This is a genomic window from Bacillus methanolicus PB1, from assembly GCF_000262755.1.
GTDB classification, from domain to species: domain Bacteria; phylum Bacillota; class Bacilli; order Bacillales; family Cytobacillaceae; genus Bacillus_Z; species Bacillus_Z methanolicus.
Genome location: NZ_AFEU01000001.1, coordinates 1,038,084 through 1,082,026, shown reverse-complemented (window position 1 = coordinate 1,082,026; position 43,943 = coordinate 1,038,084). Strand labels below are relative to the sequence as shown.

The following is a 43,943-nucleotide window of genomic DNA, read 5'->3' as shown; positions in this document are numbered from 1 at the left end:
ATAGCGTTCTTCAGGAGTTGAATCCTTTAATTCACGCTCAATCGCAAAAAGTTGGTTACAGAAATGGAGTCCTTCCTTGGCAGCTACCGGAGCCGACTGCTTTGAAGCCGGAAGAGCCTTTAAGGCTTCATCAAACTTACGCCTTGCATGTGCCCAACAACCTACCAGGGTCACATGAGGCAGCCCTTGATAACCGGAGTAGCCATCCACATGAAGGTAGCCCTTGAAACCATTCAGAAACTTACGAGGATGTTCCTTTCCTCGTGTCTGTTGGTATTCATAAAGAGTAATCGGCGGACCTTCTCTTCCTGTACGATAAAGCCACATATAAGAAGTGGATGTTGCCTTTCGACCCGGTTCATGAAGTACCTGTAAAGTGGTTTCATCCGCATGGAGAATCTCCTGCTTGAGTAAATGATCCTTCATCCGATCATAAATCAAACGTAACCACTGATCTGCGCCATAGATCATCCAGTTCGCCATCGTCTGCCGGGATAATGTAAACCCAAATCGCTCAAACTGCTTTTCCTGGCGATAAAGAGGCAGCCCTTCCACATATTTTTGGCTCATCACATACGCCATACTTGAAGGAGAAGCTAAACTGCCCGGATAGACAGGTGCCGGTATAGACGCTGTCACAATCGGGGTATGGATCTCCTCACGTTCACAACGGCGGCAGGCGTAGACATAACGGACATGCTTAACCACTTTTACTTCAGCTGGAATGACTTTGATTTCTTGACGCACTTCCGTGCTCATTTCATGTAAAGATCCACCGCAACACGAACAGACCTGCTCTTCTGCGGAAAGGCGGTATTCAACCGTTTCCGTAGGCAGGTCTTCTAGCATCGTTTCACGTTGGCCGCGTTTTTTACGACGACGGTAGGTAATGGTTTCAGAAGCAGGTTCCTCTAAATTGGAGGCTGCTTCTACCTCTGCTTCATTAAAGAGCGAAAGCTCTAGTTGATCGGAATGTGTTTTTTCACTTGAAGAGCCGAATCGTCTTTTTTGGCTGAGGCGAAACTGTTCCTCATACCATTTTAACTTCGCAGTCAGTTCAGCGACTTGCTTTTCAAGGGATTCACATCGTTTTTGAAGATTTTCAGTTGGTTGGGTGAGTGTTTTCGTTGTCTTTTTCATACTTTATCTATTCGACAAATTATGATCAGTCCCTTTTAAAAATTGGAGTTTTAAATAAAAAAATGAAAAAATATGATTTCATATGACTGTCCTTGCGATAACTTCAGGATGAGCCTGGCGTTGATCAAGTGGAAGTCCATCAAGCAACCAACGGAACTGCCGGCGGCTTATTTTTAACGGTGCATCACTTTCATCCGTTGGCCATTGAAATTTTCCGCGTTCTAAACGTCTATAATAGAGCCAAAATCCGTTGTGCTCCCAATGAAGAATTTTCAATTTATCCCGATTACGGTTACAGAAGACAAAATAGCTAGACGAAAAGGGGTCCAGATCAAACGACTCTTTCACCAACGCAGCCAGGCCATCAATGGACTTGCGCAAATCTGTGCTCCCTCGGGCGAGGTAAACATGCACGATCATTGCTTCGTTCAACACAGCGATCTTAAGGTCCGGACGACATCCGCAAGGAAAGATGGGTCGAAGCCAGGTTTAACCTCTATGGATGCTTGCCCTATATTAATCTGTAAGGATAATGAAGTGTTTTTTGATTCGGCATCTTGTTCATTCATTGTGATTGATACCCATTTAGGTGATGGTGCTGAGATCCGATTTGTGTTTTCAATTTTTTTAAGCCAATATTTTAATTGATGGAGCTTTACATTATTGTCAGCACACCATTTGGATTGGGTCTGTCCACTTGCCCTAAACTTATCGATACGAAGTTCCCATTCTTTTCGCAATTCCGCTCGAGACATCAAAAAACCTCCTCAAATATTGATTTGAAGAGATTATCTCATAGTATCATCTTGGTTAATAGGTGGGTACTATTTTACGGTTACGATTATGTGTTCTTATATTTTCTTCAGCTAAATGTACAGGCTGTTAGAATGGCTATTTAAAAGAGGTGCAAATCATTATCAAGAAGCCGTAATGACTGCTCCAAAAAGTAATAAAAATGTGTACATGCCTTATTTCACTTAAAATTCCTATTCATAAAATATTTAGAAAATATTTTTTAAATCGAAAGGGGCTTTCCATAAAATTATGTTTTCTCAACAGAAAAATTATTTTCCTTTCGTTTCGCCATTTGACCCCTGTGTGCCAATAAGAATCAAAATTTACGAGACTCCCCCTAGTTTGTATCTTGATTTTCAACCTAATAACTTACCCCAATTTTCATTAAGAAAAGCCGCGAGCCTAGGGACACTTTGGACTGTACTCTATAGTCCTTATCCCTCAAAAAAACTATAGAATGGATGAATGAGATGGAAATGGGTAAAACGATTGATCCTAATTTTTATGCAATTCTTGAAGAATTGCAAGTCATTCAATTTGTATTGGTTGAATTAAATCTGTATTTGGATACACATCCGAACGACATAGAGGCAATTGAACAATTCAATCTTTTTGAAGAAATGCGTAAGAACACTGCGGAAAAGTTTGAAAAAAAGTTTGGTCCGTTGTTTAATTTTGGTCTCAGCACTTCAGGTGTCCCGTGGCAATGGGTTGAACAACCTTGGCCATGGCAGGTTTAGGGAGGTGAGATGACATGTGGATTTATGAAAAAAAGCTGCAATACCCTGTTCGTGTAAGTAAGTGTGATGTGAGGATGGCGAAAAACCTGCTGGAAGCCTACGGCGGAGAAAGCGGTGAGCTATCCCAATCCCTTTGTTATTTGAACCAGCGTTATACGATGCCTCCAAAGGTTATTGGGATACTAAACGATATCGGAACAGAGGAGCTGGCCCATCTTGAAATGATTGCCACGATGATATACAAATTGACGAAGGATGCAACAATCGAACAACTGGAAGAAGCAGGGCTTGGAGGATACTATGCCAATCATGGGAAAGCACTCTTTTATCAAAATGCAGTAGGACAACCTTGGACCGCTGATTATATTCAGGCGAAGGGTGACCCGATCGCAGATCTATATGAAGATATTGCCCTTGAAGAAAAAGCGCGGGCCATGTATCAATCTCTTATCGATTTAACCGATGATGTTGATTTGCAAGATGGGCTAAGATTTCTTAGAGAGCGAGAAGTCGTTCATTCTCAAAGATTTCGTGAAGCGGTTGAAATATTGAAAGAAGAAACAACAAGTTAAAAATAAGAATATATGGCAAGAAAATCAGGACAATTTAATTGCTTGCATTCTGGATTTTAATCAAACGTTTGATTAAGAAACGTAATTCCGGAAAATTGCTCAAGATTTTAAAAAAGTAGGTGCCAATCGTTTAAGGAAGTTTTCTATAACTTTCCGGTTATCGACCACTTTTTAAATATATCGACCACAATTTATGATTTATCGACCACTTTCTTTTTAGCCCCCTTAATCATTTGGACACGAACCTAGTGGAAAAAGTAAACTAGGATTAGGAAATCAGATGATGGGAGGGCATAATATGGCGAAGAAAAAGATTGACGTAATTGAAGATGTTAAAAAGAAATATGTGCGGATGGCACTAGAAACAGGAAACTATGCTTCTATTGCTCGTAAAGCAGGTATTTCACGTAATACCTAGAAAATGGATAAACGAATATGAAGATGAAGTGCGAGATCTTATGGAGGATGAGGGAACAATCACTCTGTCTGATAACCCCACTATGGACGAACTGATGAAAAAGTACGAACAGGCCATGAAACTCCTTGGAGAGAAAGAACTTGAAGTCGCTATGTTAAAGAACCTTCTAAAAAAAACGAGTCCCGATAGAAGAACGTTTAGAGGAAGTAAAACTCTGGGTTGCGGAAGGTTTTCCAATAAAACAAGCAACGAAAGCAGTGGAGGTGTCACGGTCGTTGTACTACTATCATCAAACTGCCGAAAAGGAAGACAAAAAGCCAGATAGGCGAGGACGCCCTATTCCTGGTTATTCTGTTACTCAGTCAGGAACAAAGGTTTCTGATGAACAGATTGAGGAGTTTTTAATGGAGGCCGTGGAAGGAGAGGAAGGCATATACGGCTATCGGAAGTTGACCCATTACTTAAGGACGGAGCATAAGCTGGTGATTAGCCCCAAAAAAGTCTATCGACTATGTGATGAGTTAAACATTTTGTTACCTAAGCGAAACGCTCCATCTCCATATCCAAAACGGTTAGCTAAACAACACGTTATTACTGGACCCAACCAATTATGGCAAGTCGAATTAAATATGGATCGATAGAAGATAGCGGTCGTTTCTTTTTTCTGGCCAGTGCCATTGATGTATTTGATCGCTGTATTGTTGGCTATTATCGAGGATCAAAGTGTCAAGCGAAGGAGATTACAGGTATGCTTCAAGAGGCACTCATAAGGCGTCAAGTACACATTCCGCAAGATGAAAGTGTATCAAGTATCATTATACGAACCGATAACGGTCCTCAGTTTGTGAGTCATGACTTTGGTGATTTTTGTGAGCAATACAGGATTTATCATGAACGGATACCAACAAAGTCTCCAAACTTAAATGCCTATATAGAATCATTTCACAGTATTATTGAACGGGAGTGTTATCAACGGGACACCTTTGAGTTCTTTGAGGAAGCCTATTATCGAATTGATGAATTTATGGAGTTTTATAACAATCGGAGATATCACGGCAGCCTTAACTATCTTACTCCTGTCCAGTTTCATAACTTGTACAAGGATGAAGGCTATCCGGAGGAGATGGCGATCAGCTTATAAGCTACGCAGAGTTACTCCTTCTTCACCTAACCCACCCCTAGATGATGGAACGAAAGGGTCAAGCGAATTGGGCTTGACGCTGTAGTGACATCATCTAAAATGGATCAAGGTGAAGAAGGAAAAACCAAAAAGATGAAAAACTGCGAAAAACAAAGAAAATAAAAGTACGTGTCCAAAATAAGGGGGCCAAGCCGCTTTTAAAATATATCGACCACATTTCATGATTTATCGACCACTTTTTGAATATATCGACCACTCTTTCGCAATCCGGCCGTCTTTGTGCTACAATCTTTTCTGTCAAATTGGACACGGAAACTACAAGTAAAGGAAGAAAGCAATGAGCAAAACACTGCCGGTTCAAAAAAACGATTATATAGATGTTACTTTTGAAGACTTAACGCATGATGGAGCAGGAGTTGCCAAAGTGGATGGCTACCCGATTTTTGTACCAAGGGGACTGCCAGGCGAAAAAGCAAAAATAAAAGTCATTAAAATAAACAAAAGCTATGGCATCGGCCGGCTGATTGAGATTTATGAAAGAAGCCATTACCGGGTTGACGTGCCAAGCGGTGACGCCCATAAATACGGCGGCTGCCAGCTGCAGCATATCAGCTATGAAGGTCAGCTGAAATATAAGGAAAATCAAGTCCGACAAGTACTCACCCGTATCGGAAAACTTGAAGACGTCAAGGTACATCCGATTATAGGCATGGACAACCCATGGAATTACCGAAACAAAGCGCAAGTTCCTGTTGGTGAAAAAGACGGTAAACTTATTGCCGGTTTTTTTAAACCGCGAAGCCATGAAATCGTCGATACAAATGAAAGTTTGATCCAGCTTCCGGAAATTAATGAAGTGGTTCGGACAGTGAAGGAAATTTGTATCGAACTCGGAATTCCGGCTTATAATGAAGAGGCACATAAAGGCGTTCTTCGCCATATCATAGCCCGCTACGGAAAGCAAACGGGGGAGCTTATGGTTGTCATTATTACCAGAACAGCCGACATTCCGCACAAAAACAAACTAGTTAAGGAAATTATCGCCCGCCTCCCTAAAGTAAAATCTATTGTCCATAACGTAAATCCGAAACGGACAAACGTTATTTTAGGTGAGAAAACAACCGTACTTTGGGGAAATGAAGTTATTTACGATTATATCGGAAATGTGAAATTTGCAATTTCTGCTCTATCCTTTTACCAGGTGAACCCCGACCAGACGAAAGTGCTGTATGACAAAGCGCTGGAGTATGCCGGATTGACAGGGGAGGAAACAGTCATTGATGCATACTGCGGCATCGGAACGATTTCACTGTTCCTTGCTCAAAAAGCAAAAAAAGTTTTTGGCGTTGAGGTTGTCCCGGAAGCTATTGAAGATGCAAAGCGGAATGCTAAATTAAATGGAATCACCAATGCTGAATTTGCCGTCGGTGAAGCGGAAATCGTCATACCAAAATGGTATAAAGAAGGAAATCGTGCAGATGTGCTCGTTGTCGATCCGCCACGGAAAGGCTGCGATGAGGCGTTATTGAAAACCATTATAGACATGAAGCCAAAGAAGGTTGTTTATGTATCATGTAATCCGGCTACACTTGCCCGTGATTTGAGGATCTTAGAGGATGGCGGATATAAGACAGTTGAAGTGCAACCGGTGGATATGTTTCCGCAGACGACGCATGTTGAGTGCTGTGCGTTGCTAAAATTACGTTAAGTTAAATAGAAGCAGATGGTAACGAGAGTCTTTGAACTACTCACCGCTTAACGACCTTACGGGTTGTTTGAAGCGGGAGATTCCTACGAACACCGAAGTAACCTTCAGTTATCTTAGTAGGCTAGCCCCGCAGTCCCTGCGGTTAGAAGTCTTATGGCTTCATTTTTAAGATTTAAGCTTGCGTTAATATCTCGATTATGATGGGTTCCGCAAGAAGGACAGTCCCATTCACGCAATCCCAGATTTTTAACGTCTTTGTTTTGATAGCCACAATTTGAACAAAGCTGACTGGAAGGAAAGTTTTTTGCAACAGTTACTACTTGTTTTCCATACCATTTTGCTTTGTACTCAATCATGGTTTTGAATTGCGACCATGATGCTTCACTAATTGCTTTGGCAAGAGAATGATTCTTTAGCATATTAGCTATAGACAAATCTTCCATTCCGATAATGTCGTGGTTTTTGACAATATCGGTTGAAACCTTGTCTAAAAAATCCCTTCTTGCATTGGCTATTTTTTCGTATATACGGGCTACTTTCTTTTTAGCCTTGTGCCAATTTGCACCGCCAACAGTTCGTCTACTCATAATCCGTTGTGCCTTTGCTAATTTTTCCTCTAATGAGCGGAAAAATTTTGGATTGGAGTAAGTTGTTCCATCGGAAAGAATAGCAAAGTCTTTGATTCCCACGTCAACTCCAATAGCTGAACGGGTTTTTGGCCATTCAGATACTTCTGCCTCCGTTCCCAGAGAAACAAAGTATTTGCCCGAAGGATTACGCCGTATTGTTGCATTTAGGATACGTCCTTCTACTTCGCGGCTTTTGGCATAACGAACAAGTCCAAGTTTAGGAAGTTTCATATAGTTGCCTTCAACAGTATATTTCCATTTACATGTTTCGTTGTGTAGGATTGAACCGGATTCTTTTTAGACTTAAATCGAGGTTGTTTGTTTTGTTTGTTGTAGTATCGAACATAAGAGTCAGCAAGATTTTCAACTGATTTTTGCAAAGCAATACTATCCACTTCCTTCAAAAATTCATACTGTTTTTTTAATTCGGGAAGTGATTTTATGGTTTCTTTCTTGTTGATGTATTCACCCTTCCAATTATTCTTTGGAAACTGACCATTTTGAACCATTTCTTCGCAAATATGCCAGTAAGCGTCCTTTGCTTTCTGCTTAGCAAGAAAGAAGTTAAAAACGAACCTTGAACAGCCAATCGTTTTGTTAATGAGTTCCATTTGTTTTTTGTTTGGATAGATACGAAATTTATAGGCTTTGTGGACGATCATGACGTTCACCTCATTTTATTAAGAATATTTGTTCTTATTATAGCATAATGAGGAAGGTTTTGGCTATCGCCAACCGACATTCATCCCCCACTTACTCATTGGGCTTTGCCCTTCACTTTCCTTGAAGTGGGAGTCTTCTGTCGGAAAATGATAAATAGTTTTTGTGTGTTCCTAGGCCTTGTGGAAGGAGTTCACACTTTTTATAAGCTTTAAAATAATTTATAATATAATCATATAATAGTAGAAAAATTTAAACTATAAATAATTATAATACACTATGATATGTTTAAATTTTAGACAGAAAAGGTTGGTAAAAATGAGCAGCAGAGAAACTAAAACAGACGTCATTTTAATTGGGGCCGGAATCATGAGTGCGACTTTGGGGACACTCTTGAAAGAGTTAGCACCGGAATGGGAAATCAAAGTGTTTGAGAAGCTCGCAAACGCAGGAGAAGAAAGCTCTAACGTATGGAATAATGCGGGAACGGGGCATGCGGCACTATGCGAGCTTAACTATACACCCGAAAAACCGGATGGATCTGTAGATATTAGCAAAGCTATAAAAATTAATGAACAGTTTCAGGTTTCACTGCAGTTTTGGTCTTATCTTGTAAACAGCAATCTGATTCGTAATCCGCAGGACTTTATAAGGCCAATACCTCATATGAGTTTAGTGCAAGGGGAAAAAAATGTAACTTTTTTGAAAAAACGTTTTAAAGCGCTTTCAAGAAATCCTTTGTTTCAAGGGATGGAATTTTCCGATGATCCTGAAAAACTGAAGGAATGGATTCCGCTTATCATGGAAGGCCGTACATCGAATGAACCGATAGCGGCAACAAAAATCGACTCTGGAACGGATGTCAACTTTGGTGCTTTAACACGCATGTTGTTTGACCACTTAAAAAGTAAAAACGTCGAGATAAACTACAAGCATAGTGTTAAGGATATTAAACGTACTAGCGACGGCTCGTGGAAAGTGAAAGTGCATGATATCGATAGCGGTAAAATCGAATACCATACTGCAAAATTCGTCTTTATCGGCGGTGGGGGCGGAAGTCTGCCTTTACTGCAAAAGACGGGTATTCCTGAGTCAAAACATATTGGAGGATTCCCGGTAAGCGGACTATTTATGGTATGTAACAATCCGGAAGTTGTAGCGCAGCATCATGCAAAAGTTTACGGTAAAGCTAAGGTTGGTGCTCCTCCAATGTCTGTTCCGCATCTTGATACAAGATATATCGATAACAAAAAATCATTGCTGTTTGGACCTTTTGCCGGCTTCTCGCCAAAGTTCTTAAAAACAGGTTCAAATTTTGATTTGATACGTTCCATAAAACCGAATAATGTTTTGACTATGTTGGCGGCAGGCGTAAAAGAGATGGCATTGACAAAGTACCTGATCCAGCAAGTTATGTTATCGAATGAAAAGCGTATGGAAGAATTACGCGAGTTTATTCCGAACGCCAAAATCGAAGATTGGGATATAGTGGTAGCAGGCCAACGTGTGCAAGTTATCAAAGATACTGAGGCCGGCGGTAAAGGAACACTTCAATTTGGTACGGAAGTTGTTAGTGCCTCTGATGGCTCGATAGCTGCATTGCTTGGCGCTTCTCCGGGTGCTTCTACTTCCGTTCACGTTATGCTTGAGGTTTTAGAAAAATGCTTTGCACAACATATGAAAGAGTGGGAACCGAAAATAAAAGAAATGATTCCTTCTTATGGCGTGTCACTAGTGGAAAACCCAGAGCTTTTGCACGAAATTCATACTTCAACTGCGAAGACGCTTGGTCTAAGCGATAAAGAGCTGGTCATTAGTTAATACTTTGGATGCAGAAACTAAGGATTTTAATGGAAAAGCTTAAGCAACATTTTTCATCAATGGACAATCGTTTCTATGATGTAGAGATTAAAAAGGCAATGATTGAAAAAAAAACAGAGATAAAATAAAAAATTACCTAAAGAATTTAGTAAAAAATAGAATATCATTGAAAATAAAACTTAGAACCTTTGATCTATCTTTGGATTGAAGGTTCTCTTTTCAAAATTCGCAGTTAGAAAGGCTACGGTGAACCGTATCATAAATAGAGGGGATTTTTGGAGAGCTGAGTAGATAATTTTGAAGAAATGCCATTGTGAAAGACAAAAATAATCTAATAAAATTTGTAAATGTCCTTCATAGAGGCGATAAAGGAAAAACAAAACCAATTGTATATGCTGAATGTCCGTCATAAGACTTTTGAAGGACATAATTAAGATAGAGAGCATAAGAAAAGTCCGTCATAAGAGTCCTGAAGGACATAAACAAGATAGGAAACATAGGAAAAGTCCTTCATACTGTTAATAAAGGACAAATTTAGGATAATACAGTCTAACTAAAGGACAGATCTTCTCCTTTTTAATATATAGTAAAGTATTTATATCATACAGGGGATACGAAAGGGAACACCATTGACTATTATTTTAGTTAAAAGTAAAAAAGGTAGAATATTTAATTAAAAAGGGCAGACTCGCCAACGGGTGAAGTCTGCCCAAAATGAGATTCATTTCATGCATAAACCGTTGGGATAATACCATAAGTACTTCACTTTTTTGTCTTACCAGCACCCCAACCTGTGTAAAGTATTTAGTACGATTTGATTTTTGCTTCTAATTGTCTGAGCGTTAATTGATTTAAATCTGGAAAACCTTCTTTTTGCAGGGAAATTGTTTTCCCTTCGTAAACAGGGTAGACTCCTTGCCATCCCCCGATAATGGTATAAAATTCTGTTCCTGGAACATGTTTTAGAAAGCAAACATATTGACCCTCAGCAAGCGGTCCTGGGTAAATTTTATTGATAGGATTTAATGGATGAGGAAGTGGTTCAATTCCGGTTGATAACACGGTGATAATTCGGTCACCGGTTCCCTTTAAATATTTGTTGACATGAAAGCTTTGTACAAAATTGACAAGCTGCCCACCCTGTACAGATTTTTCTAACGGCTGTTTCTGATGAGAAGTATCGAACCAACCATAAGCAATTAATGTTGAACCACTTACTAAATCCTTTATTTTTACGACACGCTTGATATTTACTACTTGTTTTGGAATGACATTATTATGCGCCTGAACAGGTAAATGAAAAATAAATAGCAAACATATACAGATTAAAAACTTAGACCATACTTTCATTCAATCACCTCATAATATATCTTTGTTGAGTGTTACTATTTTCAACATTCTTTCTTTTTTTATGTGACCGTTTAATTAATGGGTGCTAATGTTCAATAAGTGCGAACCGGCTTTAACAGCCCTTGATCTTCCGTAATCGAGCACTCTAGCTGAAGATTAAGCATCTGTTTTCTTAATATAGGAATTGAAGATTTATAAAACGAGTAGGAACTCACCAACATTATGTTTCCACATGCACTTTGGACACGTCGAGTACGCTGTGTATATAGTTTTAAAAGAAAAAGCAGGTACCAATTAAGGTTTCCTGCTTTTATTCATTGTATTGGACTGAAAATCGGTAATGGATCCATTTTCATTTACTTCAACAAATTAGCTTATTGCATAAAGAGAAAGCCAAATTGTTGTATTGATAAAGCAACAAGTGTTTCATAGCATTGTTTGAAAACAGAAAGGAATACAAAAGTTCAAATCAAACTCACTGCAATACACGGAAACCCTTTTCTTACTGATATTTTTCCAGCGTTGAGAAAAAGTCTTGTACAAATCGATAAAACACTTTAACGGATGGTGCGAGTTCGTAATGATCGGAAACAATGACGCCGACGTTTCGTTTGACATGCGGCATTTCGATTGGCACTTTTGCCGCGAAGCGGAGCACCGTTTCATAAAGGGCGCTTTCCGGAAGAAGAGTGACGCCAATCCCTGCGGAAACGAGACCTTTGATTGCATCTAAGTCTTCTCCTTCCGATGAGATGATCGGTGAAAATCCTGCTTGTTGACAGGCATCGAGCACGATTTGATGCAAAATGTATCCTTGAGGAAATGTCACAAAAGGTTCGTTGCGCAGCTCGTTTAGCACTAAGCTGTTTCGTTTGGCGAGCGGATGATTGCTTGGAAGAAGAGCGGCAAACGATTCGGAAAATAAAATCTCCCCTCTAATTCCCGTTTCTCCCGCCGGAACAGGCCCGAGAAACGCTAAATCGATTTCTCTATTTTTCACCGCTTCGATTAAAAATTTGTAGGCTCCTTGGCGCAAATGAAACGAAACGTTCGGATGTTTTTCTTTAAAAGCGGAGATGACCATTGGCATTGTATGGCTTGCCAGACTAGTTGGAAATCCGATTTTGATCATTCCTCGTTCCGGGTCTAAATATTCTTCAATTTGTTGTTTTGCATATTCAATTGCTTTTAGCGCTGTTTCAACATGAGGCAAAAAGTGGCGGCCGACTGGGGTGAGTTTTACATTTCGCCCTTCCCGTTCAAATAGCTGTACTCCAAGTTCGGCTTCTAAATTGCCAATTTGTCTGCTAATGGCGGATTGTGCGACGTGAAGAGCTTCCGCCGCTTCGGAAACGTGTTCCCGTTTGGCTACCTCTAAAAAATATTGAAGTTGTCTTAGTTCCATTTTCCTTCCCTCTCTGCTATTTATATCAAAATGAGATTAATTTAATCTAAATTATATATTGTTTATATTATTTTTGAAAACTAAAATAGTACTTACATGTAAATGGAACGGGAGGGAAAGAAGATGAAACAATACGGACTACCGAAAGCACAAGGGCTTTATCGTCCAGAATTTGAGCATGATGCGTGTGGTATCGGCTTTTATGCTCACTTAAAAGGAAAGCCGTCGCACGATATTATAAAAAAAGGCCTCCATATGCTTCGCCAGCTTGAACATCGCGGCGGGCAAGGAAGCGATCCGGAAACCGGCGATGGTGCGGGTATTATGGTGCAAATTCCGCACGAATTTTTCCAAGCGGCATGTGGAGACATGAACCTTCCGCCAAAAGGGCGTTACGGCGCAGGCATGGTATTTTTGCCGGAAGATAATGAAAAACGGGCGTATTATGAAACCGAAATAAATAAAATCATTGAAAAAGAAGGGCAGACGTTATTAGGTTGGCGTACGGTGCCTGTAAATATCGAAAAAATCGGAAAATTGGCAAAAGAAAGCAAACCGTTTATCCGTCAAGTGTTCATCGCGGCCAGCGATGATATTCAAGATGAGCTTGCATTTGAACGAAAATTATATGTCATTCGCAAACAGGCGGAAAAGCTTGTTCAAAATAATGAATGTTATTTTGCAAGCCTCTCAAGCCGGACGATTGTATTTAAAGGATTGGTTACACCTGAACAAGTAGATGAATATTACGTCGATTTGCAGGACGAACGGTTTCAATCAGCGTTTGCTCTCGTTCATTCACGCTTCAGCACGAACACATTCCCTAGCTGGGAAAGAGCGCATCCAAACCGCTATTTAATTCATAACGGCGAAATCAACACATTAAGAGGAAACGTTAATTGGATGATGGCGCGGGAAAAGCAATTCGTATCCGAACTTTTCGGTGATGATTTGGAAAAAATTACACCGATTTTAGATATGAACGGCAGCGACTCATCCATTTTAGATAACGCGTTTGAATTTTTTGTACTAGCTGGGAGAAAATTGGCCCATGCGGCGATGATGCTTATTCCGGAACCATGGTTTTGGGACAGCGAAATGGACGATGACAAAAAGGCGTTTTACGAATACCATAGCTGCTTAATGGAACCATGGGACGGCCCAACGGCGATTTCGTTTACGGATGGAAAGCAAATCGGTGCAATTTTAGACCGAAACGGTTTAAGGCCGGCGCGTTATTATGTGACAAAAGATGACTATATTATTTTCTCATCTGAAGTCGGTGTCATCGATGTTGAACCAAGCAACGTGCTATATAAAGACCGGTTAAGCCCAGGGAAAATGCTTTTAGTCGATTTAGAACAAGGCCGGATTATTTCTGACCAAGAAATTAAAGAAGAAATTTCCAAAGAAAAACCATACCGTAAATGGTTGAACGAACAAATGATTACGTTAAATGATCTGGATATTCCGGAAGATACGGAGCCGGTCAAAAACCTTGTCACATTGCAAAAAGCGTTTGGCTATACGTATGAAGATGTAGAAAAAACGATCATTCCGATGGTGAATGAAGGAAAAGACCCAACAGGATCGATGGGAATGGATGCGTCTCTTGCGGTGTTGTCAGACCGTCCGCAAAGCCTGTTTAACTATTTTAAACAGCTATTTGCCCAAGTCACTAACCCGCCGATAGATGCAATTCGCGAATATATTGTGACATCGACGATGACGCTTCTCGGCAAAGAAGGTAATATTCTTCATCCAGATGCATCGGCTGCACGCCGTATTTGCATGGATACACCGATTCTTTCAAACGAAGAACTTGCAGCGTTAAAGTCGAACCCGTATCCTGAGTTTAAATATGCGGCAATTCCGACATTATTTACCGGCGATTTGAAAAAAGCGCTTGACGATCTTTTTGAAAATGCGGAAAAGGCGATGGAAAACGGCGCGGTGCTTCTTGTATTGTCTGACCGGGGCATCGACGAACAACATGTTGCTATTCCGACATTGCTTGCCACCAGTGCGCTTCATCAATACTTAGTCCGTCAAGGAACGCGCACGAACGTAAGCATTATTGTCGAAAGCAGTGAATCACGGGAAGTGCATCATTTTGCCGCTTTAATTGGATACGGTGCGGATGCGGTCAATCCGTATTTAGCGCTTGAAACGATTCGAAACACTGTAGAAAACGGAATTATTTCGCTTTCCTATCATGAAGCGGTGAGCAAATATAAAAAGGCGGTTACCGATGGCGTTGTCAAAGTCATGTCGAAAATGGGAATTTCGACGGTGCAAAGCTACCGCGGTGCGCAAATTTTTGAAGCGGTCGGCATCAGTGAAGAAGTGATCGAACAATATTTCACAGGTACGGCTTCGCAAATCGGCGGCATCGGGTTGGACGAAATTGCCAAAGAAGCAAAAATGCGCCACGCAGCTGCTTTCCAAACGTCATACAAAGACGACGCATTAGAACCGGGAAGTGAACTGCAATGGAGACGGAATGGAGAACATCACGCTTTCAATCCGAAAACGATTCATATGCTTCAATGGGCGTGCCGGAAAAATGATTATAAGCTTTTTAAAGAATATTCAAATTTAGCAAACGAAGAACAATTGACCTTTTTGCGAAATGCGTTTGAATTTGATGAATCAAGAACACCGGTTCCGATTGAGGAAGTTGAGCCGGTTGAATCGATCGTGCGCCGCTTTAAAACAGGAGCGATGTCCTTCGGTTCCTTAAGCAAAGAAGCGCATGAATCGCTCGCCATCGCAATGAACCGCATCGGCGGAAAAAGCAACAGCGGCGAGGGTGGAGAAGATCCGAGCCGTTTCGTGCCTGATGAAAACGGAGATTTGCGCAGAAGCGCGATCAAGCAAATCGCTTCCGGCCGCTTTGGTGTAAAAAGCCATTATTTAGTCAATGCGGATGAATTGCAAATCAAAATGGCGCAAGGGGCAAAACCCGGCGAAGGCGGACAGCTGCCAGCTAATAAAGTGTATCCGTGGGTTGGAAAAGTGCGCGGATCGACGCCCGGAGTAGAATTGATTTCTCCTCCTCCGCATCATGATATTTATTCAATTGAAGACTTGGCACAGCTTATTTTTGATTTGAAAAACGCCAATAGAGATGCGCGGATCAGCGTGAAACTTGTTTCGAAAACAGGTGTCGGTACGATTGCAGCCGGAGTCGCAAAAGGAAGTGCGGACGTAATTGTTATTAGCGGTTATGACGGCGGTACTGGAGCGTCTCCAAAAACGAGCATTAAGCATGCCGGTCTTCCGTGGGAGCTCGGTCTTGCGGAAACGCACCAAACATTAATGTTAAACGGTTTGCGCGACCGTGTAGTGCTTGAAACAGACGGTAAATTAATGACTGGCCGCGATGTCGTGATGGCCGCATTGTTTGGAGCTGAAGAATTTGGCTTTGCAACAGCTCCGCTTGTCGTGTTAGGCTGTGTGATGATGCGGGCATGCCATCTTGATACATGTCCGGTTGGCGTGGCGACGCAAAATCCGGAGCTTCGCAAAAAGTTTATGGGAAAACCGGAACACGTGATCAACTTCATGTATTTCATAGCCCAAGAAATGCGTGAAATTATGGCACAGCTCGGTTTCCGCACGGTGGACGAAATGGTCGGAAGAGTCGATGTCTTAAAAGTAAGCGAGCGTGCGAAAAATCATTGGAAAGCGAAGCATTTGGATATGACTCGTTTACTTTACCTAGTTGACGGTCCTCGTACATTTGCCCGTCCGCAGCAGCATAAAATCGAACAAACTCTTGATTTCAACAAAATTTTGCCGGCAGTCGAGCCAGCGCTTGAGCGAAAAGAAAAAGTCGAGCTGCACCTTCCTATTCGAAATGTAGATCGCGACGCCGGAACGATTACGGGAAGCGAAATTTCGAAACGATATGGGGAAGAAGGTCTGCCGGAAGACACGATTCGCCTTCATTTCACAGGATCTGCCGGACAAAGCTTTGCTGCTTTCGTTCCAAAAGGAATGACGATGACACTTGTTGGCGATGCAAACGACTATATTGGAAAAGGGCTGTCCGGCGGAAAAGTAATCGTTCATCCGCCAGAAGAGGCTTCGTTTGCTTCTGCGGACAACGTTATTATCGGCAACGTCGCTTTCTATGGGGCAACGAGCGGAGAAGCATTTATTCGCGGACGCGCCGGCGAACGGTTCTGCGTTCGAAACAGCGGTGTGAATGCAGTTGTTGAAGGCGTCGGTGATCACGGCTGTGAGTATATGACAGGAGGACGTGTCGTTATCCTTGGTTCCGTCGGGAAAAACTTTGCGGCGGGAATGTCAGGAGGAATCGCTTATGTGTTGGCCGATAATGAAAACGAATGGCAAAAAACAGCGAATAAAGAATTAGTATTGTTCGAACGACTCGATAATGAAGATGAAATCAACGAAGTGCAGCAAATGATTTCGAAACATTATCAATATACCGGAAGCAGAAAAGCTTCTCATATTCTAGCAAATTGGGAAAAGTATGAAGATAGATTTGTGAAAGTTATTCCAAGAAACTACAAATTGATGATCGAAACCATTAATGCGATGGAACAATCCGGGCTTTCTCAAGATGAGGCGATGATGGCTGCTTTCGAAGCAGTAGCAAAACGAAAAAAAGCTGCGGTAAACGAACCATTCGCATTACAAGCGGTCGCTAAATAAAACGATCGTTATCTCGTTCATCTTTTCGTGAAGAGGAGGGTGAAACACAAATGGGAAAAATAACAGGATTTATGGAATATACTCGCGAAGAAGAAACGAAACGTGGCCCTCTTTCTCGCCTGGAGGATTGGAAAGAATATGCGGTTCCGTTTTCCGATGAAACGCTCGCAAGACAAGGTGCCCGCTGCATGGACTGCGGGACCCCATTTTGTCATATGGGACTGGAATTGAACGGCTTAACATCAGGTTGTCCGATTCATAATTTAATCCCGGAATGGAACGATTTAGTGTACCGAGGCAGATGGAAGGAAGCACTTGAGCGGCTGTTGAAAACGAACAACTTTCCGGAATTCACCGGAAGGGTTTGTCCTGCACCTTGTGAAGGTTCCTGTACGGTAGCGATCTCCGATCCGGCAGTCGCCATCAAAGGAATCGAGCGGGCGATTATAGATAAAGGATTTGCTGAAGGATGGATTCAGCCGCGGATTCCGAAAAATCGAACAGGAAAAAAAGTGGCGATTGTCGGTTCTGGGCCTGCCGGTCTTGCTTGCGCCGACCAGCTCAACCAAGCCGGCCATTCGGTAACAGTGTATGAGCGGGCAGACCGAATCGGCGGATTATTAATGTATGGCATTCCAAATATGAAACTCGAAAAAGAAATTGTTGAGCGGAGAGTTCGGCTTTTAGAGCAGGAAGGGATTACGTTCGTAACAAATACGGAAATTGGAAAAGATATTACAGCCGAAAAGCTGCGTTCCCAATACGACGCCGTCGTATTATGCATCGGGGCGCAGAAACAACGTGATCTTTCGATTGAAGGAAGAGAGCTTGAAGGCGTTCATTTTGCAATGGATTATTTAACAGGTGTGACGAAAAGCTGGATTGACTCGAATTTTACAGATGGCAACTTCATCGATGCGAAAGATAAGCATGTCATCGTAATCGGCGGCGGTGATACGGGTGCTGACAGTGTTGCCGTTGCTTTGCGGCAAAAATGCAAAAGCGTTGTACAGTTTGGCAAGCACCCGGCATTGCCGAAAGAACGGTCAGATAATAATCCGTGGCCGCAGTATCCGCTTGTATTTACACTTGATTACGCATATGAGGAATCGAAAGCGAAATTCGGCACTGACCCGCGGCAATATTGCATTCAGACGAAAAAAATTGTTAGCGATGAACATGGGCGGGTCAAAGAACTTCATACGATTCAAATGGAAAAAATTATTGATGAAAATGGCAATGCGACTTTTAATGAAATTCCTGGAACCGAAAAAGTTTGGCCATGCGATTTAGTATTTATCGCCATCGGTTTTGAAGGTCCGGAGCAGCCTGTTTTGAAGCAATTCGGCGTCGAAACCGTCAATAAAAAGGTAAAAGCGCCGTACGGCAAATACACAACAAACGTCGAAGGAGTATTTGCAGCTGGAGACGCCCGCAGAGGCCAAAGCTTAATCGTTTGGGCGATTCATGAAGGCCGGGAAGCGGCGAGAGAAGTGGACCGTTTCATGATGGGAACGACCAATTTGCCATAATGGGGAAATTCCTCTTGAAAACAGAGTGTTTTCAAGAGGAATTTTTTATCTGAAAAACGAATTATAAATAAAACAAGCAGCCGACTAAACTACAAGGTTCCTATTTTGTTGTGACGGCGTTTTATGGTTAGATACGGGTTCTCTTCCAAGTTTAGGCTTCCAATTTTTCAATTTATTTTTCAAGTAATCCTTTAAGAAGTCACGTTTCTTTTTACGCCTTTTACCACGATTTTTAATGGAAAGTCACCACCCTTTCGTTACTGAACAGAGCTACTTTTCCTTTATTATAACCTCTACATTCTTATTTATCGAAAGGATATTTCAAATAAATGCGAAAAATACATCTAAAAGTGTTCATGTTATAATAGGGTAAACCATTAGCTTTAATATAATATATTTCCTGTTCGTACTTTGAACAGAGTTTTAATAAAAGACAATAAAAAACAGACTCTATAACTGAGTCTGTTTGTAAGCTCTAAATTCATTAAGCTTTACGTACATTAGCTGCTTGAGGTCCACGAGCTCCTTTTTCAACATCGAAAGTAACTTCTTGGCCTTCTTCAAGTGATTTGAAACCTTCGCCTTGGATAGCTGAGAAATGAACGAATACGTCTTCTCCGGCTTCACGTTCGATGAATCCGAAACCTTTTTCTGCATTAAACCATTTTACTTTACCATTTTCCATTTTTGTTGCCTCCTAGTGTGTCGAACACACAATTTTATTACTATTCTTGCTCTAAATGATATCCAGGCGAAAAGCAGTATCTTGTTATTCACTTGTATACCGAACAAAAATAAGTCTAATTAAGAATAACAAAAATAGTAAGAATTGGCAAGCGTAAGTCGAGTCGTTTCTAAAGTAAACGGAAAAGGTGATTATAAATGAAGAAAATGATCGTAGTTGGAGGAGGAATTCTTGGTGCGTCTACCGCTTATCACCTGGCAAAATCCGGAGTTGAGATAACATTGGTTGATCGTTTTGACCGAGGACAGGCTACGGACGCAGCAGCGGGGATTATTTGCCCCTGGCTTTCGCAGCGGCGCAACAAAGCGTGGTATCAGCTAGTAAAAGGCGGGGCGCGTTATTATCCATCTTTGATTGATCAATTGGAAGCAGATGGTGAAACTGAAACCGGTTATAGTCGAGTAGGGGCGATTTCTCTTCATACAGATCCGGATAAACTGGAGAAAATGGCGGAACGAGCGCGTAAACGACGTGAGGATGCACCTGAAATCGGAGAGATAACAATATTATCACCTTCCGAAACTAAGAGGCTGTTTCCGCTTTTATCTGAAGAATATGGTTCTGTTCATGTCAGCGGAGGAGCTCGTGTAAATGGAAGAGCTTTGCGCAACTCATTAGTCAATGCTGCCGTTATGTATGGCGCTTCTTTTCTTCAAGGGGATGCCACACTAATTTTTAAAGGTAACCAGATTACTGGAATCAAGCTAAATGGAAGTACATTGGAGGCTGATCAGATTATTGTTGCAGGAGGTGCTTGGACAAAAGAACTATTACAGCCGCTGGGTATCAATTTCTTAGTGAAACCCCAGAAGGCGCAAATTATTCACCTTGAAATGCAAGGCATAGATACGAGCCAATGGCCGGTTGTCATGCCCCCTAATGATCAGTATATTCTTACATTCGAAGATGGCCGGGTTGTCGTAGGAGCAACACATGAAGATGAGGCTGGATTCGATTGCCGAGTAACAGCAGGGGGAGTATATGAAATTTTGGGAAAGGCCTTGGCAGTGGCGCCTGGTTTAGCGAACAGCACCATGCTTGAAACAAGGGTAGGCTTTCGGCCGTTCACACCCGGTTTTCTTCCTGTCATCGGAACTTTGCCTAATTATAAAGGCATATTGATTGCCAATGGGTTAGGAGCTTCAGGCTTAACAAGCGGCCCTTATCTCGGTTCTGAACTTGCAAAGCTTGCACTTGGCAAACAAACAGAAATTGATCTGAGTCTCTATGATCCAGCTGGAGCTCTTGATGCTTAATTCTGAGTCACCATTACTGAACGGAAGTAATTGTGTATTGAACGAGAGTAAAAAGGTTCCGAACGGGAGTAAACGTGTATTGAACGGGAGTAAACGTGTATTGAACGGGAGTAAAGAGGTTTCGAACGGCAAAATCCAAAATGAGATTGGATTGTTTTGACTGATTTTGATTCATCTGCATTTGATAGAAAGTCTGGATCCGAACATCATTCAAAAGAATCAAAATCTTTTTTATTGTCGAAAAAATGTTTCCTTTTTTTGTTGTTTTTTACATATAAAGTGTTATTCTATTTAAGGGGAAATAAATGATTGCAAGGGGGAGAAGGAGAAGTAATGGAACAAAACAAAGGGATGTCATTCGTTATTTTAGCCATGGCACTGGGACTTTTTATGGCATCGCTTGATAACACAATTGTTTCTGCAAGCATTAATCAAGTTATCAAGGATATTGGCGGATTCGATAAAATGAGCTGGATTTTTACGGCTTATATGCTGGCCGCAACAAGTACCATGCTCGTTTTCGGAAAAATGAGCGATTTATTTGGACGAAAATTGTTTTATTTAATCGGTATCAGTTTGTTCCTGATTGGATCTGCTTTAAGCGGAACTGCTCAAACAATCGATCAGCTGATTGTCTATCGAGTTATTCAAGGGATCGGTTCAGGAGCTATTTTTCCGATCTCGTTCACGATTATTTATTCGATTTCAACAGACCCTAAGCAAGCTGCCAAAATGTCTGGCGTTTTTGCGGGGATATTCGGTATTTCGTCCGTTTTTGGCCCGCAAATTGGTACTTGGATTTCCGAGACGTCTTGGCTGGGGTGGAGATGGTGCTTTTATGTGAACGTGCCTTTCGGTATGCTGTCTATCATCACTTTGTTTTTTGCTTTAAAGGAATCTAAGTCAGATCAAAAACCAAAAGTTGACTATCTCGGGACAGTGCTGCTGATTTCTTCAACCGTTCTGCTGCTTCTCGGTTTAGAATGGGGAGGAAAGGATTATGCATGGGATTCGGTTCAAATAATTGGGATGTTCAGTGGAGCGGCTTTATTGATTGTGTTGTTTTTACTTGTGGAAAGAAAGGCGAAGGAACCGATTTTGCCTCTTTCTATTTTCAAAAATAAAATGGTGCTGGGCACGAGCATTGTCGTGTTTTGCCAGGGAGCCATCATGTTCTCTGCGATCACTTATCTTCCTATTCTTTCAGTGGCTGTTATCGGGAACGAAAACTCGAACAGCGTATTAACCCCAATGATGCTTCCGATTATGATCGGTGCAATTGCAGGCGGTTTCCTTTGTACGAAAATTTCTTTCCGTACAATAATGGCTTTTTCCATGGCAGTCGGCATACTTGTGGCTTATCTGCTGGGATCCATCACGCATGAGACGGCGAAGTGGATGGTCACACTCATCATGATCACGTTGGGGCTGATTGTTCTTGGTCCGCTCATGAGTGTTTCACAAAATGCTGTAGCTCAATCCGTTGAAAAGAGATATATCGGAATCGCTTCTTCGGTTGTAGGATTTTGGCGCAATATTGGCGGTGTGATGGGGGCTGCGATTACAGCAACCATTGTGAACAATGATTTGAAAGAGAAGATGACTGAATTTGCATCAGCCTCCAAAATGCCTGCTGATAAGGTACAAGAAATTGCAAAACCGGAAATATTAATGCAAGATCATGCACAAATTCCCGCTCAGGTTGTTGACTTCATGAGAGGCGCGGTGGAAACGGCATTGCACCACGGCTTTATATTAGCACTAATTGCCGGTATTATCGGATTTCTAGTTTCTTTATTTGTGGGCGGGGACCGGTACAAGTTTGGAAATAGAGGTGTAAAAGAGGCAGGAAAAGAAGAATTACCTGCAAGCTAATGGAAGTTTGTCCGCCTGGATTTCATTTGAAAAAGCTCATCCTTGATATCTTCCATAGGATGGGCTTTGTTGTATTCAAATGCATATATTTTTATATATATGTATTAATAAGGAAATAAAGTTAAAAACAGGAATTTTCAGATATTTGAAATACAGCCATCCTTCAATCTAAAGCGGTGCTTCGCAACTGACCTCGCCCTCATCCCATTCTTAAAGGAATTGGCTTTCCCGCTTGGAAATTTTGTAATATCGAAAAGGGGAAAAGAATAGAATTAATGTAAGAGAATGAAATCCTTTAATGTATTTTTAAGGACAACATCAGGTATTAGAATTTATAAAGAAAAGATGGGAGAAAAATGGTGAAGTTTGTAAGGACAATTTCAATCATTTTGGCTGCTAGTTTAATAGGATTGATTGGATGTTCAGAAAAAACAGCGAGAGAAGAGGAGTTGGAGAAAAAAGTAGATTATTTAGAACAGCAAATTGATAAATATAAGAAAGAAGAGGAAGAAGAAAAGAAAAAAGAAGAAAAGCCGATAGTAGTCAATGTGGTCGATCCAAATACGAAAAAGATGTTAAAAACTTTTTACCCGAAGGATATGGGGTTTGAAACAAATTTCGAAAAGTATAAAGCGGAAATTGAAAACTGGGCAAAGAGTTTGGCAAGGGGAACAGAAACAACAGCTGGATATGACCAGAGAATGATTCCTGATAGAATTGGAAAAAATGGTCAGATTATTAAGGGAAGACCAAGAGTCATACTAGAAGAATCGGAGTTAACGGAAAAAGTGATTAAGGCTTCGGAAAAGGGTGGAACAGTAGGGCTGCCTCTATATGTTACCAAAAGCGGATATAAACCTGAAGAAGTTCCTCATTTGGGAGAAGTGGTGGTCGCTTCATATACAACCTATTTCAATAGCGGTGTTTCGGGAAGAACGCGAAATATCGAGCTATCTGCACAGGCCATCAATAATGTAATTATCGGGGTTCAAGATATATTCTCTTTTAATACGACTGTCGGACCGAGTGACGCAGCACATGGATATCAAAAAGCAGAGGAAGCCGTCAATGGGAAATTAGTCATGGGAATTGGAGGAGGCATTTGCCAGACGTCATCTACTTTGTATAATGCTGTAGATAAACTGAATGTTGCCTATATAGAGAAGCATCATCATTCGGTGAATGTCGGGTATGTGCCGAAAGGAAGAGATGCAACGGTGTCATATGGAGGATTGGATTTTAGATTTCAGAATACGACAGGTGTACCATTGCTTTTGAAAGCATATGTAAAGAAAGGTTCACTAACCGTAGAGGTGAGAACTTCAAAAGCAAATCAAACTCTTTTAAAAAAATGATTGAAAGATAGATAGAAATTACCGGTTGGATCTATTCCTTAATATGTAAAAATAAACAAAGGGTCTGACCCTCCAATACAATATATAGGAATCAGACCCTTAAGATTCAGCCCCCAAACTTCGGATGATTTGACTAAGTTGATATATTCCTTGCTTAAGATCAGTCAATGAAGCATAAGCGTAAGATAACCGCAAGTATTGGTTTGATTCTTGAGAATAAATATTTCCCGTATTAAGAAGTATGCCCTTAGATAATGCTTTTTCATAAAGATTCCTCATTGATAATTTAGGTTTTATTTTTAACCATATGAAAAAGCCTCCCTTTGGGAAATTCCATGTGGCAATGCCGCTTAGATGGGCCTCCAACGCTTCCATTGCTGCTGCCCTTCGTATTTTTAGCTGCTCCCTGACAAATTCAAGATGCTTCTCATATAAATCACTTGCTAACCATTTAGCAGCAACTCTTTGCGATAACGAACTAGAGCCATAATCGATTTGCATCTTAATATCTGCCAATCGTTCAATGACTGGTTCCGGACCGACAATCCAACCAATCCTCAAACCCGGGCTTAACGTTTTGGACAAACTCCCCAGATACAATACGTGTCCATGTTTATCATTTGCCTTTAAAGGGGAAGGAGGAGGCTCGTCTATCCATAAATCCCCATAAACATCATCTTCGATTAAGGGCAAGCTTAATTGTTCACATAATTCCATAATATGTTTTCTTCTTTCTTCCGTCATAATTGTGCCTGTTGGATTATGAAATGACGGTATCAAATACAGCAAAGATCCATTGTATTGTTTTTTATATCTTTCAATTAATGTAGTTCGGATACCATGTTCATCTATTGGAACGCCAACCAGCTTCATGCCGGCAGATTGAAAAACATTAACAGAATATAGATAGGATGGTTTTTCAAGTAAAACTGTTGAACCCCTTTTCAAAAGGCCGATTGAAATCAATTGTAAGGCTTGAAGAGCCCCGGAAACAATCAAAATTGATGACGGAGAAGTATTAATTCCCAACCTTTTTAAATGGTTGGTTAATTGGCTGCGCAGAAAAAAATCTCCTTTAGATTCCTCATATCCTAAAGACATTTTTCGATTGAAAATCCGCGGAAGTATTCTTTTCATTTGTTCGTATGGCAGGAGCTCAGGTGAAAGTTCTCCTGTTCCTAAGCGAATTATGTCTGGGTAGAACTCGGCTTTGTTTATCTCTTGAATGGTTGGCATATTTGGTTGGTGAATCCCAGCTTTTACATAAGCGTTCCAATCAGGGGGAGTCGTGGATGTCAGTAGACTCCAAGTATTATTAACAACCCTTGTTCCCCCGCCGCTTTTTCCTTCGAGTAAACCTTGGGCTGTCAATTCATTTAATGCCGTAACAACAGTGCTTCGGTTTACGTCAAATGCTTTAGCCAATGCTCGTTGAGATGGGATTTTCGTTCCAACGGTCCATTCTCCATTAATGATTTTTTCCTTTATATATTCTTCAATCTGTTTATGTAAGGGAATTTGTGATAGGCGATTTGGTTTCCACCCCAAGTTTTCCATTGCAAACCCTCCGATCCGGTTTCGTATCTCCATTATATAAAATTTGGTTGGTTTTATAACCATCCAAATGGATGATGACAAATGGTAAGTTCCCTTCTAAAATACAGCCATAATCAAATAGTCATAAACAATGGAGGGAAGAGAATGATTGAAGCAATGATCCATGGGGTTATTCTTGCTTTCGGATTAATTTTGCCTTTAGGTGTTCAAAATGTATTTGTTTTTAATCAAGGAGCTGTTCAACCTGCATTTCTGCGTGTTCTCCCGGTCATTATTACAGCATCTCTCTGTGACACGATGCTGATTTTCCTTGCCGTGCTTGGTGTTTCCGCCATCGTGTTGACATTCACATGGCTGAAGATCATCGTCTTAAGTGCTGGTATCGTGTTTCTTATATACATGGGCTGGGATATTTGGAACAGTGAACCGAAAGTCAATCACTCGAACGAGGAACGTTTTTCAGCTCGGAAACAAATTGTATTTGCTGCTTCCGTTTCCTTGTTAAATCCGCATGCAATCTTGGATACGATTGGTGTCATCGGGACAAACTCGCTTCGTTATACGGCTGATGAAAAATGGGCGTTCACTTTCGCAACTATTTTGGTTTCTTGGCTCTGGTTTTTCGGGTTGGCAATCATAGGGAAAACGGTAGGCAGACTGGACCATACAGGAAATATCGTAAAAAGAGTCAATAAAATTTCTGCCATCATTATTTGGAGTGTTGCCGTGTATATGGGCTGGCAATTATTATCTTAGGCATCTGCTATCATACTTTAGTATATAGAGAAATCACTGTTCGAAGTGGCCAACAAATATCAATTGAGAACATTCTACAAATTTATATAGTATTATTTAAAATTCATAGGAGAACAAGATTTGGGATGTTCCGTTTTTATCATGAGCAGTATTAATTATTTGACTTTTTCGAAAGGTGTTAATTAATATATACAGAATACTAGTCAGATAAGAAAGGAGGAAATATTCAGTATCATACAACCTTTTTCTTGTGAATGCTTTTGCAACAGAACCACTTAGAGGCAATCCGGCAGTTGTTTGTATATTACATAAAACTCCAAGCGAACAATTCATGGAACAGCTTGCCCAAGAAATGAATCAACCGGTAACAGCTTTTGCTTGTCGTAAAGCGGATAATGAATAGGATTTACATTGGTTTACCCCAACAACAGAATATAAATTGTGCACATTAGCGTCGTGAAAGGGAAGGATGAACAAGATGTCGCTTGAAAGTGTAAAAGCCCATTTTAAACAGTGGAATCGTGAAGATGATGTAATGGAATTTGAAACATTGACTGCTACGGTTGAGGAGGCTGCTGACACAATTGGCGTCATCCCCGCTCGAATTGCGAAGACGCTATCCTTCAGGGGAGAAGGGGACAAAGCCATCTTGATCGTAGCTGCTGGTGATGCCAAAATCGATAACAAGAAATTTCGCCGCACATTTGGCTTCAAGGCTCGTATGCTCTCGCCTGACGATGTGCTGGAGCAAACCGGGCATGTAATAGGCGGAGTCTGCCCGTTCGGATTAAAAAATGAGATGGACGTCTATCTGGATATCTCGATGAAACGCTTCGATACGCTTTTCCCCGCCTGTGGAAGTACAAACTCTGCCATCGAATTGACATGTGATGAATTATTTCAATATTCATTTGCTAAAGGGTGGATAGATGTTTGTAAAGGTTGGGAAGAAGTCGAGTCTAGAGTGACGGCAGCCGTTAACAATGATTGAATTTTGAAATAACTATACAAAAGTATTCGAACAAACAACCGGTTGTATTAGTAAACGACTGGTTTTTTTTTAATAGAAGCTATTATGACTAATTATGACAAAAAAAGAAGTGGTCAAAAATAAAATCGTATTAGAGAAGAAATTATATTACATTTAAAAAATACACCCCAGGTCTTAGAACACTTTACATTTGTGGTCCAAAGAAGGAATAACAATTTTCATGTATGGTTAAGTTTGAGGTAGTAATTTTCTTAAAGAAACGAAACTCATATTCTTTTTATCCGTATAATTAGAAAAAAGAGTTTATGACAGGGGTCGATATACGATGAATCGGTTTTTAGCATTTCTTGTCCGAATGTTGATTGCAATCCCGACAGCTGCCACAGTTTGGTTGGTGAGTTATATTGCTTTCGATCAAACATTTATGTTTTCCACAGCATTTTCCCTTGCCGGAGCAATTCTCACATATTGGATGATTTCAGTCTATTTGAAGTATCGATTTCTAAGAAAACATCGTCTAACTGGAAAAGAATTATCGATATATTAAGAAAAATTTGGATGAAGCCAAGCCGAAAATTTCCCGTTTGCATAAAGCGCTTATTTCCATAAGGCATATTCCATCTTTGAAACAAAGAATGGAATTTATTCGAATTACGAGAAAAATATATATTTTAACAAAAAAAGAGCCGAAACGTTTTTACAAGGCGGAGCGATTTTATTTTTCCCATTTGGATTCGGCCGTTGAACTGGCAGAGAAATATGTTTTCTTATCTTTGCAGCCAAAAAAGGACCGAGAGTTAGAAAATTCCCTTTTTGAAACGCGCCGAACGTTAGAGGAGCTCAAAACTTCGATTGAAAATGATTTATATCAAGTCCTTTCCGATGACATAGATCAGCTGCATTTTGAATTGGATGTGGCCAAGCATTCGATAAGAAAAATAAATGAATCACAATTACATGAAGAAGGCAGGAGATTAAAATGAACGAAAACAATTCATCTTTGTTAAAGAATACAAGCAATGAGGATTTAATGGAAGACTTACTTTCTAACCCGTTTGGAGAGAATGAAAAAACGCCAATTCTCCAAACACATGAAGAAAAAAAGCAAGCCAGACTCATTGACGTAATCCCGGAAGAACACAGGGCAAAGGCGTATCAGCTTGCGGAACAGATTGACCCGAAAAATCATCAAGCGGTCATCTCATACGGGACGCCGGCGCAATCCAAGCTTTTGTCCTTTTCACAAACCATGCTTGAGCATGTCCAACAAAAGGATTTAGGCGAGATAGGAAATATCATAAACGACTTAATGAGGAGACTGAATGAGGTGAATCCTGATGAGCTGAAACCGGGTCGGCCGTCCTTATTCGCGCGCATGTTCGGGAAGCTGTCAGCTTCCATACAGGAGGTGCTTTCCAAATATCAAAAAACAAGTGCACAGATCGATCGGATTAGTGTGAAGTTAGAAAGAAGCAAAAATATTCTTTTCTCGGATATCGCCATGCTTGAAAAGCTCTATGAAAAAAATAAAGAGTATTTTCAAGCCTTAAATGTGTATATTGCAGCGGGTGAAATAAAGCTTGAAGAATTGTATAAAAAAACGATTCCAGAATTAAAGAAATCAGCGGAAGAGACAAACGATCAAATGAAATTTCAAGAAGTAAACGATATGATCCAATTTGCCAACCGTTTGGATAAACGTTTGCATGATTTGAAATTAAGCCGGGAGATTACAATTCAAAGTGTTCCTCAAATCCGCCTTATTCAAAATACAAACCAGGCGCTTGTCGAGAAAATCCAGTCTTCCATTATGACGGCGATTCCACTATGGAAGAACCAGGTTGCAATCGCACTGACATTGATCAGGCAGCGCCACGCCGTTGAAGCACAAAAACAGGTATCAAAGACAACAAATGAGCTTTTACTGAAAAATGCAGAAATGCTAAAAACGAATACGATTGAAACGGCAAGAGAAAACGAGCGCGGTCTCGTCGATATTGAGACATTAAAGAAAACACAGGAAAAATTAATCACAACTCTTCAAGAGACCTTGCGGATCCAGGAAGAAGGGCGTAATAAACGCCGCCAAGCCGAGATCGAGCTGGCTTCTATGGAAGACGAACTAAGAAGAAAACTGTTAGAAATAAAAGGGGAATAATCCCCTTTTAGTTTGTTAACGTAAATAGTTTCTTCTATTGGCTGCTCTATATTTTTTTAGAAAAGGATGATCGCTTTGAATATGGCGGATTTAGTTTTTCAATTATTTTCAATGTCTCTTGTCATTTTGTTTTTTGTATCAATTGGCCTGTTAATTAATTCACTGGTAAAGAATCAAAAACATAAGATCCATTCCAGTACAACAATTGAGCAGAAGTTGGATAAAATCATCGAACTTTTGGAAAAAAACAATAATGATAAAAAATGAAGGTGATTTAGTGGGGGTTATTAATGGGTTAAATCATTTATTGTTTTCAGTTTCAGATTTAGAAAAGTCCATTCAATTTTATCAAGATGTATTTGATGCAAAGCTATTAGTAAAGGGGAGAAGCACTGCATACTTTGATCTTAATGGTATGTGGATTGCACTAAACCTAGAAAAAGATATTGCAAGAAATGAAATCCATCAGTCTTATACACATATAGCTTTCACCATCGAAGAAAAAGACTTTGATATGATGTATGAAAAACTTAAAAAACTAAATGTGAACATTTTTCCGGGACGGCCAAGAGATGAGCGGGATAAGAAGTCAATTTACTTTACCGACCCGGATGGGCATAAGTTTGAATTCCACACGGGTACTCTTCAAGACAGAATGGCTTATTATAAACAAGAAAAAACTCATATGAAATTTTACTAAATAAACATTATTAAGAAGGGATAGAAAAAGGATAGAACAAGCAAAAAATAACTGCATGTTCTATCCATAGTTGATCTCATTTGCGACGTAATCCCATAATCAATGCCCCAATTGAAAGTAATAGAGCAATAATCGATAGAGCCATTGTAGTTGTTTGTGTGCCGTCTTTCTCTGATTTCGTGGTTGCAGCTGTGTCTTTTACAGAATCATCATGACCGGCATGATTCCCATCATGGTGACCGGTATCCTCCGATGCAGGTGCTGCAGTAATCTTCGTGAGTGAATGGGGTGTATCGGCACCTTCATTTCCTGTCCATTCTACGATACTATTGTCTTTATAGTATTGGTAGGCATCCCAAGCAGCATCTTGTTCTTTGTCTGGATTTTTTGCCACAAATGTAAAACGTTGGAATTGTCCAGGTAAAATTCCCTCGCCTTTTGCTGTCCATGTAATCGATGTTACTTTGCCGGATTCATCTTTTTCAGTGGTTGTTGTCCATCCTGGTACCGGCTCATATGACTTATATTCTAATCCATCAGGAATTTTCAATGTTACTTTTGTCGTCGCAACCTCTTTTTCAACAGGTACTTTTACCGTATAAGTTTCCCATGCTCCAGGAGCTGAAGTGCTTGGATTTACCGTGACATGTGCACTGGCTGTACCTGCAAAAAGAGCCATTGCTGTCATGGTTGAAATAAGAACTGCAGATGATTTTTTTAAGATATTTTTCATTTTATTCAATCTCCTTTATATAATTTTTAATGACTTCCTACCACCACACGAAAATCGGTATCAAAACTGTCCAAAGACTTGGTTAATACATGCACACGAACATTCCAACGCCCTGCCATATTCAAGTGCATTCCTTCCGTTTGGAATACTCCGGGTGCTGCGTTCGGAACGATCATCGTACTTTCTCCCGCCTGCACGTCGGCAGAGGAAAAGGTGAGGGTCACTTGTTCGATATTCGTTGGTGCTCGTCCACTCTTATCTTTTAACTCGACCTTAAATACGTTTACTCCTTCTTTATCAGGGCTAATATGCAAGGAAACATGATACCCGTTATCCACTGTACGTTTCGTTTGATCAAACGGTCCAGGAGAAGCTGTTGCTGGCGGAAGATTTGTAAGTATGGCCGCCATCACCATAACTATCACACCAACAGTGAGTTCAAGCCCTAACGTCCATCCCAACTTTTGTCTTTTGCGTTTTTTCCCTTGCGTTAAATGAAAAGCACCTAATAGAAGCATGAGGAAAAATAAAATGATCTTTCCTAACAAAACTCGTCCGTATGACGTATGGATAAGGGAGTAGAACGTCGGGACATACATGAAACTTCCGTACATTCCCGTAGCTAAAATAATAATGACAGCACCTATTGCCCAGGGCGAAAAACGTTGAATGACCATCGAATAGAAGCTGCTTTGATCCCCATTTTCCGTTTTAGGGCGACTTTTTGGCAAAAAGATAACAATTGCCGATAAAATCCCTATCCATACAGAAGCTGCTACCAAATGAAGAAAGTCCATTGCAACAGGTATAATCTCGTGATGAGAACCTGCAGCATGACTTGTTAAAGATTTTGTAACAAGCAATCCAATTATAAAAATAATTGATGCTCCCCAAACTTTAATGGAAAACAAACTTCCCTGCTTCAAAGCGAAATAAGTTGTGATGACAAGAATTCCAAAAATTATCATCTGTACAATCCAAATAAGTCCGAAAGCTGTATGATTCAACGTTTCTTTCAACAATGAAGGGGTAAATGCCTGTGACCATGTTACATTTGCATTAATCGATGTTTGTAAAGGAAGATTTATCAGCAGACTGATTGCAATCCCAAGCAATGACAGCCAAATGATTTTCTTGCTTCTTGATTGAACTTTGGAAGACTCTTGATGTTCTGCTCGATAAATAAAAAGGTGAAAGAATATCACTCCTATATATAATGCAATGCTCATATACAGCAGGCAACGATTGATCAAAATATCAGCTTAAGGCAAATAGCCGGATGTTTTCGCTCGTAAAGCATTAGATTCTTCTCCTGCTCTCCCGATGCGAAAGGGGATAACACCTTGTACTGGATGACCATCTGAGGAGATGATTTTCCACTGCATAGAATACATCCCATTTGGTAAGTTCTCTCTTATTTCCGCCTCCAGAATAGCATGGTTTTGTTTATTAATATGGGCATTATTCAAATCAACGCGATTTCCAGAAGCATCCATCACCGCAAGCGAATATAAACCAGGTTGGATGAACTCATTAAACTGAATACTAACGACAGATGGCGGTTCAGATATTGTCTGATTTTCCATTGGCACAGATTTTACGATATAAGCATGGGCATATGTAATAAAAGGAAATAGTGCGGTCACCAAATAAAAAATGAATGCCCATAATCCAAACTTTCTAAGACACCCCAATTTACGCCTCCTCTCAAAAAATAAATAAAGAATGAAACGTAAAATTAATGTACCTCTAATCCAGTATCTGTTTCATCTCCCATCAAATAATCTTCAGCACATTAAAATCTTTACATTTCAACTATAAGATAAACTTGTGATGAAATTGTGAGAAAAATGAGGAGATATTCTTTTTTTTAGTAAGGATTTTCTACGGTAAAAAGATGTAATAAATATGAAGTTAAATGGCAATAATGGCAATTATCATAAAAATTAAGAGGTGTTGTGAGTGAAAGACGAACTAAACATTTTTTATCGAATTTTTACAACGACCAAGGATGCAATCGAAAAATTTATGAATATGTTAGACCCTGTCATTCAAAATGCCAAAGATGAACATGAACGTCTATATTATCACCACATTTATGAAGAGGAAGAGCAACGGTTATCACGTTTAGTGGAACTTATTCCGCTAATTAGTAAATTTGAAAAAGAAAATGATGAGAAAATTTTTTCTCCGGCCAACAATGAGTTTAATCGCCTTTTACAAGAATTAAATCTTGAAAAATTCGGATTGCATAATTTTGTAGAGCACTTGGATTTAGCACTTTTTACATTTACAGATGAGGAACGAAGTACCCTGTTAAACCAATTGAGGGATGTTTCCTATCAAGATTATCTACAAGTAAAAGAAATGTTAAACAAGATAAATGAACGATTTGACCATGACTATGTTGATCCGCATGCGCATCATGATAAACATTACGACCACTTAGCTCGTCTTGGTTCTTCTCCAATCATAAAACAACCAAATAAGAAAAAAGGATTTACTGTCGGGAGTTTAAAATAACGAAAGATGCAGGAGGAAGGAAGAATGGGTAAATCTCAACTATTTCCGGATTCACCATTAACAGATCAAGATTTCTTACAATTAGATCAAACCGTCATCGACACTGCAAGAAGACAGTTGGTTGGACGCCGGTTCATTGAGTTGTACGGCCCGCTTGGAAGAGGAGTACAAAGTATTTTTAATGACATATTTATTGAAAACCACGAAGCAAAAATGGATTTTCAAGGATCATTTGATACAGACATCGAGTCCAGTAAACGGGTAAATTACACAATCCCGCTACTTTACAAAGATTTCGTTCTATATTGGCGTGATTTAGAACAGGCAAAAGTTTTAGACATCCCTATTGATTTTTCTGCAGCTGCAAATGCTGCCCGTGATGTCGCCATATTAGAAGACCAGATGATTTTTCACGGATCAAAGGAATTTGATATCCCCGGGTTAATGAATGTAAAAGGCCGGTCCACACACTTGATTGGAAATTGGTACGAATCAGGAAACGCCTTTCAAGATGTAGTGGAAGCTAGAAACAAATTACTTGAAATGAAGCATAATGGACCGTTTGCTCTTGTTTTATCACCAGAGTTATACTCACTGTTGCACCGCGTACATAAAGATACAAACGTTTTAGAAATTGAACATGTTCGTGAACTTGTTACAGATGGGGTGTTCCAATCCCCGGTTTTAAAAGGAAAAACGGGAGTTCTCGTCAATACAGGGCGAAATAATCTTGATCTGGCTGTTTCAGAGGATTTTGATACAGCATACTTGGGAGAAGAAGGAATGAACCATCCATTCCGTGTGTATGAAACGGTCGTTTTGCGGATTAAACGCCCTTCTGCCATATGTACACTAGAAGACGGCGGCGAGTAAAGAATGAGAGCCAATGAATAAGAGCATTAACTGTTGGCTCCCTTATTCCCGGAAAGATGATGATTCGTAAAGTTTAAAAATCTAAATCAAAATTTAAGCACCTTAATGAAATTATTTTGCTATGGGGTCTGACTCTTAGGCTTTTTAGACAGCCTCATTTTTTATGCCAATATACGTTCATTTAAATGAATAAGCTTTTCTTCAATTGGGAATGGAAGCGAAATGTTGTGCTTTTTCAGTTCTTTTACACTTATATCTCGAACAAGTTTTAACGCTTCTTTCTTAAAAGAATGTGTAACAAACCCATCATTTACTTCACATAGCTTTTCTAAGTATTGTAAAGTATTTCTCAACAATAATTGTTTCGCATGGGAATTATTCAGTTGGCAAATCAACTTATGCTGCAAACCTTTAATTACAGCAATTTGATCAACGTGCACCATAATATTTGTTCCATTCTCATCTATAAAACATAAGGAAACATATTGACCTTTTGATAAATCAATATTTGTAAATACCGGGTTATGGTGTACTTCACCAGATGATAAACGAATCATGTCTGCTTCTGCAGCTCCGCCTATTTTACGATGATTGGAAATAACAGTATGAATATCCTTCAAACCATGCAACATGTTAAACATATGGTTTCCTCCCGGCCGATGTCTTAACGCTTCTGAAATCATTGTAGGGAAAATGAGAATCATTGTCAATTGGTATTACTTTCCTGCATTGAGATTATGTAAATGGCCTCAGTAAAGTATCTGCCATTTATGATTCTAAAAATTACAAACACCGCTTATTTAAAATTAAACCTAAAGTTATTTCCCATTCCGGTGAACAAACAATTAAGGTTTAAATAGCTAGAGGGCAGCCGGGATAACAAGAGTGTTTGTTTTATAAAAACAGTAAGCGACCTTGTTCATCTTGATAAGATGATAAGGTCGCTTAAACTTTAATGATGTATATGGGACAATTGATTAATTAACCGGTTGACTATGAAGGCAGCTTCAACATCATTTGCTAGTTGATTCTTCAGGAGTGGTTTCTTCATTTGCGGGTTCCTCTGTATTCGTATCACCGTTAGCAGGTTCTTCCGGATTAACTTCCCCGCTTGCAGGTTCTTCAGAGTTCTTCTCTCCGTCTGCGGCAGGTTCGTCAGTATTTATATCACCATTTGCGGGCTCTTCTGTATTTATCTCTCCGTTAGTGGGCTCTTCTTGAGGATTCATGTCTTGATCAGCATTGCAGGCTGCAACAATCATCAGGGCAAATACAGGAATCGCTAGTTTCCAAAGTTTTTTAAATACCATTTTTATTCCTCCTTATTTTTTAAGTCGTTTTTTCCCGGGCATTCTTATTACATGGAATTTTCAACTCCCTCCTTCAAAGCTAAAGTCATTATATACAAGCTATTCTGAAAAAATTGTCGATTAATTCAATATTTACCTATCTTTAAATGAACTGTTAATTTGCCTTAATAAAAGAAAAGAGACTTTATTATTTGTGAGTATGTCTTAAAAAGATAAGATGAACAAAGATAAGATGGGTGGAGACAGTAAAATTGGCACAGTCAATAATTTAAATTTAAAGCCGTTGCAGGGTGATAATGATTTTGTGGAAATATGAGCATCAAAATATTTGACCTTTTTTGACTAAATCATTATAATCAAATCAGGCACTTTCATTAGGAATGAACACTACAGTAAATATCAAAGAAGATGAACACTTTATTTTGTAGAAATTCATCTTCTTTTTGGTTGAATGTCTAAAAAATAGCTTTTTATTTTTTTGAAAAGAGGCTGTTCGGAGGTGTGGTGCAGAGCTTTAAAGTATCAGTATTCCATGTTTGATAGTTTTTTGTGCTAAAACTTTATTTGACGTTTAAAAACAAACATCTTAAATAGACCAATGGAGATGAAGGGGTTATGGGTTTATTGAAAAAAGGTGTAACGTTTTTGAACTTCGATGAGACATATTTTTCGCAGAAAAGACTTCAATCTTTTCCACATGAAAGTATAGATTTTCTCAATCTTCGGCATGTTCATTTATATTGTGAAGAAGATTCGCTAGAGGAAATTGAAAGACGTCTGTCAGAAAGAAAACAAAAAGGGATTACGTTTATCGGCAACGGCAATTATCACTATGTTACTTATTTATTGTTAAAAGAAATACATACACCGTTTACACTTGTATTATTTGACAATCATCCTGACATCGATATGTTGGAAGGTGCGGCCGAAAAGATTATATCTTGCGGTTCATGGGTTTCTTTTGCACTTGAACATATTCAGATGATGAAACAGGTTATTATTGTCGGACCTTCTTCAGTGCAAATTGATCCTTCTTGTTTTTCAAAAGTGACAATATTTCCTTTTGATCATCAACAAAACTATTCTTCCAAACTTATACTTTCTACTATTCAAACGGATACCGTCTATATTAGCATCGACAAAGACGTTTTAAATAGAAATGATGCTGTAACCAACTGGAATCAAGGAGATATGAGCATTCTCACTCTAATCGAATATGTGCAAGATATTCTCGAAAACAAAGACATTTACGGCCTGGACGTTTGCGGCGAAATGCCTTCATCGCCAATCAATCTATTTCATCCAGCGTATAAAGATTCTATTCAGAAAAATGAAAATGCTAATATAAAAATTTTGCAAGTATGTTTAGATAGTTTACGGCGAAAACCATCACAACGCAGGATTCACTCTTTCCATTCTTCCAAATTTACTGCAGCACATAAGGGTGGTGTTCGGATGCCTTCTTAATATCTCTTTAACAATTCCTGTGTTTAACAAAAATCCCAATTATTTTTTATAAGAATTGTTTAGAAAATCATGACTAACTTCAATAATATACAATTCAAAGAACGGATAAATCTCGAAGCATTTAATAAAGAAGGGAAGACTTTCTAAATATATGCAAGAGCGGAAGGCCGGTTATTGCATTTACGGTCTAAATAGTATAAAAATAATTGGGGTAAAAATACAAGATTAGAGAGGTCATTTTTATGTCGTCAACAAATTCAAATCCATCCATGGCTTCACTTTTACGTAATCGTTTCATACAAACAATTATGACGGCCGGCTTGTTTATTCAGATTGGCATTTGGATACGGAACTTTGCAGTTTTATTGTTTGTTACGGAGAAGACAAATGGGGATCCGCTAGCCGTTTCACTCATATCCGTTGCTGAATTTGCACCGATTTTTATTTTCTCCTTTATTGGCGGTACGTTTGCAGACCGTTGGCGACCGAAACGAACGATGATCTGGTGCGACCTTTTGAGCGCTATATCGATATTTGTCATCTTAATGGCTCTCCTGTTCAGCACATGGAAGGTTGTTTTCCTCGCAACATTCGTCTCCGCGATGCTTTCCCAATTCTCACAGCCTTCGGGTATGAAGCTGTTCAAGGTACACGTTCCGGGAGAACAGATGCAGGCGGGTATGTCATTATTCCAGACGATGATGGCTACATTCATGATTATAGGTCCGGTAGTAGGCACTTTCTTCTTTCAACAATTTGGTATACACATCTCTATGGCGATAGTCGGTATAGCTTTTCTATTATCTGCTCTCGTCCTGACCTTATTGCCTCCCGACCGGATTGAGAAGAAGGACGAAAGTGAGACATCGCTCTGGCATGAAATGAAGCTCGGCTTTCAATATGTGTGGTCGCGCAAGATTTTTGTGACTTTGGGAGGCGGATTCATGGCTGCTGGATTAGGGATTGGATTAATCCACCCGTTGGCCATCTTTCTGGTAACAGAGCGCCTTGGTCTGGAAAAGGAATACCTGCAATGGCTGTTCGCAGCCAATGGAGCAGCTATGATCATCGGTGGCGCTGTGGCGATGGTATTCTCCAACCGGATTGCGCCGCACATCCTGCTGATGCTGGGTATGGGAAGCATGGTTGCAGGAATTTTTGTTATGGGTTGGTCCACTATGTTCTGGCTTACCTTAATTGCTGAGTTTATCATCGGTCTATTCATGCCTGCTCTCCAGATTGGCATTAATACGATTATACTGAACAATACCGACGAATCGTTTGTAGGACGTGTAAATGGAATATTAACTCCACTGTTCATGGGTGCGATGGTCATCACGATGAGCTTGGCTGGTATGTTGAAGGCACAATTCTCCCTAGTCGCGATCTACCAGGCCTCTGCAGCTCTCTTCCTCATTGGCATTCTGGTCATGCTTCCGATTTTCCGAATGCTTGCAACTGCTGAATCTAAGTAAATATAACGCCATAAAGCATCAAGTGTTTTGTAGCACTTACCATTTGATTTGCACTAGATTTGATTTAAGGATCGATACTGAAAAAAATCAGTATCGTTTTTTTATATCTAGATTTAGATTAGTGGAAAGCATGCGGAGTCATACGAATAAATAATGTACGGCCCATACACGTTAATCCTTATTGAATACAATATAGCGATATAAAAGAGTAAAGGTGGGTTAAAATGTCTAAAGGTAAAAAAGAAAAAGTGATCCATGTTGATAAGTTAATCATTCATGCCAAGGAAGTTGATATTATTCATGAACGAAAAGAAGATGACAGAAGAGATGAACGAAAAAGAGATGACTTCCAAAGAATTGATCCTTGGGGGTTCCTTTGGGGCAGGCCTCGAAGAATTCGAGAAAATGAACAACAGTCAACTTCACAAGAAAAACAAGAAGATTCGGTAGAATAAGATTGAATATGGAAAATTTTATCACTGTTTAAACATGATAGTATTTACGGGAGAGGCTGACTCTAAAGTCGTTGAATAACGACTTTTTCAAGTCAGCTTTTTTGTACTATTTTTGAAAAAAGAGAGAGCACTTCATGTGGTAATGCGTTCTAGATTCTTTCTACATGTATAATCAAGTCTTAGGCTGATATAACAATATTGTAATATTTTGGATTTTACAATGAACAAATTGAATAATCTGTTGATTCTATAGTAAAATTGAATCATAGTCTGTATATATATGGTAACAGAAAGCTGATAGAGGAGGAACAATAGGAGCGTGACTAGAAAAAAATCTACTACAGTAGGTTATTTGCTAGCATTTTTTTTAGGTGGATTAGGGATTCACCATTTTTATTATCGGAACTACATTAGAGGAGTTTTATATTTTTTGCTTTCTTGGACATATATCCCCATCTTTCTAGGCTGGATTGATATGTTTTTCATACATAAATGGAATAGAAACATAAATTCAACCACAATTACTCATTCAAAAGGGGATAAAAATAAATCTTCGGCCGAACAAATCAAAGAAAATGAACAAAATCTTACTGAAATAAACAAGGGGAAAAGTGATAACTCATTAGGTAGTAATTTCACTAATTTAATGAAGGAATTAGCTTTTTATTCTGAGAAAGATATTATCCTTCCCGAATATCATCATTTACGGACATCTAAAGAAATAATGAAAAGTCTTGATGCCATCCGGTATCCTAAAAAAGAAAGTCGTTATTCTGGTGGAATATCCTTTGAAATTTCTTATTCGAGTTTTGATACCAATTTTGTAAAGGATTCTATTAAATATGCGCAAAAAAGAGGGGTCAAATGTCCGGAAATCCCATTGCAAGCGTATTGGACCACATTTGATAAATTGAATCCGAAACAACTTAAATGGTACTTTTATTGGAGAGAACAAGCTTTAAGAGGAAACTATCTTAATGTTGACTTAAGTTACATTTTCTTATTTGTATACGAGCTATTAAATTATTCCTTTAATTCGAAAGCTGCCTTTAATGTAAGCATGTTAGTTCGATTATATGAAAATTATTTAGAGCGTCATCCAAAATTAGAGCATTACTTGCCGCAATGGATTGCGGATATGTTGTATGAAATTGGAGAAATTGAACTTGCGAAAAAATGGGATCAGGATAATGTTTATACTCCAAAGCTATATACCCTACTTCAAGAAAAGGAAGATGAACTTCAAAAGATTTCGATTACCACATGGAAACCATATATCCGGAATTACAGAGAAACTGCATTTTTCAAAAAACACAAAAATAAAGTTTATAAAATCTTTAAAGAAAGTGTTCCTTTACTTAAAGAATTTCATGCGGCAAAAGGGGAAAAACTTGTGGATGTCTGGTTCGAAATCAGGAACGAGAGAATCGTTCGTCAATTATACAGAAGCGCAGTTGTCGGTAGAGAATACGACCCCATCCATCTTCATGTAGTCCGTTATTACCCTACAGATATATTTTACAATGAAATCAACACGTTGTTTAGATTAGCGGAAAATGTTGCGCGAGCTTTAAATGGTGAAAAGCGAGAAATTAAGGTGGAGGATGGGATATTGCCAGACGATTTTAAAGATAAAATGTTAGAGAGATTTTCCAATGCTGCTAGAAAAACATATGAACGGTTTAAAGTTGTGCAAAAACGCGAGGGAACAGAAGAAGGGAGTGCTATTCCTCTACCTTCCGAAAAGAAAGAAAAAATAGCATCCAAAGTAATTATTGAGTTTGATGATGAAAAAATTAAAATATTAAATCAACAAAGCATCGAATTACAAGAGGAGTTTGATAAGCGATCAAGCGAATTTGAAGTACAAAATGAAGAGCTTCCAGTTTCAAAAGAATCTCCTTTATCACTTGATGATGATAGAGATGAAAAGGAAAATTCAACATTCGAAAATACAGAGTCAACATCCGAAAATCTTTCTCAGTTAGGAAATATATTTGGTGCATTAGTAGCAGGAGATGAAGAACTGGATGAATTTATAGAAGCATTATCTGATGTGGAATTGGAATTTTTGTCTCAATTTGAGAATGGAAAATTTTCCGTTGATGAAGCTAAGCACTTCGTAAAACAAAAAGGTTTAATGTTGGGTATGTTCTTAAGTGATCTAAATGAGAAATCCAATGAGTATCTTGGAGACAATGTAGTGGAAGAACAAGATGAAGTTATTGCGATTTATGAAGAATATGAACAAGTCATTTCATTAGCAAAGGAGAGTTTCGTACATGAAAATTAAAAAAAGAGACTCTGCCGCAATATTGAATTCTTTATCTGGTGGGGTCGTACCGAGTAGAGGGTTACAATATATTATGGTGGGTCGGGCAGATGAAGCCAAACAAATTCTAACAGATTTGGATAACGTAAAAAAAGGGTCATCTGTAATCAAATTGTTTATCGGACCATTTGGAAGTGGAAAGAGTTTTATTCAAGCTTTGATTCAACAAATCGCCTTTAATGAAAAGTTTGTAGTTGCCAAAGCTGATTTTACCCCAGAAAGAAGACTGTATGGAGGCGAAGGGAAAGCTGTTGCACTTTATACTGAATTAATGAAAAACCTGTCCATATCCACGGTTCCAGAAGGCGGAGCACTTCCAACTATCTTGGATAAATGGATTAGTGAAATTCAGTCGAAAGTGGTTCAAGAGAAAGAATATGGATCAGTGGAGTTTGATAATCCACAATTTGTAAAAGATGTTGAGAAAGAAATTATTGCTGTAGTATCCAAGATGGATGAATTAACAGGAGGATATGATTTTTCTCGCATTTTGACTTTGTATTTTAAAGGATTTGTAGAAGATAATAACGAACTTCAACGGAAAGCGCTTCGATGGTTAAGAGGAGAGTATGGGACGAAAACAGAAGCTAGAATGGATTTGGGGGTACGAGATATTATCGATGATCACAACTATTTCAATTATATTAAAGTTTTATCCCAATTCGTAAAGCAAATCGGATACTCAGGATTGGTCGTAAACTTGGATGAAGCAATTAACCTCTACAAAATTACACACCCTCAAACGAGAGATAAGAACTATGAAACTATATTAAAAATCTATAATGACACTTTACAAGGAAACATTGAAGGATTATATATAACAATCGGTGGGACTCCTGAATTTTTAGAAGATGAACGAAGAGGTTTATTTAGTTATGGAGCATTAAAACGTAGACTGCAGTCGAACCGATTTGAAACCAACGAATATCGTGATTTATCACAACCGGTTATTAAATTAACACCATTAAAACATGATGAAACCTATGTATTACTTCAAAAAATTCGTGATATCCATGCGGAACATTTTGGATATGAAACGACAGTAACAGATGAAGAAATTAAAAACTTTATTCGCCAAGAATATTCAAGACCTGGAGCAGAAGAACATTTAACAGTTGGAGATGTGATTCGCAACTTTATCGGAGCATTAAATATACTTCATCAAAATCCAAATTACAATCGAACAGAAATCTTTGGCATAAACGAGAAGGTACCCACTACACAAACTTCTAGTATTCATTTTCGTTTTTCGAGAACAGAAGGGTAGGGATAAGTTTGAGTCCGTTCCAACTATTATCAAAAAATATACAAAAGAAAATTTGGGATATGAAATGGGACAAATTTACTCCTATACAAGATAAAACAATCCCAGTTATTATCAACACTCAACAAGATGTGGTGATATCATCAGGAACTGCTTCAGGTAAAACGGAAGCTGCTTTTTTACCGATAATTTCATTGATTGAACAGGAAGTAGTTAACTCTTTAAAAGTATTATATGTTTCTCCACTAAAGGCGTTAATTAATAATCAGTTTGAACGGATTGAAAGATTGTGCGAGTATAGCCAAATTCCTATTTACCGTTGGCACGGGGATGTTGGTCAAAGTCAAAAGAAAAAATTTTTAAAACAGCCATCTGGTATATTACAAATTACCCCAGAGTCTATTGAAAGTTTATTTATTAATCGAACTGAACAAGTCAAACAAATCTTTCAAGATTTAGAATTTATTGTGATTGATGAAATCCATTCTTTTTTAGATAGTGAAAGAGGAGTACAATTACGTTCTTTGTTATCTCGGGTGGGGCGATATACAAACAAACAACCTCGTATGATTGGTTTATCAGCGACTATTGATAACTTTGAGTTTGTCAAAAGATGGGTCAACTATCAAAACCCGGACAAAGTAGCAGTTATTGAAACGAAAGGGCTCGACAAAGAACTTCTTTATCACCTTATGCATTTTACAACTGGAGAAGATCGAAAGAAACCAATTGAATTATTCGAAGATATGAGGGAATTAACTCGTCATCAAAAAGCGATTATTTTTTGCAACAGCAGAGGAAGCGTTGAGGAAACAACTGTTTTTTTGAATCGATTAGCCGAACGTGAAAATATGGGCGAAACGTATTTTGCTCACCATTCTTCTATTGATAAGAAGGAGCGGGAGTATGTAGAGAAAATAATGATGGAATCTAAACTTCCTAAAAGTGTTGTAGCGACGAGTTCACTTGAGTTAGGTATTGATATTGGCGATGTAGATATCGTAATACAATTAGATAGCACCTTTACCGTATCTTCTTTAAAGCAGCGATTAGGTCGTTCAGGAAGAAAAAAAGGCGCTAATCAAGTATTGCAGCTATATACCACCAATCAAGATAGTTTGATTCAATCATTAGCAGTTATGGAATTAATATTAGAAAAATGGATTGAACCTGCTTCGGGTTACTCTTTGCCATTAGATATTGCATTCCATCAAATCATTTCGATTTGTCAAGAAACTAATGGTATTTCTTATAGTGAACTATTAGAAAGGATCAAAACCAACCATATTTTTCATTCCTTAAACACTCTGGATGTCCAAAGTCTTATTAACTATATGATTGAAAGAGATTATTTAGAAGTCATAAAAGGAAGAAACGAATTAATTGTAGGCTTAGAAGGGGAACGTATTCTTCGAGATCGGGAATTTTATACCGTTTTTATGACACCTGAAGAATATGAAGTTTTAGAAGGTGTCAGAAAGATAGGTAAACTAGATAAACAATCTTTTTTAAACGTAGGAG

At 39.2% G+C, this 43,943-nt stretch carries 36 protein-coding genes and 3 pseudogenes (1 of these 39 only partly in view); 27 read left to right on the top strand and 12 right to left on the bottom strand.

Annotated elements, in window-relative coordinates; genetic code table 11:
- The 3 genes from tnpC to tnpA form a co-directional block, all read right to left on the bottom strand.
- Positions 1-1,140, bottom strand: a 1,140-nt coding sequence (gene tnpC, locus PB1_RS05020) for an IS66 family transposase (protein WP_003351152.1), incomplete at its 3' end; no start/stop codon positions are given.
- A 78-nt stretch (positions 1,141-1,218) separates the two neighbouring features.
- Positions 1,219-1,560 carry an IS66 family insertion sequence element accessory protein TnpB gene (gene tnpB, locus PB1_RS05015; RefSeq protein ID WP_274413072.1) on the bottom strand — a complete coding sequence of 114 codons (342 nt, stop codon included), beginning with the start codon at positions 1,558-1,560 and terminating at the stop codon, positions 1,219-1,221.
- Between the two features lie 8 nt (positions 1,561-1,568).
- Complete coding sequence (gene tnpA, locus PB1_RS05010) at positions 1,569-1,895, bottom strand: IS66 family insertion sequence element accessory protein TnpA (protein ID WP_003350562.1); 327 nt, start codon at positions 1,893-1,895, stop codon at positions 1,569-1,571.
- A 289-nt stretch (positions 1,896-2,184) separates the two neighbouring features.
- Between tnpA and PB1_RS16865 the strand changes: the two genes are divergently transcribed.
- The 6 genes from PB1_RS16865 (at position 2,185) to rlmD (ending at position 6,514) form a co-directional block, all read left to right on the top strand.
- Positions 2,185-2,391: a spore coat associated protein CotJA gene (locus PB1_RS16865; RefSeq protein ID WP_003351151.1), complete on the top strand. Its 207-nt coding sequence runs from the start codon at positions 2,185-2,187 to the stop codon at positions 2,389-2,391.
- A 14-nt stretch (positions 2,392-2,405) separates the two neighbouring features.
- Positions 2,406-2,675: a spore coat protein CotJB gene (locus PB1_RS05005; RefSeq protein ID WP_003351150.1), complete on the top strand. Its 270-nt coding sequence runs from the start codon at positions 2,406-2,408 to the stop codon at positions 2,673-2,675.
- A gap of 14 nt (positions 2,676-2,689) precedes the next feature.
- Positions 2,690-3,247 carry a manganese catalase family protein gene (locus PB1_RS05000; RefSeq protein WP_003351149.1) on the top strand — a complete coding sequence of 186 codons (558 nt, stop codon included), beginning with the start codon at positions 2,690-2,692 and terminating at the stop codon, positions 3,245-3,247.
- Positions 3,248-3,940: 693 nt separating this feature from the next.
- Positions 3,941-4,306, top strand: a complete 366-nt coding sequence (locus PB1_RS17385; protein ID WP_155816362.1) for a helix-turn-helix domain-containing protein — start codon at positions 3,941-3,943, stop codon at positions 4,304-4,306.
- A complete protein-coding gene (locus PB1_RS16850) occupies positions 4,276-4,806 on the top strand; it encodes an integrase core domain-containing protein (RefSeq protein ID WP_081485578.1) in 531 nt (176 codons plus the stop codon). Before PB1_RS17385 ends, PB1_RS16850 begins: the two co-directional genes overlap by 31 nt.
- 337 nt (positions 4,807-5,143) lie before the next feature.
- Positions 5,144-6,514 carry a 23S rRNA (uracil(1939)-C(5))-methyltransferase RlmD gene (gene rlmD / locus PB1_RS04985; protein WP_003351148.1) on the top strand — a complete coding sequence of 457 codons (1,371 nt, stop codon included), beginning with the start codon at positions 5,144-5,146 and terminating at the stop codon, positions 6,512-6,514.
- A gap of 113 nt (positions 6,515-6,627) precedes the next feature.
- On the opposite strand, the pseudogene tnpB (PB1_RS04980) reads toward rlmD, so the two are convergent.
- A pseudogene (gene tnpB, locus PB1_RS04980) lies at positions 6,628-7,805 on the bottom strand (IS200/IS605 family element RNA-guided endonuclease TnpB).
- Positions 7,806-8,082: 277 nt separating this feature from the next.
- Here tnpB (PB1_RS04980) and PB1_RS04975 point away from each other — a divergent pair.
- Positions 8,083-9,624 (top strand): malate:quinone oxidoreductase, encoded by a 1,542-nt coding sequence (locus PB1_RS04975; protein WP_337999014.1) that lies wholly within the window; start codon positions 8,083-8,085, stop codon positions 9,622-9,624.
- 804 nt (positions 9,625-10,428) lie between these two features.
- Here the strand turns inward: PB1_RS04975 and PB1_RS04970 are convergent.
- Both PB1_RS04970 and gltC read right to left on the bottom strand, forming a co-directional pair.
- The gene (locus PB1_RS04970; RefSeq protein ID WP_003351142.1) at positions 10,429-10,974 is read right to left on the bottom strand and encodes a hypothetical protein; all 546 of its coding nucleotides are present in this window, start codon (positions 10,972-10,974) and stop codon (positions 10,429-10,431) included.
- A gap of 502 nt (positions 10,975-11,476) precedes the next feature.
- A complete protein-coding gene (gltC, locus tag PB1_RS04965; RefSeq protein WP_003351141.1) occupies positions 11,477-12,379 on the bottom strand; it encodes a glutamate biosynthesis transcriptional regulator GltC in 903 nt (300 codons plus the stop codon).
- 123 nt (positions 12,380-12,502) lie between these two features.
- Between gltC and gltB the strand changes: the two genes are divergently transcribed.
- Together gltB and PB1_RS04955 are read left to right on the top strand one after the other, a co-directional pair.
- Positions 12,503-17,065 (top strand): glutamate synthase large subunit, encoded by a 4,563-nt coding sequence (gene gltB, locus PB1_RS04960; RefSeq protein WP_003351140.1) that lies wholly within the window; start codon positions 12,503-12,505, stop codon positions 17,063-17,065.
- 50 nt (positions 17,066-17,115) lie between these two features.
- On the top strand, positions 17,116-18,597 hold the full coding sequence (locus PB1_RS04955) for a glutamate synthase subunit beta (RefSeq protein ID WP_003351139.1): 1,482 nt from the start codon (positions 17,116-17,118) through the stop codon (positions 18,595-18,597).
- A 484-nt stretch (positions 18,598-19,081) separates the two neighbouring features.
- Here PB1_RS04955 and PB1_RS04950 read toward each other — a convergent pair whose 3' ends face one another.
- On the bottom strand, positions 19,082-19,282 hold the full coding sequence (locus tag PB1_RS04950) for a cold-shock protein (protein ID WP_003351137.1): 201 nt from the start codon (positions 19,280-19,282) through the stop codon (positions 19,082-19,084).
- A 197-nt stretch (positions 19,283-19,479) separates the two neighbouring features.
- On the opposite strand from PB1_RS04950, the gene PB1_RS04945 reads away from it, so the two are divergent.
- From PB1_RS04945 to PB1_RS04935, 3 genes are all read left to right on the top strand, one after another.
- Positions 19,480-20,598, top strand: a complete 1,119-nt coding sequence (locus PB1_RS04945) for an NAD(P)/FAD-dependent oxidoreductase (protein ID WP_003351135.1) — start codon at positions 19,480-19,482, stop codon at positions 20,596-20,598.
- A gap of 333 nt (positions 20,599-20,931) precedes the next feature.
- Positions 20,932-22,473: an MFS transporter gene (locus PB1_RS04940; protein ID WP_034644886.1), complete on the top strand. Its 1,542-nt coding sequence runs from the start codon at positions 20,932-20,934 to the stop codon at positions 22,471-22,473.
- 356 nt (positions 22,474-22,829) lie between these two features.
- Positions 22,830-23,828 carry a VanW family protein gene (locus PB1_RS04935; RefSeq protein ID WP_034644783.1) on the top strand — a complete coding sequence of 333 codons (999 nt, stop codon included), beginning with the start codon at positions 22,830-22,832 and terminating at the stop codon, positions 23,826-23,828.
- A gap of 99 nt (positions 23,829-23,927) precedes the next feature.
- On the opposite strand, the gene PB1_RS04930 is transcribed toward PB1_RS04935, so the two are convergent.
- Positions 23,928-25,385, bottom strand: a complete 1,458-nt coding sequence (locus PB1_RS04930) for an aminotransferase-like domain-containing protein (protein WP_003351130.1) — start codon at positions 25,383-25,385, stop codon at positions 23,928-23,930.
- A 144-nt stretch (positions 25,386-25,529) separates the two neighbouring features.
- Here PB1_RS04930 and PB1_RS04925 point away from each other — a divergent pair, with 144 nt between their 5' ends.
- From PB1_RS04925 to fosM, 7 genes and pseudogenes are all read left to right on the top strand, one after another.
- The gene (locus PB1_RS04925; RefSeq protein ID WP_003351128.1) at positions 25,530-26,141 is read left to right on the top strand and encodes a LysE/ArgO family amino acid transporter; all 612 of its coding nucleotides are present in this window, start codon (positions 25,530-25,532) and stop codon (positions 26,139-26,141) included.
- Between the two features lie 250 nt (positions 26,142-26,391).
- The gene (locus tag PB1_RS16845; RefSeq protein ID WP_003351126.1) at positions 26,392-26,544 is read left to right on the top strand and encodes a PhzF family phenazine biosynthesis protein; all 153 of its coding nucleotides are present in this window, start codon (positions 26,392-26,394) and stop codon (positions 26,542-26,544) included.
- A 75-nt stretch (positions 26,545-26,619) separates the two neighbouring features.
- Positions 26,620-27,132, top strand: coding sequence for a YbaK/EbsC family protein (locus tag PB1_RS04920; protein WP_003351125.1), 513 nt, complete (start codon positions 26,620-26,622; stop codon positions 27,130-27,132).
- A gap of 325 nt (positions 27,133-27,457) precedes the next feature.
- Positions 27,458-28,115: pseudogene (locus PB1_RS04915) on the top strand (5-bromo-4-chloroindolyl phosphate hydrolysis family protein).
- A complete protein-coding gene (locus PB1_RS04910; RefSeq protein WP_003351122.1) occupies positions 28,112-29,290 on the top strand; it encodes a toxic anion resistance protein in 1,179 nt (392 codons plus the stop codon). The pseudogene PB1_RS04915 and the gene PB1_RS04910 overlap by 4 nt, the downstream one beginning before the upstream one ends.
- An 81-nt stretch (positions 29,291-29,371) precedes the next feature.
- The gene (locus tag PB1_RS04905) at positions 29,372-29,557 is read left to right on the top strand and encodes a DUF4083 family protein (RefSeq protein ID WP_003351121.1); all 186 of its coding nucleotides are present in this window, start codon (positions 29,372-29,374) and stop codon (positions 29,555-29,557) included.
- Positions 29,544-29,990, top strand: coding sequence for a FosM family fosfomycin resistance protein (gene fosM / locus PB1_RS04900; RefSeq protein WP_003351120.1), 447 nt, complete (start codon positions 29,544-29,546; stop codon positions 29,988-29,990). The genes PB1_RS04905 and fosM overlap by 14 nt, the downstream gene beginning before the upstream one ends.
- Positions 29,991-30,066: 76 nt before the next feature.
- Here the strand turns inward: fosM and PB1_RS04895 are convergent, their stop codons facing one another.
- Entirely contained in the window at positions 30,067-30,723 is a 657-nt protein-coding gene (locus tag PB1_RS04895) for a YcnI family copper-binding membrane protein (RefSeq protein WP_003351119.1), read from the bottom strand.
- A 26-nt stretch (positions 30,724-30,749) separates the two neighbouring features.
- Positions 30,750-32,417: pseudogene (locus PB1_RS04890) on the bottom strand (copper resistance protein CopC).
- 268 nt (positions 32,418-32,685) lie between these two features.
- Between PB1_RS04890 and PB1_RS04885 the strand changes: the two are divergent.
- Positions 32,686-33,246, top strand: coding sequence for an IMEF encapsulin system ferritin-like cargo protein (locus PB1_RS04885; protein WP_003351118.1), 561 nt, complete (start codon positions 32,686-32,688; stop codon positions 33,244-33,246).
- A gap of 24 nt (positions 33,247-33,270) precedes the next feature.
- Positions 33,271-34,119 carry a family 1 encapsulin nanocompartment shell protein gene (locus PB1_RS04880; RefSeq protein WP_003351117.1) on the top strand — a complete coding sequence of 283 codons (849 nt, stop codon included), beginning with the start codon at positions 33,271-33,273 and terminating at the stop codon, positions 34,117-34,119.
- Between the two features lie 161 nt (positions 34,120-34,280).
- Here PB1_RS04880 and PB1_RS04875 read toward each other — a convergent pair whose 3' ends face one another.
- Complete coding sequence (locus PB1_RS04875) at positions 34,281-34,760, bottom strand: hypothetical protein (protein WP_003351115.1); 480 nt, start codon at positions 34,758-34,760, stop codon at positions 34,281-34,283.
- Positions 34,761-35,132: 372 nt separating this feature from the next.
- Complete coding sequence (locus PB1_RS04870) at positions 35,133-35,429, bottom strand: hypothetical protein (RefSeq protein WP_003351114.1); 297 nt, start codon at positions 35,427-35,429, stop codon at positions 35,133-35,135.
- Positions 35,430-36,044: 615 nt separating this feature from the next.
- Between PB1_RS04870 and PB1_RS04865 the strand changes: the two genes are divergently transcribed.
- The 6 genes from PB1_RS04865 to PB1_RS04840 form a co-directional block, all read left to right on the top strand.
- Positions 36,045-36,896 (top strand): arginase family protein, encoded by an 852-nt coding sequence (locus PB1_RS04865; RefSeq protein ID WP_003351112.1) that lies wholly within the window; start codon positions 36,045-36,047, stop codon positions 36,894-36,896.
- A gap of 242 nt (positions 36,897-37,138) precedes the next feature.
- The gene (locus PB1_RS04860; RefSeq protein ID WP_003351111.1) at positions 37,139-38,371 is read left to right on the top strand and encodes an MFS transporter; all 1,233 of its coding nucleotides are present in this window, start codon (positions 37,139-37,141) and stop codon (positions 38,369-38,371) included.
- A 224-nt stretch (positions 38,372-38,595) separates the two neighbouring features.
- Positions 38,596-38,826 (top strand): hypothetical protein, encoded by a 231-nt coding sequence (locus tag PB1_RS04855; protein WP_003351110.1) that lies wholly within the window; start codon positions 38,596-38,598, stop codon positions 38,824-38,826.
- A gap of 319 nt (positions 38,827-39,145) precedes the next feature.
- Positions 39,146-41,119 (top strand): TerB N-terminal domain-containing protein, encoded by a 1,974-nt coding sequence (locus tag PB1_RS04850; RefSeq protein WP_003351109.1) that lies wholly within the window; start codon positions 39,146-39,148, stop codon positions 41,117-41,119.
- Positions 41,109-42,425, top strand: a complete 1,317-nt coding sequence (locus tag PB1_RS04845; RefSeq protein ID WP_003351108.1) for an ATP-binding protein — start codon at positions 41,109-41,111, stop codon at positions 42,423-42,425. Before PB1_RS04850 ends, PB1_RS04845 begins: the two co-directional genes overlap by 11 nt.
- An 8-nt stretch (positions 42,426-42,433) precedes the next feature.
- A protein-coding gene (locus PB1_RS04840; RefSeq protein WP_003351107.1) for a DEAD/DEAH box helicase crosses the window boundary here: on the top strand, positions 42,434-43,943 show its 5' portion. It continues 626 nt past the right edge of the window; the window shows 1,510 of its 2,136 coding nt (coding positions 1-1,510); its start codon is at positions 42,434-42,436; the stop codon falls past the right edge of the window.

Coding starts and splice junctions, on each gene's coding strand:
- tnpB (WP_274413072.1), bottom strand. CDS start 1,560: ATGATCGTGCATGTTTACCTCGCCCGAGGGAGCACAGATTTGCGCAAG.
- tnpA (WP_003350562.1), bottom strand. CDS start 1,895: ATGTCTCGAGCGGAATTGCGAAAAGAATGGGAACTTCGTATCGATAAG.
- PB1_RS16865 (WP_003351151.1), top strand. CDS start 2,185: ATGTTTTCTCAACAGAAAAATTATTTTCCTTTCGTTTCGCCATTTGAC.
- PB1_RS05005 (WP_003351150.1), top strand. CDS start 2,406: ATGGAAATGGGTAAAACGATTGATCCTAATTTTTATGCAATTCTTGAA.
- PB1_RS05000 (WP_003351149.1), top strand. CDS start 2,690: ATGTGGATTTATGAAAAAAAGCTGCAATACCCTGTTCGTGTAAGTAAG.
- PB1_RS16850 (WP_081485578.1), top strand. CDS start 4,276: ATGGCAAGTCGAATTAAATATGGATCGATAGAAGATAGCGGTCGTTTC.
- rlmD (WP_003351148.1), top strand. CDS start 5,144: ATGAGCAAAACACTGCCGGTTCAAAAAAACGATTATATAGATGTTACT.
- PB1_RS04975 (WP_337999014.1), top strand. CDS start 8,083: ATGATATGTTTAAATTTTAGACAGAAAAGGTTGGTAAAAATGAGCAGC.
- PB1_RS04970 (WP_003351142.1), bottom strand. CDS start 10,974: ATGAAAGTATGGTCTAAGTTTTTAATCTGTATATGTTTGCTATTTATT.
- gltC (WP_003351141.1), bottom strand. CDS start 12,379: ATGGAACTAAGACAACTTCAATATTTTTTAGAGGTAGCCAAACGGGAA.
- gltB (WP_003351140.1), top strand. CDS start 12,503: ATGAAACAATACGGACTACCGAAAGCACAAGGGCTTTATCGTCCAGAA.
- PB1_RS04955 (WP_003351139.1), top strand. CDS start 17,116: ATGGGAAAAATAACAGGATTTATGGAATATACTCGCGAAGAAGAAACG.
- PB1_RS04950 (WP_003351137.1), bottom strand. CDS start 19,282: ATGGAAAATGGTAAAGTAAAATGGTTTAATGCAGAAAAAGGTTTCGGA.
- PB1_RS04945 (WP_003351135.1), top strand. CDS start 19,480: ATGAAGAAAATGATCGTAGTTGGAGGAGGAATTCTTGGTGCGTCTACC.
- PB1_RS04940 (WP_034644886.1), top strand. CDS start 20,932: ATGGAACAAAACAAAGGGATGTCATTCGTTATTTTAGCCATGGCACTG.
- PB1_RS04935 (WP_034644783.1), top strand. CDS start 22,830: ATGGTGAAGTTTGTAAGGACAATTTCAATCATTTTGGCTGCTAGTTTA.
- PB1_RS04930 (WP_003351130.1), bottom strand. CDS start 25,385: ATGGAAAACTTGGGGTGGAAACCAAATCGCCTATCACAAATTCCCTTA.
- PB1_RS04925 (WP_003351128.1), top strand. CDS start 25,530: ATGATTGAAGCAATGATCCATGGGGTTATTCTTGCTTTCGGATTAATT.
- PB1_RS04920 (WP_003351125.1), top strand. CDS start 26,620: ATGTCGCTTGAAAGTGTAAAAGCCCATTTTAAACAGTGGAATCGTGAA.
- PB1_RS04910 (WP_003351122.1), top strand. CDS start 28,112: ATGAACGAAAACAATTCATCTTTGTTAAAGAATACAAGCAATGAGGAT.
- PB1_RS04905 (WP_003351121.1), top strand. CDS start 29,372: ATGGCGGATTTAGTTTTTCAATTATTTTCAATGTCTCTTGTCATTTTG.
- fosM (WP_003351120.1), top strand. CDS start 29,544: ATGATAAAAAATGAAGGTGATTTAGTGGGGGTTATTAATGGGTTAAAT.
- PB1_RS04895 (WP_003351119.1), bottom strand. CDS start 30,723: ATGAAAAATATCTTAAAAAAATCATCTGCAGTTCTTATTTCAACCATG.
- PB1_RS04880 (WP_003351117.1), top strand. CDS start 33,271: ATGGGTAAATCTCAACTATTTCCGGATTCACCATTAACAGATCAAGAT.
- PB1_RS04875 (WP_003351115.1), bottom strand. CDS start 34,760: ATGTTTAACATGTTGCATGGTTTGAAGGATATTCATACTGTTATTTCC.
- PB1_RS04870 (WP_003351114.1), bottom strand. CDS start 35,429: ATGGTATTTAAAAAACTTTGGAAACTAGCGATTCCTGTATTTGCCCTG.
- PB1_RS04865 (WP_003351112.1), top strand. CDS start 36,045: ATGGGTTTATTGAAAAAAGGTGTAACGTTTTTGAACTTCGATGAGACA.
- PB1_RS04860 (WP_003351111.1), top strand. CDS start 37,139: ATGTCGTCAACAAATTCAAATCCATCCATGGCTTCACTTTTACGTAAT.
- PB1_RS04855 (WP_003351110.1), top strand. CDS start 38,596: ATGTCTAAAGGTAAAAAAGAAAAAGTGATCCATGTTGATAAGTTAATC.
- PB1_RS04845 (WP_003351108.1), top strand. CDS start 41,109: ATGAAAATTAAAAAAAGAGACTCTGCCGCAATATTGAATTCTTTATCT.